Annotated in this window: 45 protein-coding genes and 5 pseudogenes; 27 read left to right on the top strand and 23 right to left on the bottom strand. The window is 60.2% G+C overall.

Features of this window, described 5'->3' with window-relative positions:
- Nucleotides 1–342 precede the first annotated feature (342 nt).
- Nucleotides 343–483, top strand: a pseudogene (locus FXV83_RS00245) (IS630 family transposase); the annotation flags it as partial.
- Nucleotides 484–902: 419 nt separating this feature from the next.
- Complete coding sequence (locus FXV83_RS00240; protein WP_430648917.1) at nucleotides 903–1,535, top strand: LabA-like NYN domain-containing protein; 633 nt, start codon at nucleotides 903–905, stop codon at nucleotides 1,533–1,535.
- 1,069 nt (nucleotides 1,536–2,604) lie between these two features.
- Here FXV83_RS00240 and FXV83_RS44850 read toward each other — a convergent pair.
- The 7 genes and pseudogenes from FXV83_RS44850 to FXV83_RS00210 form a co-directional block, all read right to left on the bottom strand.
- A complete protein-coding gene (locus FXV83_RS44850) occupies nucleotides 2,605–2,733 on the bottom strand; it encodes a hypothetical protein (protein ID WP_283811687.1) in 129 nt (42 codons plus the stop codon).
- A gap of 23 nt (nucleotides 2,734–2,756) precedes the next feature.
- A complete protein-coding gene (locus FXV83_RS00235; protein ID WP_148736625.1) occupies nucleotides 2,757–3,050 on the bottom strand; it encodes a hypothetical protein in 294 nt (97 codons plus the stop codon).
- Nucleotides 3,050–3,229: pseudogene (locus FXV83_RS00230) on the bottom strand (transposase domain-containing protein); the annotation flags it as partial. The gene FXV83_RS00235 and the pseudogene FXV83_RS00230, both read right to left, overlap by 1 nt.
- Nucleotides 3,226–3,492 (bottom strand): annotated as a pseudogene (locus tag FXV83_RS00225) (transposase domain-containing protein); the annotation flags it as partial. The pseudogenes FXV83_RS00230 and FXV83_RS00225, both read right to left, overlap by 4 nt.
- Nucleotides 3,493–3,590: 98 nt before the next feature.
- Nucleotides 3,591–3,890 carry an IS66 family insertion sequence element accessory protein TnpB gene (gene tnpB / locus FXV83_RS00220; RefSeq protein ID WP_210250713.1) on the bottom strand — a complete coding sequence of 100 codons (300 nt, stop codon included), beginning with the start codon at nucleotides 3,888–3,890 and terminating at the stop codon, nucleotides 3,591–3,593.
- The gene (gene tnpA, locus FXV83_RS00215) at nucleotides 3,887–4,270 is read right to left on the bottom strand and encodes an IS66-like element accessory protein TnpA (protein WP_148736623.1); all 384 of its coding nucleotides are present in this window, start codon (nucleotides 4,268–4,270) and stop codon (nucleotides 3,887–3,889) included. Before tnpA ends, tnpB begins: the two co-directional genes overlap by 4 nt.
- Before the next feature lie 353 nt (nucleotides 4,271–4,623).
- A complete protein-coding gene (locus FXV83_RS00210) occupies nucleotides 4,624–6,195 on the bottom strand; it encodes a hypothetical protein (protein ID WP_148736621.1) in 1,572 nt (523 codons plus the stop codon).
- Nucleotides 6,196–6,702: 507 nt separating this feature from the next.
- On the opposite strand from FXV83_RS00210, the pseudogene FXV83_RS00205 reads away from it, so the two are divergent.
- A pseudogene (locus FXV83_RS00205) lies at nucleotides 6,703–7,683 on the top strand (ABC transporter transmembrane domain-containing protein); the annotation flags it as partial.
- 335 nt (nucleotides 7,684–8,018) lie between these two features.
- Here the strand turns inward: FXV83_RS00205 and FXV83_RS00200 are convergent.
- The 3 genes from FXV83_RS00200 to FXV83_RS00190 form a co-directional block, all read right to left on the bottom strand.
- The gene (locus FXV83_RS00200) at nucleotides 8,019–8,447 is read right to left on the bottom strand and encodes a GlcG/HbpS family heme-binding protein (protein ID WP_148736619.1); all 429 of its coding nucleotides are present in this window, start codon (nucleotides 8,445–8,447) and stop codon (nucleotides 8,019–8,021) included.
- Nucleotides 8,440–11,418, bottom strand: a complete 2,979-nt coding sequence (locus FXV83_RS00195; RefSeq protein WP_148736617.1) for an FAD-binding and (Fe-S)-binding domain-containing protein — start codon at nucleotides 11,416–11,418, stop codon at nucleotides 8,440–8,442. The genes FXV83_RS00200 and FXV83_RS00195 overlap by 8 nt, the downstream gene beginning before the upstream one ends.
- Nucleotides 11,419–11,523: 105 nt before the next feature.
- On the bottom strand, nucleotides 11,524–12,261 hold the full coding sequence (locus FXV83_RS00190; RefSeq protein ID WP_187435550.1) for a GntR family transcriptional regulator: 738 nt from the start codon (nucleotides 12,259–12,261) through the stop codon (nucleotides 11,524–11,526).
- 135 nt (nucleotides 12,262–12,396) lie between these two features.
- Between FXV83_RS00190 and FXV83_RS00185 the strand changes: the two genes are divergently transcribed.
- From FXV83_RS00185 to FXV83_RS00155, 7 genes are all read left to right on the top strand, one after another.
- Nucleotides 12,397–13,599, top strand: coding sequence for a pyridoxal-phosphate-dependent aminotransferase family protein (locus FXV83_RS00185; RefSeq protein ID WP_148736613.1), 1,203 nt, complete (start codon nucleotides 12,397–12,399; stop codon nucleotides 13,597–13,599).
- A gap of 52 nt (nucleotides 13,600–13,651) precedes the next feature.
- The gene (locus tag FXV83_RS00180) at nucleotides 13,652–14,935 is read left to right on the top strand and encodes an MFS transporter (RefSeq protein ID WP_148736611.1); all 1,284 of its coding nucleotides are present in this window, start codon (nucleotides 13,652–13,654) and stop codon (nucleotides 14,933–14,935) included.
- A 118-nt stretch (nucleotides 14,936–15,053) separates the two neighbouring features.
- Nucleotides 15,054–16,253: a pyridoxal-phosphate-dependent aminotransferase family protein gene (locus FXV83_RS00175; RefSeq protein ID WP_148736609.1), complete on the top strand. Its 1,200-nt coding sequence runs from the start codon at nucleotides 15,054–15,056 to the stop codon at nucleotides 16,251–16,253.
- Nucleotides 16,254–16,302: 49 nt separating this feature from the next.
- Complete coding sequence (locus tag FXV83_RS00170; protein WP_148736607.1) at nucleotides 16,303–17,100, top strand: enoyl-CoA hydratase/isomerase family protein; 798 nt, start codon at nucleotides 16,303–16,305, stop codon at nucleotides 17,098–17,100.
- A gap of 180 nt (nucleotides 17,101–17,280) precedes the next feature.
- A complete protein-coding gene (locus tag FXV83_RS00165) occupies nucleotides 17,281–18,228 on the top strand; it encodes a Bug family tripartite tricarboxylate transporter substrate binding protein (protein ID WP_187435553.1) in 948 nt (315 codons plus the stop codon).
- A 163-nt stretch (nucleotides 18,229–18,391) separates the two neighbouring features.
- A complete protein-coding gene (locus FXV83_RS00160; RefSeq protein ID WP_148736649.1) occupies nucleotides 18,392–18,934 on the top strand; it encodes a tripartite tricarboxylate transporter TctB family protein in 543 nt (180 codons plus the stop codon).
- A gap of 10 nt (nucleotides 18,935–18,944) precedes the next feature.
- Complete coding sequence (locus FXV83_RS00155; RefSeq protein ID WP_148736603.1) at nucleotides 18,945–20,444, top strand: tripartite tricarboxylate transporter permease; 1,500 nt, start codon at nucleotides 18,945–18,947, stop codon at nucleotides 20,442–20,444.
- Nucleotides 20,445–20,516: 72 nt separating this feature from the next.
- On the opposite strand, the gene FXV83_RS00150 is transcribed toward FXV83_RS00155, so the two are convergent.
- The 4 genes and pseudogenes from FXV83_RS00150 to FXV83_RS00135 all read right to left on the bottom strand — a co-directional run bounded on the left by FXV83_RS00150 (nucleotide 20,517) and on the right by FXV83_RS00135 (nucleotide 25,334).
- Complete coding sequence (locus FXV83_RS00150) at nucleotides 20,517–20,903, bottom strand: hypothetical protein (protein ID WP_235939261.1); 387 nt, start codon at nucleotides 20,901–20,903, stop codon at nucleotides 20,517–20,519.
- Nucleotides 20,904–21,359: 456 nt separating this feature from the next.
- A pseudogene (locus FXV83_RS00145) lies at nucleotides 21,360–21,677 on the bottom strand (CoA transferase); the annotation flags it as partial.
- Nucleotides 21,678–23,718: 2,041 nt separating this feature from the next.
- Entirely contained in the window at nucleotides 23,719–24,912 is a 1,194-nt protein-coding gene (locus FXV83_RS00140; RefSeq protein ID WP_187435549.1) for a CaiB/BaiF CoA transferase family protein, read from the bottom strand.
- Nucleotides 24,913–25,031: 119 nt separating this feature from the next.
- Nucleotides 25,032–25,334: a hypothetical protein gene (locus tag FXV83_RS00135; RefSeq protein ID WP_148736599.1), complete on the bottom strand. Its 303-nt coding sequence runs from the start codon at nucleotides 25,332–25,334 to the stop codon at nucleotides 25,032–25,034.
- Nucleotides 25,335–25,530: 196 nt separating this feature from the next.
- Between FXV83_RS00135 and FXV83_RS00130 the strand changes: the two genes are divergently transcribed.
- Nucleotides 25,531–27,534, top strand: coding sequence for a M10 family metallopeptidase C-terminal domain-containing protein (locus tag FXV83_RS00130; RefSeq protein ID WP_235939260.1), 2,004 nt, complete (start codon nucleotides 25,531–25,533; stop codon nucleotides 27,532–27,534).
- 969 nt (nucleotides 27,535–28,503) lie between these two features.
- Here the strand turns inward: FXV83_RS00130 and FXV83_RS00120 are convergent.
- The 3 genes from FXV83_RS00120 to FXV83_RS00115 are packed head-to-tail and all read right to left on the bottom strand — an operon-like array spanning nucleotide 28,504 to nucleotide 31,630.
- The gene (locus FXV83_RS00120) at nucleotides 28,504–29,328 is read right to left on the bottom strand and encodes a glycosyltransferase family 2 protein (RefSeq protein ID WP_187435548.1); all 825 of its coding nucleotides are present in this window, start codon (nucleotides 29,326–29,328) and stop codon (nucleotides 28,504–28,506) included.
- A gap of 7 nt (nucleotides 29,329–29,335) precedes the next feature.
- Nucleotides 29,336–30,667 carry an O-antigen ligase family protein gene (locus FXV83_RS42305; protein ID WP_187435547.1) on the bottom strand — a complete coding sequence of 444 codons (1,332 nt, stop codon included), beginning with the start codon at nucleotides 30,665–30,667 and terminating at the stop codon, nucleotides 29,336–29,338.
- A 24-nt stretch (nucleotides 30,668–30,691) separates the two neighbouring features.
- The gene (locus tag FXV83_RS00115; RefSeq protein WP_148736595.1) at nucleotides 30,692–31,630 is read right to left on the bottom strand and encodes a glycosyltransferase family protein; all 939 of its coding nucleotides are present in this window, start codon (nucleotides 31,628–31,630) and stop codon (nucleotides 30,692–30,694) included.
- 645 nt (nucleotides 31,631–32,275) lie between these two features.
- Here FXV83_RS00115 and FXV83_RS00110 point away from each other — a divergent pair.
- The 10 genes from FXV83_RS00110 to FXV83_RS00065 all read left to right on the top strand — a co-directional run bounded on the left by FXV83_RS00110 (nucleotide 32,276) and on the right by FXV83_RS00065 (nucleotide 42,634).
- Nucleotides 32,276–33,190, top strand: a complete 915-nt coding sequence (locus FXV83_RS00110; protein WP_148736593.1) for an FkbM family methyltransferase — start codon at nucleotides 32,276–32,278, stop codon at nucleotides 33,188–33,190.
- Nucleotides 33,171–34,679 (top strand): oligosaccharide flippase family protein, encoded by a 1,509-nt coding sequence (locus tag FXV83_RS00105; protein WP_148736591.1) that lies wholly within the window; start codon nucleotides 33,171–33,173, stop codon nucleotides 34,677–34,679. The genes FXV83_RS00110 and FXV83_RS00105 overlap by 20 nt, the downstream gene beginning before the upstream one ends.
- Before the next feature lie 2 nt (nucleotides 34,680–34,681).
- Complete coding sequence (locus tag FXV83_RS00100; protein WP_187435546.1) at nucleotides 34,682–35,395, top strand: FkbM family methyltransferase; 714 nt, start codon at nucleotides 34,682–34,684, stop codon at nucleotides 35,393–35,395.
- A 91-nt stretch (nucleotides 35,396–35,486) separates the two neighbouring features.
- Nucleotides 35,487–37,385, top strand: coding sequence for an asparagine synthase (glutamine-hydrolyzing) (asnB, locus tag FXV83_RS00095; protein WP_347341017.1), 1,899 nt, complete (start codon nucleotides 35,487–35,489; stop codon nucleotides 37,383–37,385).
- Nucleotides 37,382–37,972 (top strand): glycosyltransferase family protein, encoded by a 591-nt coding sequence (locus FXV83_RS00090; RefSeq protein ID WP_235939259.1) that lies wholly within the window; start codon nucleotides 37,382–37,384, stop codon nucleotides 37,970–37,972. Before asnB (FXV83_RS00095) ends, FXV83_RS00090 begins: the two co-directional genes overlap by 4 nt.
- A gap of 65 nt (nucleotides 37,973–38,037) precedes the next feature.
- Nucleotides 38,038–38,976 (top strand): methyltransferase domain-containing protein, encoded by a 939-nt coding sequence (locus FXV83_RS00085; RefSeq protein ID WP_148736585.1) that lies wholly within the window; start codon nucleotides 38,038–38,040, stop codon nucleotides 38,974–38,976.
- Nucleotides 38,973–39,542 (top strand): acyltransferase, encoded by a 570-nt coding sequence (locus FXV83_RS44845; protein WP_110116716.1) that lies wholly within the window; start codon nucleotides 38,973–38,975, stop codon nucleotides 39,540–39,542. Before FXV83_RS00085 ends, FXV83_RS44845 begins: the two co-directional genes overlap by 4 nt.
- Before the next feature lie 42 nt (nucleotides 39,543–39,584).
- Nucleotides 39,585–40,511 (top strand): NAD-dependent epimerase/dehydratase family protein, encoded by a 927-nt coding sequence (locus FXV83_RS00075; RefSeq protein WP_148736583.1) that lies wholly within the window; start codon nucleotides 39,585–39,587, stop codon nucleotides 40,509–40,511.
- Nucleotides 40,508–41,674, top strand: a complete 1,167-nt coding sequence (locus FXV83_RS00070) for a glycosyltransferase family 4 protein (RefSeq protein WP_148736581.1) — start codon at nucleotides 40,508–40,510, stop codon at nucleotides 41,672–41,674. Before FXV83_RS00075 ends, FXV83_RS00070 begins: the two co-directional genes overlap by 4 nt.
- Before the next feature lie 27 nt (nucleotides 41,675–41,701).
- Nucleotides 41,702–42,634, top strand: a complete 933-nt coding sequence (locus FXV83_RS00065; RefSeq protein WP_148736579.1) for an NAD-dependent epimerase/dehydratase family protein — start codon at nucleotides 41,702–41,704, stop codon at nucleotides 42,632–42,634.
- Between the two features lie 63 nt (nucleotides 42,635–42,697).
- On the opposite strand, the gene FXV83_RS00060 is transcribed toward FXV83_RS00065, so the two are convergent.
- The 3 genes from FXV83_RS00060 to FXV83_RS00050 form a co-directional block, all read right to left on the bottom strand.
- Nucleotides 42,698–43,918, bottom strand: a complete 1,221-nt coding sequence (locus FXV83_RS00060) for a glycosyltransferase family 4 protein (protein WP_187435545.1) — start codon at nucleotides 43,916–43,918, stop codon at nucleotides 42,698–42,700.
- 2 nt (nucleotides 43,919–43,920) lie between these two features.
- Complete coding sequence (locus tag FXV83_RS00055; RefSeq protein ID WP_148736575.1) at nucleotides 43,921–45,828, bottom strand: SDR family NAD(P)-dependent oxidoreductase; 1,908 nt, start codon at nucleotides 45,826–45,828, stop codon at nucleotides 43,921–43,923.
- 367 nt (nucleotides 45,829–46,195) lie between these two features.
- Nucleotides 46,196–46,561, bottom strand: a complete 366-nt coding sequence (locus FXV83_RS00050; RefSeq protein WP_148736573.1) for a hypothetical protein — start codon at nucleotides 46,559–46,561, stop codon at nucleotides 46,196–46,198.
- 438 nt (nucleotides 46,562–46,999) lie between these two features.
- Between FXV83_RS00050 and asnB (FXV83_RS00045) the strand changes: the two genes are divergently transcribed.
- Genes asnB (FXV83_RS00045) through FXV83_RS00025 form a run of 5 tightly spaced genes read left to right on the top strand, consistent with a single transcriptional unit; the run spans nucleotide 47,000 to nucleotide 52,417 of the window.
- A complete protein-coding gene (gene asnB / locus FXV83_RS00045; RefSeq protein WP_187435544.1) occupies nucleotides 47,000–48,886 on the top strand; it encodes an asparagine synthase (glutamine-hydrolyzing) in 1,887 nt (628 codons plus the stop codon).
- A 29-nt stretch (nucleotides 48,887–48,915) separates the two neighbouring features.
- Nucleotides 48,916–49,851, top strand: coding sequence for a glycosyltransferase family 2 protein (locus FXV83_RS00040; protein WP_187435543.1), 936 nt, complete (start codon nucleotides 48,916–48,918; stop codon nucleotides 49,849–49,851).
- An 11-nt stretch (nucleotides 49,852–49,862) separates the two neighbouring features.
- Nucleotides 49,863–50,810 (top strand): lysylphosphatidylglycerol synthase transmembrane domain-containing protein, encoded by a 948-nt coding sequence (locus FXV83_RS00035; protein WP_187435542.1) that lies wholly within the window; start codon nucleotides 49,863–49,865, stop codon nucleotides 50,808–50,810.
- 46 nt (nucleotides 50,811–50,856) lie between these two features.
- Nucleotides 50,857–51,552: a class I SAM-dependent methyltransferase gene (locus tag FXV83_RS00030; RefSeq protein ID WP_148736566.1), complete on the top strand. Its 696-nt coding sequence runs from the start codon at nucleotides 50,857–50,859 to the stop codon at nucleotides 51,550–51,552.
- A 40-nt stretch (nucleotides 51,553–51,592) separates the two neighbouring features.
- Nucleotides 51,593–52,417: a class I SAM-dependent methyltransferase gene (locus tag FXV83_RS00025; RefSeq protein WP_148736564.1), complete on the top strand. Its 825-nt coding sequence runs from the start codon at nucleotides 51,593–51,595 to the stop codon at nucleotides 52,415–52,417.
- A gap of 28 nt (nucleotides 52,418–52,445) precedes the next feature.
- Here the strand turns inward: FXV83_RS00025 and FXV83_RS00020 are convergent, their stop codons facing one another.
- From FXV83_RS00020 to FXV83_RS00010, 3 genes are all read right to left on the bottom strand, one after another.
- The gene (locus tag FXV83_RS00020; protein ID WP_148736562.1) at nucleotides 52,446–53,465 is read right to left on the bottom strand and encodes an NAD-dependent epimerase; all 1,020 of its coding nucleotides are present in this window, start codon (nucleotides 53,463–53,465) and stop codon (nucleotides 52,446–52,448) included.
- A 219-nt stretch (nucleotides 53,466–53,684) separates the two neighbouring features.
- Nucleotides 53,685–55,286 (bottom strand): hypothetical protein, encoded by a 1,602-nt coding sequence (locus tag FXV83_RS00015; protein ID WP_148736560.1) that lies wholly within the window; start codon nucleotides 55,284–55,286, stop codon nucleotides 53,685–53,687.
- A gap of 82 nt (nucleotides 55,287–55,368) precedes the next feature.
- Nucleotides 55,369–56,658 (bottom strand): nucleotide sugar dehydrogenase, encoded by a 1,290-nt coding sequence (locus FXV83_RS00010; protein WP_148736558.1) that lies wholly within the window; start codon nucleotides 56,656–56,658, stop codon nucleotides 55,369–55,371.
- A 578-nt stretch (nucleotides 56,659–57,236) separates the two neighbouring features.
- Between FXV83_RS00010 and FXV83_RS42300 the strand changes: the two genes are divergently transcribed.
- The coding region (locus FXV83_RS42300) for a hypothetical protein (RefSeq protein ID WP_430648916.1) at nucleotides 57,237–57,671 on the top strand (435 nt) is incomplete at its 3' end.

Here is a 57,671-nt window from a genome sequence, read left to right as displayed (position 1 = left end):
CAGAAATCGAGCGTGCTACTGCGCGCACGATTGGATTAGCGCTTACCCTCCAATCCTCTTCGGTTCTGTAACTCACCCGAGATTTCGAGGTTCCACGGGTTCTGGTGCAAAAACAGGCCAGCACCAGGTCGAATTGAGGTTGGAGCGCAACGGGTGTTTGATGCGAAATTCCAGGGTGACGGCCATGTCCGCTTTTTCCCAACGGCGCCGACATCGCACTTCGAGGACGACCTAAGCCGCCGCCCGATTTTCTTTATGCGCCCCGCAAATCACGGTCCGTAGCAGGTCATCAGGGAACGGCCGCTGCAATGTCTTGACGTCACGTTTGCTGAGCAAGTCCGCGTTGTCGACCTCCAAGCGCCGATCAATCGCTACCTCGCCGAGCACAATCCGCAAGCCAAGCCCTTCGCTCGGACCGCCGATCCCGAACACATTATCGCTGCTATCAGACGAGGGCACCAAGCGTTAGATTCCATCCACTAGTAAGAGCTGCACGGCCGAAAGCGTGCCTGCCGCCTTGTATCTGGCCGCGGCTCGGCTGTTCGCCCAACCAGACATTACGGTCGTGCCTTCGCTGGCGCACACCCGCCAGCTCCATCGTCGACCGCGGTGTCTTAAGCCGATATCAAAGCTTGCGAACCGATGTGGCATTGCACTGCAAAAGATCTGCGGGCCGAGAGTAGTCGAAACGCCTGAGCCAATCCATGAGATGCGCTGTCTGCCGCCGGGAATATACGCAGCGTTGAGGTGTCACCGAATTTATTTTCGGTCGCACGAAACTGTTTGAACACTAATGAGCCGCGGTATAGCATTGTTGTCGTTTAAGTTTTCTTGGTGCCACTTCATTGGCGGGTTCATATGCGCGGACCCGCAACGCGGCACTGTGCGGTTCAGAGATTATCATGGCAGTCTCCAACAGGATTGCGCTTTTCGTCGACGGAGCCAATCTGTACGCCACAGCGAAAACGCTTGGGTTCGATATCGATTACAAACGCCTGCTGACCGAATTTCAGACCCGTGGCACGCTTCTGCGCGCGTTCTACTACACCGCCACTATCGAGGACCAAGAGTACTCGTCGATCCGTCCGTTGATCGATTGGCTTGATTATAACGGCTACACGGTCGTCACCAAGCCGACCAAGGAGTTCATTGACGCTGGCGGCCGACGGAAGGTCAAGGGCAACATGGACATTGAGCTCGCTGTCAATGCCATGGAGCTCGCCGCGCATATCGACGAAATGGTGCTGTTCTCGGGTGACGGCGACTTCCGGCCCCTGGTCGAGGCGGTGCAGCGCCGCGGCGTACGAGTCACCGTTGTTTCGACGATCGCGACCCAGCCGCCGATGATCGCCGACGAGCTGCGCCGCCAGGCCGACGTGTTCACCGATCTTATCGAGCTCCAAGCTAAGATCGGCCGCAATCCGTCCGAGCGCCCGGTCCCCCGCGAGCGCGAGTCGCGCTATCGCCCGCAGCAGGTCCCAGAGCGTCAGACCATCGCGGGACCGAAGGGAAATGACAGCGTTCTCGAGGAGTAATTCCGAGCGCAGCCGCTGGTGCATCCAGCCTGGGTAGCGACCGCACTTGGTCGTTCGTTCAAGCTGTGTGCCGCGGAATGAGCTTGACGAATGAGCCCGGCATTTGCGCCGAGCTGATCGCCAGTAAGGTTCAGGTGCTGGGCAACGGACCAACTAGAGAAGACCCTGAGCGGTCGTTGGTTCGGTTTCTGACATTGCATGCCTACTCCGGCCGCTTCGAATGCACGTGAGCATGCTCCATCGCCTGCGCTCGATTGCGCGGAGCCGCGCAATCGCGCGCGACAATGCCCGCACCGAGCAGCATTCGAAACTGATGTGAAGCCTAAAACGAAAATAGTTCCGCTTTGACGCTCTGGCGGAACTTAACTGGCTGCCGCTAAACGACAAATTTAGTTATCTCCAGTAATGATGATGACTCCATCGCAATAATAAAAAATAAGGTTGGGGAAAACAGGAAGCAGGGAGTTTTGCGATGGAAGCTGTGCGCCGCTTTCGCGCGATGGCGTTGCTTTGCCGACAGGCCGCCGCGCGTGATTCTGAGAGAAGCTGGAAGCTGCTCGCAGAGGCCGAGTACTGGGAGCATCTGGCGGCTACACTAATAGCTCACTAGGCGCACGAAGTAGCGATCATCCAATTGTCCCGTTTTATCGGTGGCTGGTTAATTCAAGTTATATTCCGGGGCAGTAATGACCAATATTCGCCAGGTTTACAGCTGTGCTGTTCTGCACGCACGCCTCCAAGCGCTCATCGCCGAGCTTAGAGAGGTGGAGAAGCTTCGAAATCGGCTTCGAATCGTAGAGGCGAGAACAAGCGGAAGACGGCGGGCTAGAGCGGGCAGCAGAGCAAGAGCCGTTTGACCATGTTAGATGCACCCGAGCATTGATCCGCATCAGCTGATCCGCGGTCGACGCACGGATCACCGGCGCCTGGGTACCTGAGTTGACGCTGTTATCAATTCGAGAGGCGAGGCAAGCGCCTCCGTCCGCTAAAGGCAGTCGCACGCGCCGTCATTACTGCCATCCGGTCTCTTAGCGATCCTCTGTCCTCCTTGAGAAGGACGCCCGCCGTTTCAGATCTCGAGTGTCTCGCCGAGATGACAGAGCTCGAGGTCGTCACGGATGCGGGATTCGAGATAGGCCCGTTGCTTCATCAATCGCGCAAGGCTGATGCGGGCGTAACCATGCGCGGTAGGCCGCAAGCGCTGATCTGTCCAGTTAACGGTTAGGCCTCGCCGGACTCTTCGGTTTTCGGCTTCATCATCGTAGCGAGCGCTTGGCGGCGTTCTTCGATGATGCTGGGGTCGTCTTTGTGGATTGCGATCAGATTTTTGAGGTTCTCGATTCCATCAGCGGTGAACGCCATCACGCCGTCTTCACCGACGCCGACGACCCATAGCTGGCCGTCCTCGGGGTCCATTTCTTCGGCGACCTCGAACAGCCATTCCTCGTCTTCTCCAAGCATCTGGGCAACATGACCGAGGGTGAACACGTGGCTGACTTTGTTGACGTGCCCCATCAAGCCGCCTGCGCCGCAAGGCCTTGCTGTTGTGCAGTCTTCCAGTTCCAGGGCAGCAGCTCATCAAGCCTGTGGTCGGGGTGGGTGGCGATGCGAGCGAGCACATCGGCGAGCCAGGCTTGAGGGTCGACGTCGTTCATCTTCGCTGAGACGATGAGACTACACATGGCGGCGCTTCGGTGGCGCTGGATTCCAACTCTTCAAACGTAAGCATCAACTGGTCGATCAGCCGAGACGAGCGTTCCGATCTTTGCCCGTAGATCTGGCGTTGCAGCTTGGCGATCTGCAGCTTCTGCTGGGCAATCAACGCACTGTCTTCCGACGCCTTCGCAAGGGCGACCGCAAGTTCTGCTGCGATATCCAGAGCCTTCGCGCGTTCGCTCGCCAACGCCACTTTCAGAGCGGTTATGTCTTCGGCAAGAGCGTCGCGAGGCGTGTCCATGCAAACCAGAGAATCACAATTTCAGTGATTTGTGGCGTCCTAAAATGCGTGTCGTCCCTTATTTTATTTCGCTCAGCCGGCGCTCTGCGATCGCCATGTCAGTTGCGGATTTCTCCAGCCATCTGCGCCGCTGAGATCGATATCGCGCCGGATGACGCCGAGGGCCAGATGAACTTCCCGCGGTCAATGCGCTTGGCATATAACGACAGGCCGATGCCATCATGCCAAAGAATCTTGGCAAGATCGCCCCGACGCCCACGGAAGATATAGAGATCGCCGGCATGGGGATCGCGCTTCAAACTCTCCTGAACCGTCGAAGCCAGGCCCTGCATGCCGCGGCGCATGTCGGTGTGGCCGGTCGCGATCCAGACCCTCACGCCGCTCGGTATCGGGATCATCGCCGGCTCAGAACATCGAGGACCCGCCCCAACGCGTCAGCGTCGACATTTTCGTCAACGCTGGCACGCTTGCCATCACCGAGCTCGATCTCGATCACGCCGCGGTGTTTCCGGGCCGGTATCGCCGCCGGCGCTTGGATCGATCGGACGCTTTCGGCCGCGGCGACCTGCACCGGCACAAGGCGCGGTCCCGCCGAAGCGACAGTCGCTAGGCGGGCCCGCCGCCGCCATGTGAACACCAAACTCGTTGCAATGCCGTGCCGCCGCGCGATCTCCGTCACTACCGCGCCAGGCGCCAGCGTCTCCTCAATGATCCGCATCTTATCGTCGCGAGACCAGCGACGCCGACGCTCAACCCCGCCCAGAACTTCTACCCGCATCTACCGACCTCAAGGCTAGCCTTAAAGCTAGATCCTCGCCGGATACCTGTAATCGAACAAGGCGGCCCACCCCGGAGGAATACTTTCTTCAGAACAACGCGATTGTTTTAACTGTCTGAAAGAGCGCGCTGCGGGCGAGCGCTCTCGCAGGCTCACCGAATGCAGTTCGCCTCGCCGAGAATGGCGCTGTTGATCGCGTATCCCCCAAGAGTATTGTGACTAACAATCGGCATGACACCGTTGTCCTAGGCTCAGCTTGCTCAAGCAGATCAAATCCAAGGAGTTCCGCTGTGGCTGGAAGGCGAATCTAGCCAGTTATTGCGCCGCGGCAGCTGGTGATCCTTAGCCATACTCTAAGGTGCGCGGCGGATCTTATAGAGTACGAAGCGCCCGGACCTGTCCAATTCCTTCAGCATGTTTGGCAGCGGGTTCACCACGCCAGTGCCGAGCAGATAAAGATAGTCGTAGTCTCGGTACCAAGTGCGGATGAAGTCGGCGTCGTCGGACGCCGTCATCTGGCCTGCGGCGATTGCACTCAGTAGGCGTATCGGCACAGGCCCACCATAGGGAATGGCGAGACGGCGGACCTCGGTCCGCGCCTGAACCGGTTGCTTGCCAGCCTCGGTGAATACGTTCGGCACGAAAGCATTGGCGTAATGCACCGCGAGGGTCGGCGCATAATACATTGGATACTGAGTGAGGTCCTTGAACGGTGGATCATCGCCCTCTCCACTGGTCCCAATCAGTATCTTCGAACCACGATCAATCTTCTGAAAGGAATGAATGAAGGCTGAATAGTCTGCACGGTAGGACTGCCAGACCACGAGCACGACGGCCAGATTGGCCAGCGTGATGCTCCCGACAATGGCGAGCGCAGCCATCGTCCATCGTCGGTTCGGCAACGATAGCGAGCAGAAGGCGGGAAGGATCAATGCGGCCGCAGGAAGAACCCGAATATCCGCGAACGCCGTGCCAAATAGCCTTGGCGGAATCGTAAGATAAAGGAGCGCGAAGCCAGTTGCGACCCAGATCCCGGCAGGCTGCAGCTTTAGCATGCCGCACCTGGCAGCGACGTATAACGCGGCCATTAGCACGAGCGCGCTCGCGCCCGAGACAGCCATGCTGTAGCCGCTCATGATATAAAACGGCCAGAGCAGCTTGTAGTCAAAATACCAAAACGTGCCCTCCCTTCCGACAGAGCCCGCGGTCAATCGCATGACGACCAACAGCGCCAAGGCCGGTATTGCGAGCGTGACGAGCCGGAGCGCGGCGTCGCGGTAAGGCAGTTTCCGATTGAAGGTGCGCCACGACTCATAGAATCCGAGCGTCGCGCCATAAATCCCTAAGGAAAAGAAATGCGCCGTAAACAGCACCACCACGAAAGCTGTGTTGACGACGAAACGTACCGGAGTTGGTTGCTCGGCTGCGAACAGATAAGCGGCGATGCCCCAGAGCGCGATGCCGAGAGCGCATTCGAAGTTGACGAATCCCCACGTGAACGGCAGGCAGTACAGGAACAACAGCGCCGCGAAACCGGCGAGGTGAACGCGCCGCTTCACCACCCATTCGAGCGCAAGCGCGCCGCTGATGATCAACAACTGGCTGAAAAGAAAAAACAGCCGGGTCGCGCTCTCGGCGCCGATCAGTCGCGCCATTGGCGGGACCACCAAGTCCATCGCCAGATTGGGATAGAAGGCCCAGCCCGCCTCATAATATGGATTGGCATTGATGGTGTTCATTTGGCTCAGAAGATACATGCGGGCGAGGTGGTTGAGGTAATCAACCATCGCCGGAATGGGAGTGAGCAGCGTGGGGAGAAGCGAGGCGACGGCGAGCAGGGCGAACACAGCGGTCGCTACCAATCGATCGGAGCGAGCGTCGCGATCGATGAAATTTTCTGGGATCAGGAGAACAGGTACATTCACGCGATTTACTCCGGGTATTGGAACCCGGCAAGGTTGTTGTGTTCTTCTAGAACTAGTTGCGATAGAGGAGCCTAATAATTCGTTAAAAGGTTGAGTGAGGGAGAAATATCTACCATCGGAAGAGCTTCTGGCTTTGTTGGGTAAGTTCCGCTTTGGGGCGGAAGCGGGAATAGACCTTCGCGAATGTAGGCAGAGTGATCCTCAGTCGTTTCTGATCGCATCGATCAAAGCGACCTTGAGGTGGCGTGGCGAATAGAGTTGTGCCTCGAGTTGGCATGCACTCGCGCTGCTCTGATGCGGGAATGAACGCGAGGTTCCCTTGCAATCGAATGCTCCCAAAAAAGTCCCAGGGTCGGGGCCTGGTTCATACTGAGGTCCATCCATCGACAGTCTCTTGTCAGACGCAATAGTCATGACGGCCCTAGGTCGATCCGGCGGTCTCCATCCCGCGAACTTTCGCAGTGATAGACAAAAGCCGCGAGGTCGGGTGAGAACGATAACAATTTTATGAAATTTCCTTTCCACAACCTCCAAGAGATTTCATTTTGCCTCCTGCTGCTGCGATTTCATCACATATCGGTGGATTCACCGCAGATAGCGCATCAGTTCGCTGGCGCGGCCGTTGGCGTTCAGGAAATCCTCCGCTGCGCCAAGCAGCTCAAGCTGAAAGCTCGAGCAGTCCGCGAAAGCTGGCCTGGCCTTTCTAAGCTTTCATTGCCTGCAGTTATCGAACGGCATGACGTCACCTTCGCCATCCTTGGCAAAGCCGGAAACGATGACATCCTTGTTCACGACCCTGCCGTCAACCGCCCTCAGATCATCAAGCGCGCCGAATTCGAACAGGGCTGGACCGGCCGCATCGTCTTGATGACGCGCCGCGCCTCGCTTTCAGATCTCGCGCGCAAGTTCGACGTCACCTGGTTCCTTCAAGCGATGCACAAGTATCGCCGGCTACTTGGCGAGGTGCTGGTTGCATCGTTCTTCCTGCAGCTCTTTGCGCTGGTGACGCCCCTGTTCTTCCAGGTGGTGACCGACAAGGTGCTGGCGCATCGCGGCTACACCACGCTCGACGTGCTGGTGTTTGGCCTGATCGTGGTCTCGATCTTCGAGACTGTGCTGGGTGCTCTACGCACCCATGTCTTTTCCCATACGACCGACCGCATCGATGTCGAGCTCGGCGCGCGCCTCTTCCGGCACCTGATCGCGTTGCCGATCGCCTATTTCGAGGCGCGGCGGGCCGGTGACTCCGTGGCGCGGGTCCGCGAGCTCGAGAACATCCGGAATTTTCTCACCAGCTCGGCTCTGACGCTGGTGATCGATCTCGGCTTCGCCTTCGTCTTCCTGGCGGTGATGTTCTACTACTCGCCGTTCCTGACCTGGATCGTGGTCGGCTCGTTCCCGTTCTATATCGCGATCTCGGCCGGCGTCACCCCGATCTTCCGCGCGCGGCTGGACAAGAAGTTCGATCGCGGCGCGGAGAACCGAGCCGAGCGCCATCCGGGTTCACTCTTCTCGTTCGGCATGCCGGTCCAATCCAACGATGTCGCTTATCCAGGTGAGACATGAAGTCATTAGCTCAGGGGCCCAATCGACGCAATTGATCCACAACGGTCGTTGCCGTTGCGTCGCGTTGACGCTCGGAAATCCTTTGGTGCCCCTTAAGGAGCGAGACGTCTTATTATACCATATCCACTTCATCGAGCCGTTGCGGAGCCGGACTGCAGGCAAGCAAGGCGGGGCGAACATATCGGTCGATTGGTAGCCCACGATTTGCTCCATTCGTATCGCCTCATTTTGTGTTTCGCTTGCGCCGCGGACCGGCGCTACCCCGCGTTGGCCTTCAGCCCGGCGGCCTCGATGCCGGCGACTGCGCAGGCTTCGTCATTGTCGGAGGTGTCGCCGGAGACGCCGACGGCGCCGAGCAGCGTGAAGTCGTCCATGATCAGCACGCCGCCGGGGACCGGGACCAGCGCGCCCCTGGCCATCGTGTTCACGGCATCGATGAAAAAGGCCTGTTCCTGCGCCCGCTGGTACAGCGCCCGCGATCCCATGCCCAGCGCGAGCGCGCCATAGGCCTTGCCGTGCGCGATTTCCGCGCGCATCAGGCTGGTGCCGTCCTGTGCGGCGGCGAGCTTGATGACGCCGCGCGGGTCCAGGATGGTGACGACCAGCGGCTTCAGTTTCAGCTCGGTTGCCTTTGCGAAGGCGGCATCGAGGATCTTGCGGGCGGTGTCGAGGGTCAGTTCAGCCATGGATGGTTTCCTTTGCAACGGGAGAGGTCGTGGATCTGGGTGTCGCGCGATCGAGGCTCATCGCCAGCACGCGCGCCACGTGAAGGGCTTCGCGCTGCGTGCCGTCGTGGATCTGATGCCGGCAGGAGGTGCCGTCGGCGACGACAAGCGTCGCCTGGTCGGCGCGCCGCACGGCCGGCAGTAGAGATAGCTCGGCCATCTCGATCGAGGCGTCGTAAGTCTCAGTGCCATAGCCGAAGGCGCCCGCCATGCCGCAGCAGCTCGACTCGATGGTCTCGACCTTCAGGCCCGGGACAAGGCGCAGCACCTGCTCGACCGGCTTGAAGGCGCCGAAGGATTTTTGGTGGCAATGGCCGTGCACTATCGCCTTGTCGGCGACGGCACCGAGCGGCAGTTGCAGCCGTCCGGCCTCCGCCTCGCGCACCAGAAATTCCTCGAAGGTCAGCGCATGCGCGCCGACGGCTTTGGCGTCATTGTCCTTGCGGAGAGACGCGAGCTCGTCGCGCAGCGTCAAGAGGCAGCTCGGCTCCAGGCCGACGATCGGCACGCCGCGCGCAGCAAAGGGCGCGAAGGTGGACACCAACCGGTCGAGTTCGACTTTAGCCTCATCCACAAGACCGGCCGACAGGAAGGTGCGGCCGCAACACAGCGGCCGATTTCCGCTCGCCGGCTTCGGCAGATGCACACGATAGCCCCCGCCCGCGAGCACGCGCAGCGCGGCGTCGAGATTTTCGCGCTCATAGACGCGATTGAAGGTATCGGCGAACAGCACGACTTCGCGGCCGGTCTCAGGACCGACGCTGTCCGCAGGCGGCACGAAGACGTCGCGGCGGAAAGCCGGGAGCGCGCGGCGCGCGCTGATGCCGGCGAAGCGTTCGAACAGGTTTCGCAGCAGCGGGCTGCGATTGCGCCAGTTAGCGAGCGGCGCCAAGCGCGCGGCGACGCCGGCGTAGCGCGGGAGGTAGCCGACTAGGCGGTCGCGCAGCGTCAGGCCGTGGGAGGCTGCGCGCGCGGCCAGCACCTCGATCTTCATCTTGGCCATGTCGACACCGGTCGGGCATTCGTGGCGGCAGGCCTTGCAGGAGACACAAAGCTTTAGCGTCTCCATCATCTCGTCCGACGACAGCGCATCGGGACCGAGCTGACCGGAGATGGCGAGCCGCAGCGTATTGGCACGGCCGCGGGTGACATCCTTCTCGTTGCGCGTTGCGCGGTAGGATGGGCACATCACGCCGCCCTCGAGCTTGCGGCAGGCGCCGTTGTTGTTGCACATCTCGACCGCGCCCTGGAAGCCGCCGCCGGCACCGGGATAGGCGGACCAGTCGAGCTTGGTCTTGAGCTCGCCGACGCGATAATCCGGCGGGAAGCGGAACAGCGAGCGGTTGTCCATCCTGGGCGCATCGACGATCTTGCCGGGGTTGAGGACACCATCGGGATCGAAGCGCTGCTTCACTTGCCTGAAGTCGGCGACGAGACGTTCGCCGAACATGGTCTCGTGGAATTCGGAGCGCACCAGGCCGTCGCCGTGCTCGCCGGAATGGGAGCCCTTGTATTCGCGCACCAGCGCGAAGGCCTCTTCGGCAATGGCGCGCATGGCCTTGACGTCCTTCTCCAGCTTCAGGTTCAGTACCGGCCGCACATGCAGGCAGCCCTCGGAGGCATGTGCATACATCGTGCCGCTGGTGCCGTGCCTGGCGAAGACCTCGTTCAGCCGTGCCGTGTAGTCGGCCAGATGCGGCAGCGGCACGGCGCAGTCCTCGACGAAGGAGACCGGCTTGCCCTCCTGCTTCATCGACATCATGACGTTGAGGCCGGCGGCGCGGAAATCGGCGATGCCGCCCTGGAGCGCAGGCTCGGTGATCTCGACCACACCGCCCCATTTGCGCTTGTCGTTGTTCCAGCCAAAGCCGAGATCGCCCATCAGCTCGCCGAGCTGCCTGAGGCGCAAAAGATTGTCGGCCTGGTCTTCCTCGGCGAACTCGACCACCAGCACGGCATCCGGATCGCCCTTGATCGCGGCAGAGATGACGGGGGCAAACATCGCGATGTCGCGGCCGAGCGCGAGCATGGTGCGGTCGACCAGCTCGACCGCGATCGGCCTGAGCTTGACCAGATGCTGGGCCGCATCCATTGCCTCGTAAAAGCTGCCGAAATGGCAGACGCCGAGTGCCTTGTTGCGGATCACCGGCCACAGCTTCAGTTCGACCTTGGTCGTGAAGGCCAGCGTGCCTTCGGAGCCGACCAGAAGATGCGCCATGTTATTGGGTGCGTTGCGCGGCGTCAGCGCATCGAGATTGTAGCCGCCGACGCGGCGTTGCACTTTTGGAAAGCGCGCCGCGATCTCCTTGGCCTCGCGCGCGCCGAGATCGAGCATGTCGCAGAACAGGGCGCGCGTACTGTCGCTCGCATCGATCTCGGAGAGATCACGCGGCACCTCGCCGAAGCGGCTTAGCGTGCCGTCGGCGAGCGCGGCCTCCATCGACAGCGTGTTGTCGCGCATGGTGCCGTAGCGCAAGCTGCGGCCGCCGCAGGAATTGTTGCCGGCCATGCCCCCGATGGTGGCGCGCGACGCGGTGGAGACGTCGACCGGGAACCACAGGCCGTGCTTTTTGAGCTGCCGGTTGAGATCGTCGAGCACGATGCCGGGCTCGACCACGCAAGTCCGGTTCTCGACGTCCAGCGACAGGATGCGGTTCAGGTGTTTTGAGAGGTCGACCACGAGGCCGTCATTGACGGTCTGGCCGCATTGCGAGGTGCCGCCGCCGCGCGGGGTGACCTTGCGCCCGTCGTCGCGGGCAATAGCCAGCGCCCGCAAGGCCTCGTCCATGTTGCGCGGCACCACCACGCCATAGGGCATGATCTGGTAAAACGAGGCATCGGTGGCGTAGCGGCCGCGGCTGAAGCGGTCGAACAGGACGTCGCCGGTCAATTCCGACCGCAGGCGCCGTTCGAGCGAGGAGGCGTTTGTCATCCCTGATCCCGGACTGATCCAACGAGGCGACCGACCTCGTTGGAGTATTCATTCTTATTCCAGACCGATTATATTATGAATTCAAAATGAGCAAGACAGCGTCACTCAGGGCGATGCCGTGGCGTCCCCTTGGGGCTCGGTCAGGTGCTCGATCGCAGCCGTCCGCTTGTTGCGCAGGTGCTGGAACATGATGTCGCTCAATTCGCTGCCGGCGCGGCGGCGGAGTGCATCGAGGATGGCCTCATGCTCGCGCATGGCCTCGGCCCAGCGCTGTCGCTTGCGGGCGAAATTGGCGGAGTAGCGGACGCGGCGGATCCGTCCTGCGAAGTTGCCATAGGCCGTCTTCAGCGTCTCGTTGCGGGCGGCCGCGACAATGCTCTCGTGGATGCGCTGGTTGACCTGGAAATAGCCATGCATGTCGCGATGCAGGTAATGACCGTACATCTCGTAATGCAGCTGCTCGATCGCGGTGATTTCCTCGTCGGTGATGGCTTCGCAGGCGAGCCGTCCGGCAAGGCTTTCCAGTCCCGCCATCACGTCGAACAGCTCCTCGAGGTCGCGCTGGCTGAGCTGGCGCACCCGCGCGCCGCGGTTGGGCAGGAGCTCGATCAGGCCTTCCGCGGCGAGCACCTTCAGCGCCTCGCGCAACGGCGTGCGGGAGATGCCGAGCATCTCGCAAAGCTGACGCTCGGGAACGCGGGCGCCGTTCGGGATGTTGCCCTCGACCACGTAGTCGCGCAGCCGAAGCAGGATTTCGTCATGAAGCGAGGCTTCCTGGCGGTCGCCACCGTTGCCGGCCGGCGGGGCGATAGGAACCCCGGTATCGGGAATCGTGGATTTCATTTGCAGCACAGTAGTTTGCTCAGTTCGTTGCGTCGACGTCCACAATCGAATACCAAATTTCGATTGAAATGACAAAAAATGAATGCAAAATAGTCTAAATGAGCCGGCCAGAAATCCGTCGCCAGGGAGGTTTTCATGCATCAGGGACGCCATTTCCTCCAGATTCCGGGCCCGAGCCCGGTCCCCGACCGCGTTCTTCGCGCCATGGACATGCCGGTCATCGACCACCGGAGTGCGGAATTTGGGGAGCTCGGGCGGGCCGTGCTCGAAGGCAGCCAGAAAATCTTCCAGACCGCGTGTCCGGTTGTGATCTTCCCCTCCTCGGGGACCGGTGCCTGGGAAGCTGCGATCGTCAACACGCTGTCGCCGGGTGACAAGGTCCTGATGGTCGAGACCGGCCACTTCGCCACCCTCTGGCGCCAGATGGCGGCACGTTTCGGCATCGAGGTCGATTTCGTTCCCGGCGATTGGCGCCGTGGCGCCGATCCGGCCCTGATCGAGGCGAAGCTCACCGACGACACCGTGCGGGCGATCAAGGCGGTGATGGTCGTGCACAACGAGACCTCGACCGGCGCGACCAGTCGCATCGCCGATATCCGGGCCGCGATCGACCGCACCTCGCACCCGGCGCTGCTGATGGTCGACACCATCTCCTCGCTCGGTTCGGTCGACTATCGACATGACGAATGGAAGGTCGATGTCAGCGTCAGCTGCTCGCAGAAGGGTTTCATGCTGCCGCCCGGCCTCGGCTTCAACGCGATCTCGGAAAAGGCCCGCGCCGCGTCGAAGACCAACAGGATGCCGCGCTCCTATTTCGACTGGGAGGAGATGCTCAAGCCGAATGCAAAGGGCTTCTTCCCCTACACGCCGGCGACCAATTTGCTCTATGGCCTGCGCGAAGCGATCGCGATGCTGCTCGAAGAGGGGCTCGACAACGTCTTCGCGCGCCACGAGCGGTTAGCTGCCGCAACCCGCGCCGCAGTCAACCATTGGGGTCTCGAGGTGCTCTGCCAGGAGCCCGCCGAGTTCTCGCCGGTGCTCACCGCAGTGCTGATGCCGCCCGGTCATGACGCCGACCAGTTCCGCAAAGTCGTGCTCGACAATTACAACATGTCGCTCGGCTCCGGCCTGTCGAAGGTCGCCGGAAAGGTCTTCCGCATCGGCCATCTCGGCGAATGCAACGCGCTGACGCTGCTCGGTGCGCTCACCGGCGTGGAGATGGGAATGTCGGTCGCAGGCGTGCCGCACCGCTCCGGCGGCGTCGAGGCGGCGATGAAGCTGCTGGAGCAGCGCACGCAGGGCAATTCCTCGCCTCATCTGAAGGTGGTTGGCACTTAGAGCGCGAGGCGCGCACCGACAATCATAAAAACAGCAATAGGGAGGGGTGGAGATGGGAGTTCGGTTCAAGGCCACGCATGTCGTGCTGGCGATGCTCTGCGCGATGTATTTCATCACCTATGTCGACCGGGTGAACATCGGCACCGCGGCGAGCGAAATCCAGAAGGAGCTCGGCCTCTCGAACACCCAGCTTGGCCTCGTCTTCTCGGCCTTCGCCTATCCCTATCTGCTGTTCCAGGTGATCGGCGGCTGGGTCGGCGATCATTTCGGGCCGCGCAAGACGCTGTTCTGGTGCGGCATGATCTGGGCGGTGGCGACCATCATGACCGGCTTCGTGCATGGTCTTACCGCGTTGTTCATCGCGCGCTTTGCGCTCGGCTTCGGCGAGGGCGCGACCTTTCCGACCGCGACGCGTGCGATGCAATACTGGACGCCCGCGAACCGCCGCGGCTTCGCGCAGGGGCTGACCCATTCCTTCGCCCGGCTCGGCAATGCGGTGACGCCGCCGGCCGTCGCGCTGCTGATCCTCTGGCTGACGTGGCGCGGCGCGTTCGTCGTGCTCGGCTTCGTGAGCCTGGTCTGGGGCGTCATCTGGGTCTGGTACTTCCGCAACGAGCCGAAGGAGCATGCCTCGATCACCGAAGCCGAGCTCGCGGCGCTGCCGCCGCGCCCGACCGGCGAGCGGCCGCGCGTACCGTGGGGCCCGCTGCTCGGTCGCATGTGGCCGGTGACGCTGACCTATTTCTGCTACGGCTGGTGCCTGTGGCTCTACCTCAACTGGCTGCCGCTGTTCTTCAAGAACAACTACAGTCTCGACATCAAGAACTCGGCGCTGTTCGCCTCGGGCGTGTTCTTCGCCGGCGTGGTCGGCGACAGTGTCGGCGGCGTGCTGTCGGACAAGATCCTCGACCGCACCGGCAATGTCCGCCTGGCGCGGCTCAGCGTCACCGTTGCGGGATTTGCGGGGGCACTGCTGTCGCTGCTGCCGATCCTGTTCGTTCACGACATCACCGTCGTCGCGCTATGTCTGTCGGCAGGCTTCTTCTGCGCCGAGCTGGTGATCGGCCCGATGTGGTCGATCCCGATGGACATCGCCCCGAAATATTCCGGAACAGCATCGGGACTGATGAACACGGGGTCGGCCTTCGCCGCCATCGTCTCCCCTCTGGTCGCGGGCTTCGTGATCGATGCGACCGGCAATTGGTACCTGCCATTCCTGATGTCGATGGGGCTGTTGCTGCTCGGCGGCTTCTCCGCCTTCCTGATGCATCCGGAGCGCCCGTTCACGGAGGCCGAAGGGCGCCTGCCGTCCGGGAAGGTGGTGGCCGCGGAGTAGGGGGCGGCGGAGGTCCGCCGGTGATGCATGGGAGGCGCCTTAAGGAGAGGGGACAAGCCGGTCAAATGGTGCTATTCGGCGGCTCACCAAAATCAAGGCAAGACCGGGAAGGACGCCTATGACCGTGCATACTGGAAGGCATTTCTTACAGATTCCAGGACCGACCAACGTGCCCGACCGGGTGCTGCGGGCGATGGACATGCCGACGCTGGACCACCGCGGTCCGGAGTTCGCCGAGCTCGGTTTCGCTGTGCTGGCTTCGATGCAGCGCGTGTTCCGCACCAAGCAGCCCGTCATCATCTTTCCCTCGTCCGGTACCGGCGCCTGGGAAGCGGCCATGGTCAACGTGCTTGCGCCCGGCGACAAGGTCCTGATGTGCGAGACCGGTCAGTTCGCTATCCTCTGGCGCGGCATTGCCGACAAGTTCAAGCTCGACGTCGACTTCATCCCGAGCGATTGGCGCCATGGCGCCGATCTTGCCGAGATCGAACAGCGCCTCATTGCCGACAAGCAGCACAAGATCAAGGCGGTGTGCGTCGTACACAACGAGACCTCGACCGGTTGCGTGACGCCACCGCTCGAAGTGCGCAAGCTGCTCGACCGGGTCAAGCATCCGGCACTCCTGATGGTCGACACCATCTCCGGCCTCGGCTCGATGGAATATGAGCATGACGCCTGGGGCATCGACGTCTCGGTCGCCGGCTCGCAGAAGGGCCTGATGCTGCCGCCAGGCCTCGGCTTCAACGCCGTCTCGGACAAGGCGCTCGCCGCTGCGAAGGCCAATCCGGGCATGCGCTCGTACTGGGACTGGCAGGAAGTCATCACCTTCAACAAGCTCGGCACCTTCCCCTATACGCCGGCGACCAACCTGCTGTTCGGCCTGCGCGAAGCGGTGAAGATGCTTGAGGAGGAGGGGCTCGAGAACGTGTGGACCCGTCACAAGCGTCATAGCGCGGCAACGCGCGCGGCGGTGAAGGTCTGGGGTCTGGAGACGCAGTGCGCCGATCCTGCCGCGCACTCGCCGGCTCTCACCGGCGTGCGCGTGCCGGATGGACACGACGCCGACGCCTTCCGCAAGGTCGTGCTGGAGAATTTCGACATGTCGCTCGGCACCGGCCTGAACAAGGTCAAGGGCAAGGTGTTCCGCATCGGCCATATCGGCCATTTCAACGATCTGATGCTGATGGGTACGCTCGCCGGCGTCGAGATGGGTCTGGATCTTGCGAAGATCCCGCACCGGAGCGGCGGCGTGCTGGCGGCGATGGACGTCCTGAAGGGACGCGACGTGGTGCCGATGGCCAAGGCGCAGGTGGCTTGAAGGCTCAAAGCCTGAACCAACTGTAGAAAAGTCAAGAAGTGAGCGCGCGATGAACGCACCGACCACGACCAACGAGGACCTACTCTACTCCGTCCAGGACGGCATCGCGCGGATCACCTTCAACCGCCCGCAGGCGCGCAATGCGCTCACCTTCGCCATGTACGAGCGCATGGCGGAGATCTGCCAGGAGATCAACGCCGACCGTTCGATCAAGGCGCTGATCCTGATCGGCGCCGGCGACAAGGCGTTCGCCTCCGGCACCGACATTTCGCAGTTCCGCGCCTTCAAGACCGCGCAGGATGCGCTCGACTACGAGGCACGGATCGACCGCGTGCTCGGCACGCTGGAGCAGTGCCGCGTGCCCGTGATCGCGGCGATCGCTGGTGCCTGCACCGGCGGCGGCGCCGGGATTGCGGCCTGCTGCGACCTCCGCATCGGTACCGAGACCACCCGCATCGGCTTTCCGATCGCGCGCACGCTCGGCAACTGCCTGTCGATGTCGAACATCAGCCGCGTCGTCTCGCTGGTCGGTCCGGCCCGCACCAAGGACCTGATCTTCAAGGCACGACTGGTCGAGGCGCCGGAAGCCCTGGCGCTCGGCCTGCTCAACGAGGTCGTGCCCGACGTCGAGACGCTGCAGCGCCGCGCCGACGAGACCGCAAGGCTCGTCGCCAGCCACGCGCCGCTCACGCTCGAAGCGACCAAGGAGGCGGTGCGCCGCATCCGCCGCACGCTGTCGCGCGAAGAGGGCGAGGATCTGATCCTCAAGGCCTATATGAGCGAGGATTTCCGCGAGGGAATGGACGCCTTTCTCAACAAGCGCACGCCGAACTGGCAGGGCAAGTAGCGCGCTGCGGCGCGCTTTCCGTCAGCCGAAAGTATATGCGGTGGAATGACCGCCTGCTTGAACTCGTTAGGATTAGTCCGCACAATGCGCTTATGAATTTCCCGGCGTCACAAAGCCAATAAAAATCAGGGGACGAAACGCGTGCGAATTCCAGTGAAGGCCGTCGGCGCTGTGGCGGCAATGTTGTTGACGACTCCAGCCCTTGCCGGCTGGGAGCCGACAAAACCCGTCGAGATCGTGGTGGCGGCTGGCGCAGGTGGCGCCTCCGACCAGATGGCGCGGATGATGCAGGCCGCGATCCAGAAGAACAGCCTGATGAAGCAACCGATCGTGGTCTCGCTCAAGGGCGGCGCTTCAGGCGCGGAAGCGCTGATGTACATGAAATCCAGCGAGGGCGATCCGAACAAGGTGCTGATCGCCTATTCGCTGATCTACATGCTGCCGCTGTCCGCCAAGATCCCGTTCAACTGGCGTGAGCTGACCCCCGTCTCGGTGGTTGCGCTCGACCAGTTCGTGCTGTGGGACAACAGCGCGGGGCCAAAGACGGTGAAGGAATTCGTCGCGGCCGCGAAGGCCGCGAGCGCTCCGTTCAAGATGGGCGGTACCGGCTCCAAGCGCGAGGATCACGTCCTGACCGTGTTCCTTGAGCAGAAGACCGGCGCGAAATTCTCCTATCTGCCCTACAAGTCCGGCGGCGAGGCTGCGACCCAGCTCGTCGGCAACCACACCGAATCCAATGTCAACAACCCGAGCGAAAATCTCGAAGTCTGGCGCGCGGGCCAAGTGCGTCCGCTCTGCGTGTTCGACAAGGAGCGCATCTCCTACACCACCAAGGTGACGGACACGCAGTCCTGGGCCGACATCCCGACCTGCAAGGAGGAGGGGGTCGACGTCCAGTATCTGATGCTGCGCGCAATGTTCCTGCCCGGCAAGGTCACGGCTGAGCAGCAGGCGTTCTATGTCGAGCTGTTCCACAAGGTGACGCAGACCGCGGAATTCAAGGACTACATGGAAAAGCAGGCGTTGAAGCCGATCTTCCTCACCGGCAAGGATATGGTGCAATTCCTCGAGGAGGACGATGCAGTCAACAAATCGCTGATGACGGAAGCCGGATTCGTCGCGAAGTAGCTTTGTCTTCTCCCTCTCCCCGTTCTTACAGGGAGAGGGTCGGGGTTAGGGGCCTCTCCGCGAGTCCAATCCTCACCGTCGCCGCGGAGACTCCCCTCACCCTGATCCTCTCCCCGCAAGCGGGGGAGAGGGGAAATTGAACTTACTCCGTCCCTCACAGCTCATGTCCCAAACCGATCTTGAAATCGTTGTCGAGGATCCAACCGCGCCCGAACACGACTCGCCTTCTGTCGTCATCTCGGGCACGGTTGAAATTGTGGTCTGCCTGCTCCTTCTTGCGCTGGCTGCAACGCTTGGCTACGACAATTGGCGCACCGGCATCTCCTGGGATTCGACCGGGCCAGAGCCTGGCTATTTCCCGTTCTATCTTTCGACCATCCTCGGCGGCGGCAGCCTTTACGGCCTGATTGTCGCTCTGCTTGCCCGCCGCGCGGCGTCCGAAACCTTCGTCACGCGCGCGCAGGCCCGCCGCGTTCTGGCGGTGTTCGTGCCGACGCTGCTGTTCTGCCTCGTGACGCAGTTCCTCGGCCTCTATGTCGCGAGTTTGCTCTTGATCGCAAGTTTCATGCGACTGGTCGGCAAGATCGCGCTGTGGAAGTCGCTGCTCACCGCTTTCCTGTTCACGGCGATCATGTTCGTCACCTTCGACATCGCCTTCGACGTCATCATGCCGAAGGGACCGCTCGAAGCGGCCTTCGGCTACTAGGCGGGTAGCGATGGAAGCGTTCGGTCTTTTGGTCCACGGCTTCGCCGTCCTGCTCACGTGGAAGACGCTGGTGTTGATGATGGTCGGGCTGGTGCTCGGCATCTTCGTCGGCGTGCTCCCCGGCCTCGGCGGCCCCAACGGCGTGGCGATCCTCTTGCCGCTGACCTTCACGATGGATCCGACCTCGGCGATCGTGATGTTGTCCTGCATCTACTGGGGCGCGCTGTTCGGCGGCGCCATTACCTCGATCCTGTTCAACATTCCCGGCGAAGCCTGGTCGGTCGCGACCACCTTCGACGGCTATCCGATGGCGCAGCAGGGCAGGGCGGCGGAGGCGCTGACGGCGGCGTTCACGTCCTCGTTTATCGGCTCGCTTGTCGCGGTGCTGCTGATCACCTTCCTTGCGCCGATGATCTCGTCCTTTGCGCTGAAGTTCGGCCCGCCCGAATTCTTCGCGGTCTATCTGCTGACCTTCTGCTCCTTTGTCGGCCTCGGACGCGAGGCCAAGCACAAGACGGTGATCTCGATGTCGCTCGGCCTTCTGCTCGCCGGCGTCGGCATGGATACCGTGTCGGGCCAGCTGCGCATGACCTTCGGCACCGCGGAGTTGTTGCGGGGCATCAGCTTCCTCGTTGCCGTCATCGGCCTATTCGGCATCAGCGAGATCCTGCTGACCATGGAGGAGCGCCTGGCGCTGCGCGGCCACGCGGCCAGCATTTCGCTTCGCGTCGTGCTGGGCGTGTGGAAGGACCTGCCGAAATACTGGGTGACGCTGCTGCGCTCCTCCTTCATCGGCTGCTGGCTCGGCATTACCCCGGGTGGCGCGATCGCGGCGTCCTTCATGGGGTACAATCTCGCCAAGCGTTTCGCCAAGGATCCCGAGAGTTTTGGCAAAGGCCGCATCGAGGGCGTGTTCGCGCCGGAAACTGCGGCGCACGCCTCCGGCACCGCGGCGCTGTTGCCGATGCTGGCGCTCGGCATTCCCGGCTCCGGCACTGCCGCGATCCTGCTCGGCGGCTTGATGGTGTGGGGGCTCAATCCGGGGCCGCTGCTGTTCGTCGAGCACAAGGATTTCGTCTGGGGCCTGATCGCCTCGATGTATCTCGGCAACGTCGTCGGTCTCGTGCTCGTGCTGACGACGGTGCCGATTTTCGCCTCGATCCTGCGCGTGCCGTTCGCCGCGGTGGCGCCGATGATCGTGGTGTCCTGCGCGATCGGCGCCTATGCGATCCAGAACGCGATGTTCGACATCTGGCTGATGCTCGGCTTCGGCGTCGTCGGCTATGTCTTCAAGAAGATCGGCATTCCTCTGGCGCCGCTCACGCTGGCGCTCGTGCTCGGCAACCGCGCCGAGGATGCCTTCCGCCTGTCGATGATCGGCGCCGGCGGCGACCTCAAGGTGTTCTGGTCGAACGGCCTGGTCGGCTCGATCACGACCTTGGCGATCGTGCTGCTGTTTTGGCCGGTGCTCGACCGTCTCCTCGGACATCTAACATGGGCTAGGCGATAGAAAATCCGGAGTCACCGGCGCTGAAACGTCCGAAGAAGGCGTGCTTCCGCTGGGTTTTCCTTCTGCTCGCGGTTACTTTGCGATTAGCGCGGTTGCCGCAACGAGTGCGGCGAAAGCGGCTTGGGAGATGATACCAATCTGCCAATTCAGCCTACGTTTAGTATGCATCCAGATGTGGAAGCGTTGAAGGGTCACTAACGGTTCTCGCTTATAGAGGCTATGCACGAACTGGAGCGGGTCGGGCAGCATGCCGGCGCCGGCCCCCAGCGCGATCACCCAAATCGGCGCGCTTGGGGTAAATAGGAGGATCGCAATGGCTAATCCTGTCGATGCATCGATCGCGATCGTGAGCAAGTCCATCCACAACCGATGATCCGCCTTCAAAAGTCGGTTATCGGCATCTTTGCGAACTGAGATTGCTTGAAGGGGATAGTCCCAGTGTGGAATTGCATCGATCACGAAATGGCTCGCAAATCCCGCGAGAGCGACCACGATTGGATGGGAGGGCAACATATAAGCGATCGCGCCGCCAACAATCGCGTGTGTACTTAGAATCATACCGGACCGTACCGCTCGAGCATCCGCCCCACAAAAGCACGGGCTCACCCCGAAGCACAAGGCCGCAAATGTCCCCAGGGGCGTCCCCAGAGAGCACGGATCGCGCATGCCGCTAATTAAGCGTAACCCTGGTTCTGTTCATATTCGCCGGTCGCAACGGTGAACTCGTTGCGACCTTTGGCTAGGAGCCCGTCAACTAACGCAGGCTGACGAGCGTCTTCCGTTTAATGACCACCTTGTTCCAAGACGACTCGCGCCGGGTACCAGACTGTGCGTGAGCGCGTTCACTCCGCGAACTGAGACGAAACGTGCTCGCGCGTGCATTTTCATCTCGCTTTCTTCGCGCTCACTTCGAATTCACACGACCCTCGCGGTCCTGAGAGCTACAATTTCTTCTTGATCAAAACCGAATTCGGCGAGCACTTCGTCAGTCTGCTCGCCGAATTCCGGCGGCCGCGCCACCATCCTGCTCGGCGTGCGCGACAGCGTGACGGGCTGACCGACCAGGCGGATGTCTCGATCCTCGTCGTTCGGCATGTCCTGCGCGATGCCGAGATGCTTGACCTGCTCGTCCTCGAACATGTGGTCGATCGCGTAGATCGGCCCGCAGGGCACGCCGGCCTCGTTGAGCTCCCTGACCCACGTCTCCGTCGACTTCGTCGCGGTGGGCTTCTCTTCCAAGCGGAGCTGTCGACATGGGCTTTCTCGGCCCCCGCCTACAACCGGACCGCTCGTAAACATGGTTAAGGCCCAGCAACTGATGGCTACGAGCGTAGGCTGAGACGGTATCCGCTCGGGCTTCTCACGATCTGAATGATGCTTTTACATCGCCAAGGGAGTGACGACATGGCTCGTTCGGCTATCGCGGTGAACTACCTGGTTATTCGATGACAACTTCGCTCCTGGGTATATCCTCTGCGCGGCGGAGCTTGATTCGTCATGCTTGAAACCATTCTCTTGTTGCTGGCAGTCGGGGCTATCGGTCTCGTGCTGATCGCATTTTGGGGATTACACAGGCATATTTGATTGCGGTGCTGGTCGAGTCGAAGCGTGCGCAGCCGGTGTTGGGTTCGCGGGCTGCGTGGTCTTCTCTCGCGCTTCGCGGATGCGGCAGAGATATCGGGCCGCAAGATGATCCAGGCTGCAAGGGCCTTCCGCCCCCTCTGAGGTTTTTCATCCCGTCGGTAGGGCGCAACCGGTGCTCGGGCTCTCAGGGATTCCCGGGGACCGAGGAGGCACAAGGAAGCGCTAGAAACTGTGAACATTGGAGCAGTGCAGGGGATGGCAGGGTCCAGTGCCGCCACCGGCGGAAAACGCGCATGTCCTTGCACTGTGAAGCGGAAGGCGGCAAGCGGTGCCAAGCGCGCACCTGAACAGCGTCGCCGCACGCGCTCACATGAAAGCTGAGACTCAGAGCCTCAGACAAATCCCAGCTTCTCTTACTATTGCGATCTCGTCATCGATAAACCCGAACTCTTTCAGCACGTAGTCTGCTCCCGACTTCAGTAGCCGAGCCACCATTCTGCTCGGGGCCGCGTGACGCAACGCCGGGCCGACCATGGGATCTCGGGGCTGGAAGCAGGTTCGATCGGCTTGATGCGCTTCTCCCACTAGGTTCCGGGAGAAGCCGCTCGACGCCCTATGCACGCTCATGCTAATTTAAGTCGATCGAGTCACCTGGTGCTTGGGATGCAGGAACCTCCATTCCGATCGAGCCGCTTGCTGCTGACCTCTATGATGATAATGGGGGGCGCCGCTGCGGTTCGATAGGTTTTCTTATTTCGTCCTGTTCGAGCTCTGACGAAATCTCTTCGAAATCAAGACTTGCAACTGGTGCTCCTTGGGCCCGAGATTTGAACGAGCCGCCGCCTAGCCGACCGCCAGCACATAGACCTGACTAGGCCTTGCAGGCAACAGGCAGGGCATCACGTATTGCCGCGCTTATGCGGTAAGTTGGGGCGCCGTCCAGGTGAGACCAATCAGAGGTGGACTTCTGAGTCTCGCGGAGCCTGGCTCCGGAGCACGCAAAACGAGCGGAAAGCATTGGAGCGTTTGATGGTATGCTATTAAATGGACGTCCGACAAGTTTACAATCTCACAAGCAATCGCTTCGGTACTTTTCCGAGCCAATTGCCGACAATAGATCACGCGTAGAACCGAGCAAGCAATGAGAGTAGATCGTTTTCGCCTTTTAGCTTTCGGAGGTCTGTTTGGCCTCATAGACCATTGGAAAGCCAGGCATCTGCCGCTTGTGTGTCCAAGCTGTCTCGAGCCGGCCTCAGAAGCGACTTTAGCGCAGCGACAACGGCTGATCGGCGAAAAGAAGCTGCATTGCGAAGCGTGCGGTACAGCCCATGACATCGCGGGATGGCGACTAGCGGCGGACTATCGGAAGACGGGCGATAGCTTCCCGTTTCTGGCTAAGAATTGAAGCCTCGCTAGTGCATTTCCAGACGGTGCGAATTTCCGCGGCTATGTTCGCACAACCGAGGGTGCTGCCGAGCACTGGCCGTCCTCGTCTCCTAATAGACCCTTGCTGGCTAAACGACGTCGATTCCGCTACGTAATCGACGTGCTCACCAATAGGCTGAGTCTCAAGAACAGCGCTTACATCATTTCCTCATGCCAACTCACTAAAAAGGCTTCGTTCGTTGTTTTGCGAACAGCCTCTCGCGTTTGCAACTGCGCTTGGAAGCGTAGCTCCAAGCGAGCGCTCTCAGATGACTCGGGCTTCTCTCAGGTTTGCGATCTCGTTGGCGCCGAACCCGAATTCCTTCAGCACCTCATCCGTCTGCTCGCCGAATTCCGGCGGCCGCGCCACCATCTTACTTGGTGTGCGTGACAGCGTGACGGGCTGGCCGACCAGGCGGATGTCGCGGTTCTCCTCGTTCGGCACGTCCTGCGCGATGCCGAGATGCTTGACCTGCGCGTCCTCGAACATCTGATCGATGGCGTAGATCGGCCCGCAGGGCACGCCGGCGTCGTTGAGCTCCCTGACCCAGGTCTCGGTCGACTTCATCACCGTGCGCTGTTCGATTTCGGCATTGAGCGCGTCGCGATTCCTGGAGCGGGCCGGCGCGGTCGCATAGTCGGGATGGCCAAAGAGCTCCGGCGCGCCGAGCGCCTGCGCGCAGCGCTCCCAGATCCGCCCGCCCGTCGTTGCGATGTTGATGTAGCCGTCCGAGGTCTTGAACACCCCGGTCGGGATGCTGGTGGGGTGGTTGTTGCCGGCCTGCTTGGCGACCTCCTTTTCCATCAGCCAGCGCGCGGCCTGGAAGTCGAGCATGAAGATCTGCGCCTGCAACAGCGAGGTCTGCACCCACTGGCCCTTGCCCGAGACCTCGCGCTCCAGCAGCGCGGTGAGGATGCCCATGGCGCAGAACAGGCCGGCGGTGAGGTCGGCGACGGGAATGCCGACCCGCATCGGGCCTTGGCCCGGCGCGCCGGTGATCGACATCAGCCCGCCCATGCCCTGCGCGATCTGATCGAAGCCCGGCCGCTTGTGATAGGGGCCGTCCTGGCCGAAGCCGGAGATGCTGCCATAGACGATGCGCGGATTGATCTCGCGCAGGCTGTCATAGTCGACGCCAAGCTTCTTCTTCACGTCGGGCCGGAAATTCTCGACCACGACGTCGGCCTTGGCGGCCAGGCGCTTGAACACGGCGAGCCCGCGCTGGTCCTTCAAGTTCAGCGTCATCGCCCGTTTGTTGCGGTGCAAATTCTGAAAGTCGGAACCCTGTCGTGGCCCGCCCGGCTGCTCGCCGCCGGCGTCCTCGGTCAGCGCGTCGATCTTGACGACGTTGGCGCCCCAGTCCGCGAGCTGCCGCACGCAGGTGGGCCCGGAGCGGACGCGGGTCAGATCGAGCACGGTAAAGCGCGACAGGGCTTCCGAGGCATGCGGAAAGGGCATCTTGAACGGCTCCGGGACAGATTGCGGGCCCACCATAGTGCCGAAAGATCATGCGACAAGCCCGGCGCGGCGCCGATGCCGCCTGCCGAAACGCCATACCTAATGCGGTGAACGAGAGATCAGCGCGACAGACGCTTCAATTCCGCGCGCGCCTGCTCCGCCAGGGGGGCATCGCCGTGGCGCGCAATGAAGAGCTCAAAGGCCTCCCGCGTTCCCTTCCGGCGGGCGGCTTCGTATTCCTCTGCCACGGCAACCGCAGGATCGCGAGCCATCGGCATGGAGGGCGGGCGTGCTGCCTTGCCGTTGTCATCCGCATTGGCCTTCTGCACCATGACAGGCAGTCCTCCGAAGGGTTGATGATCCAGGCTGGCGAGCGCCATCAGGGCGCCAAACAGGCCGGCCGGGAGTGGACTTGGTTTCATGAGATCCTGCACATGACGGACGCGGGAACCGAGGCTCCTGTTTTTGGCCCGTATGAGTACCGAATATCATGGCTAACAGCGCGTTATGCAAGAAGTTGAGGTGCGCTTGCCCTATTTAAACCAAACCTTCAATTCTCAAGCTAGAATCATCTGTCCACGTCCCGAATCGCGCGACGGGTAGTTCCGGGAGAGTCCATTGGCCAACGCTGTCAACGTCAGTGCCACCAACAACGCCGAAATCGACGGCCTGCTGTCGGGCTACAAGTGGTCTGGCGCGATCACCTACAGTTTCCCGGATTCGCCCAGCGACTACGCCAATCCGTACACTGGCGGCAGCAGCGAGCCGACCACTTCGGGCTTCGCCTCGGCGCCGACCCAGATGCAGGCGGCAATCAACTACGCCATCGGATTGATCAACGGCTACACCAACGCCAACGTCCAGTACGCAGGCACGAACGGCGCCGATATCATGATCGCGCAGTCGCCGTCGGCCAACCCAACCTCCTACGCCTACTATCCCGGCAACTATGCCTCCGGCGGCGACGTCTGGTTCGGCAACCAATACAACTACTCGCTGGCCAAGCTCGGCAATTATTACTTCACCACCGCGCTGCACGAGCTTGGCCATGCCTTTGGCCTCAAGCACAGCCAGGAGGCCGGCGGTCCCGCCAACATCGCGGTGCCGAGCGCGCATGACGACAGCGAATACACCGTCATGAGCTATCGCAGCTATGTCGGCGCTTCGACCACGACCGGCTACACCAACGAAGCGTACGGATATCCGCAGACCTACATGGCCAACGATATCCTCGCGCTCCAGACGATGTACGGTGCGGATTACACGACCCAGAGCAGCAGCACCATCTACACCTGGAATCCGACCACGGGGCAGGAGTTCATCAACGGCGTCGGGCAGCTCGCGCCTGGCGGCGGCGTTGGCGGCTCGGCCAACCGCATCTACGAGACGGTCTGGGACGGCGGCGGCGTCGATACCTACGATCTGTCGAATTACACGACGAACCTGAGCATCAACCTCAATCCCGGTGCCTCGTCGATGTTCTCCTCGGTGCAGCTGGCCTATCTCGGCGATGGCCATTACGCCTCGGGCAACGTCTACAACGCCTATCTCTATAGCGGCGACGCCCGCTCCTACATCGACAACGCCACAGGCGGATCCGGCAACGACACCATCGTCGGCAACGCCATCGCCAACATGCTCAACGGGGGCTCGGGCAACGACACGATCACCGGCGGCGCGGGCAACGACACCATCGCGGGCGGCGCGGGGACCGATACGGCGGTCTATTCGGGCAACATGGCGAACTACGCGATTGCGTACAACGCGGCCACCCAGACCTTCATCGTCGTCGACCAGCGCGCCGGCGCGCCGGACGGCACCGACACCTTGACCGGGATCGAGAACTTCCAGTTTGCCGATACCACGGCCCCGAGCGCCGCGCTCGTGAGCCCGCCGGTCTCCATCGAAGCCGTGGGGGCGACGAGCCTCGTCCAGGTCGGCAGCAATTTCTACATGAACCCGGCGGCCGGCTTCGGACCTACGCTGAAATACGTCGGCTCGCCGGTGGTGGCCGGTCAGTTCGGCGCCTGGACGCCGATCGCCGCGGAGCAGACCTCGAGCGGTTACGAGGTGGCGTGGAAGTACTCGGGCAGCGATCAGTTCGCGATCTGGACGACCGACAGCAGCGGCAACTTCGCCACCAGCACCGGTCAGGTGTCAGACACCAGCGCCACGCTGGAGCAAGCCGAGAGCCGCTTCCACCAGGACCTCAACGGCGATGGCGTCATCGGCATGCCCACGACCAGCATCGAAGCGTTCGGCAGCACGAGCCTGGTGCAGAGCGGCAGCAATTTCTACATGAATCCTGTAGCCGACGGCTTCGGACCTGCGCTGAAATACGTCGGCTCGCCTGTGGTGGCCAGTCAGTTCGGCGCCTGGACGCCGATCGCCGCGGAGCAGACCTCGAGCGGTTACGAGGTGGCGTGGAAGTACTCGGGCAGCGATCAGTTCGCGATCTGGACGACCGACAGCAGCGGCAACTTCGCCACCAGCACCGGTCAGGTGTCAGACACCAGCGCCACGCTGCTGCTGGCGGAGGCCCGGTTTCATCAGGATCTCAATGCCGACGGGACGATCGGGCCGGTTGCGTCTCACGCAATCGACTGGCATCTCCATGTTTGAACACTGAGCCCCATCGCATGGGACAGCAGCGACTGCCGCGATACGGTGGAAGAGTGGCTGCGGCGGGTCATTCGGCCCTGAACCCTCTGTTTCCCAAAGGCGAGGGACGGCTAGCCAACCCGGTGATATTCAGCGCCTCGCAGTTCGCTTTCGTGTCGGCACGGTCGTCGACGTTCACATAAGCTGCGTGAAGCAACGATGCCCGGTCGCCAGGTGTTTGCGGAAACCGGGGCCGATCCCAGACCGCAGCAGGCACTCAATGAAAGTCGTCATTCTCGCGGGAGGTCTCGCACCCGAATCTCCGAAGAGACCGACGCGACGCAAGCCCAGGGTCGAGATCGGCGGCCGACCGATCCTCTGGCACATCATGCAGATCTACAGCCGTCACGGCTTCAATGATTTCGTGATCTGCCTTGGCTACAGGGGTTACATAGGGGTGTTTCGCGAACTACTTCCTGCACATGTCCGACGTGACCTTCCATTTTGCCGGGAACCGGATGGAGGTCAACCGCGAAACCACCGAGCCCTGGCGGGGTCACGCTGGTCGATACCGGCGACAACACCCAGACCGGCGGCAAGCCGAAGCGGCTATGTGGCGGATGTCCCGTTTTTTGCGTTGATCTATGGCGACGAGGTCGCCGACATCGATCTCGGCGCCGAGACCGCCTTTCACAAGGCGCACGGGCGCCGGGCACCGTCTCGGTGGTGCGGCCGGCCAAGCGGTTCGCGGCGATCGAGGGCGATCGTGTCGTCAATTTCGAGAGAAGCCAGGCGACGACGGCGGCTGGATCAACGGGGGATTCTTCTTGCTGTCGCCGTCGGTCGGCGACCAAATAGCGGGCGACAGCATGATCTGGGAACGCGACCCCACCTAAAACGCAATGAGATTCGATGAATCGTCATCGCGCTTTAGGTTATTGTTTGCAAGATCTTTTCGGAAAACCGCTGCGTACTTTTCCGGATCATGCTTTAATTCCGGCCAGCGCGCCGCCATAAGCCGCGCATGACGTATCCGATATCGCGGTGGGCAAGCATCAGGGCGAGGCGGCGCAATTGGGAGTAGGCGACGCTCAAGCCTGATGGTGCGCGTCCACCGCGAATTGCCATGTTCTCCTTCGCAAAACGTTCGGTGAGGACACTCGTTTTCGATTGACCATGATACCGGAGGCAGCCCCAATGCTCCCGAACGTGGACCGCGCGTCCAGACTTGAGGAGGCGCATGAACCAATCATAGTCGAACGAGCAATTGTACTGCTCATCGAGAAATCCAACGCGCTCATGCAGGGCGCGGCGCCAGAATGCCGCCTGGTTCGCGAGCACCATGCCCTCTGCGAATAGGCTTTCGTAGGTTGGCTTGACATATCTGACATCACGGATCGGCGTGCCAGCTTCATCGACGAGGACGATATCGGCCAGAACGATGTCGGCATCGGGAAAGCGTCGAGTGGCGACGGCAAAGGATTCGAAAGCTCCGGGCAAATAGAAATCGTCGGAATTTTGCCAGCCTACCCAGTCGCCGATAGCGCGCTCGAACCCCTTGTTGAGAGCGTGCACTTGGCCGCGATCTTTCTCGCTAACCCAAAATGTTAAGCGGTCACTGTAGCTTTCGAGGATCTCGCGGGATCCATCTGTGGAGCCGCCGTCGATGACGATGTATTCGAGCCCAGGATATTTCTGGTCAAGAACGCTGTCGAGCGTCTGCTGCAGGAAAGGTGCTTGATTGAAGGACGGCGTGACGATCGACAGGGTCGGGAAGGAGGCGGTCGTCCCGTGGAAAGCTTGGTCATTCCTCATAGTCATCTCACCGAGAGTTTTCAGAATTTGGAATAGGCCTGCCGCGCAGGTGCGGATGCTCGGATCGCGTGACCAGTGATGCTGAAAAGCCCAGCAAGAGACTAGCTGTCGACGACAAAAGAATCCGTCCATAGAATTGATCGAGAATTATGAAGAATGAGAGCAATGCGAGCACAACAATCACTGGGCGACTTGTGCAAGGGAGACGATTAATCGTCAAGCCGATTAACGAGAATATCGCAGTGGCGAGCAATAGTGCGTACGCGATGCCCCCAACAGCGCCCATCTCGACGAAGGCTTGTAAAATCGTGCTATGCGGAAAGCTGCCTGGGCAAGTGTGGGCGGCGAAGTTTTCGAGCCCGATTCCGAATACTGGCGTTTCTTGAAAAAGTAAGAAGCCTTGTTGAAGCAGCCAAATCCGAATCGGCGTCGAATCAACCATTTTATTGAGTTGATCACACTCCGCCCGCGAGTCTCGTCCCAAGCCCGGAACTCCCAAGCCCGGAACTCCGAAGTCCGGAAGGCCAGCGCCCGCCGGCGGTTCTAGCGGCAGATAGGTGCGCACCATGAAGTCGCGGGCAACGTGGTTCAATATCAGTGCGAGCGTGGCTCCGACAAATATGGCGGCGAAAACGACAATGCGCCCGCGGCGTCCATCGCGAGTGGGAGCCAGTACCATTAGCAAGGCAGTCGCGATGTCCGCGATAACGACGCCGCGCGCCCCGAGTACCACGAGATCAGCGGTGACCAGCGCGGCGATCATCGGCCTCGCATAGGTTGCGAGCGAATATTTTGCGGACGCGTCGCTGACTTGGATCACAACGGAGATGCCGAGCGCAACGGCCACGATTAGTACGCCATGGTTGAGGCCCAGCATGACCGGTCGTAAATTATCGCCCGCCGTCAACTGCAGTGAGAACTGCCACGTGAACACTGCTGCGCTTACTGTCAGCGCTATCGCTCCGAGGATCTTGAGAATGCGCGTTATGTCCTGCGCGGAAACGAGCCTTGCTGCAGCATAGGGGCCGACCCAGAACGTCACGAGGAGGGCCCAGTCGCGTAGGCCTGCATGGAGTGTGAAAACCTTGAGATGGACCGCAAGCAAGACGGAAACGAGGCAGAATGTAACGTCTATTGCTGTAATGCTCACCTGGCGACGGATGAGGTTCGGCAGAAGGAGAGCCAAAGGTATAAACCAAACAGCTACGGACCAGACAGCAAAATATGAGGATTCGTGGTTGATACCTAACAATTGTAATGAGAGAAAATACACTAGCGATGCGATCGGCAGGAGGCTCAACAAAGTGAGGCTGAGTGATCGAAGTAAAACGCCGCTCATCGTTCACAAGCTCTCTTCCGAAAGTTACCTTGGTCCACGCATTGAGGTTTGCATCATCAGATTGACGCGGAAAAGCAGACCGCGCAAAAGGTTTCTTGCTCTTCGATAGAATAGTGGATCTACGATGCTCGCGAGCTCGGCAAGCGATGCTTGATTGATTGCAACCTGGTCCGGCATCGGCGGCGACGATTCCGGTAACTCGTGATTTAGGCCTCGCCATAGCAATTTTGAACGTGACGTATGAGTTCCCGAGCTGTCGAGCCCATCATTCCGAACGAGGCTGACGGGAGGGTAGAGCACTAGCCCATCTCGGCGGAACACCGACCAGTACCATCGAATTGCCCAACTATCTATGCGGCCCGCTTCTTGCCTTTGTAGCATGTCGTAATAGCCGAATAGCCCACCAAGGTCGAAGCGCGATCTAAGTGCGTAGTTGGAGCGCAAGGCATCGGTATCTCGGGCATCGGGATCAAAATCGTGCCACGATCGTTCCCATGTAGCCCAGCCCCAAGACGTCGTGATTGGCAAAAACCGTGCTGTTGAGTTCGGTGATGCGTTGCTTCGCGCAAACGCAAATCCGGAGATCTGCATAACGCGTGGATCATCTGCAAAGGTATCAAGGCCGGTATTCATATAGTCAAGAAATGCAGGTGAGACGGTCAGGTCGTCTTCGACAACAATGACGCGGCCGTATTGTTCGCACAAGCGAGTGACACCGGCGATGATCGAGCGGGCGAGGCCCTGGTTCTCGGTCGAGATGACGAGGGTCTTTCGTGGATGGTCGAAGGCTTCGACGATGGCGCGCACATCCGCAACCGCCTGCTCGTCGCGCGTGTCGCGAGGGCCGTCGCAGAAAATATACAAATCAATGTTTTCTATTCCCCTGCAGCGAGCGAGCGATGCTAGCGTGGCTCTCGTCTTGTCAGGTCGGCGAAAAACGAAAAGTGCAATCGGAGTAGCCATTTTGGAGTTGTTCCGTTCTCCCGAATTCAGGACTTACTCATCCATACTTCGGCCGCTTGCGACCATGTGTCAAGAAGTGCAGGCTGTTGGAGAAGATTTAAATGAAGTTCGCAGCGATCTCTTGCTCGAAGTCGTGCTACTTTAAGTTGCATTATGTAGTCTTCAATTGATGCGCGCACTTCACGTTGATCCCCTGGCCGTCGCGCCGCATGATGATCATGGATCCGCCGGCAGCCTTGGTGTGCCGCGGTCTCTCGAATACGTCGGCGCAGCCGGGCCAGACCGTGGTACCGAAGGCCCGTGATGAGTGCCGCGACAAGCGGGAACCGCGGGACGGGCCGCTTCTGATCGAGACTGCGAAGCGCGCCCCAACTCCAGGGCGTGTGCGCGAGATCGGCTCCTCCTCATCCGAGGGTCCTGCCTCCGTGAGGCTGGTCCAAGAACTCGGGGGACCAGCGCATCCTAGATTGGCCCCGACCTCGGCGGGACCTCCAGCGATCTCGGCAAGGAAGGTCCCCAACGATCCCATGAGCCCATCGATCAGGCGGACCGTTAGCGGCAATTATTCGCGGTAGACGATCCAAGCGAACCTCGTTATGACCCACACATAGACCTTGAGGGGCAGGTGGTGACTAGGAGTTGGTCGTGTCGCGAAGCCTGAGCGGAGAACTTGCCGAAGCTTTTGAGGCTGCAGTCGCCCGGCGGAATGCGTCACGGATACAGCGACTGGTCGCCGACCCCCTGCGCGCTGTGACGCCTGCTTTTCTACGGTGGCTCGGGCGCGTCAAGGAAGTTCCTGCCCAAACGTTCTGGGGCGAGACGATGCGGGTTGTGGTTCCCGAGCCGGTTTCGGCAATGATCTATCGCTTCGGTTATTACGATGAGAACGTTTGCCGTTTCTTGCTTGCAGCTCTGCACGAGGGCAACACGTTTGTGGACATTGGCGCTCACTTTGGTTTCTTTTCGAAACTTGCCGTGCGGCTCATTGGAGGGAGCGGGCATGTGGTCGCGTTCGAGCCCATGCCGCGGACTCGCAGCCTGCTGAGCGCGAACCTTTCCGGCTCCATCGGAGCTGGTTGCGCAAGCGTCGTCGAGTACGCCGCTTTCGATGAGGAAAAAACGCTCGAGTTTCGCGACTACGGGGATGCGCATTCATCGTTCAACTCTGCATTCGTGGGACGCGGGCTCGAGCGAACCGGAATCCCTGTCGATGTTCGGGCGCGCCGCTTCGACGATATCTGGAACGAGCTGGGACATCAACGCATCGACGTCATGAAGATCGATGCGGAGAGCGCCGAGCTGAGGGTCTTGATCGGTGCCGAACAATCGCTTGCGAAATACAAGCCTGTCGTCATCGCAGAATTCGGCGATTTCGACCTTCCGAACGTTCCCGCTTCGCGATCCATCGTTGAATGGCTGCTTCCTCGCGGTTATGTCGCGTTTGAGGCATCAAAAAGTGGCCTCAGGCCACACCAGACCCAGGTCAGGTATGGTTATACCAATCTAATGTTTGTGCCGCGCGACAAGCTGGGCCTTATCGATGCGCGCGACAGTCACTAGGCAGGCGATAGCCTCCCTGGCCGATGTTGTTATCCAGGGCGTCGCACTCGCGTTTCTGTACGGGTACCTCCTGCGTGCTCTCGGCTCGGATCAGGTCGGTCTTTGGTCAGTCGTTTTCAGCATCGCCGCGATTGGACGCGGCGCCGATCTCGGGCTGTCGAGGGCATTGATACGTTACCTTCCATTGCAGACCGATGACCCTCGGCGATCGCCGGATCTGGTCGATTCCGCAGTCGTGGGGACTCTCGTTCTACTTGCGCCGTTGGGCCTCGTCTCGGCCGCAGCATTGTGGTTCTTGATTCCGTTATCCGTCCAAGGTTCCTTGCATGAAGCGCAGGCGCTGGTCCCATGGGCGCTGGTGCTGCTTGCGGTCATGACGATGGGGCAAGTTTATCTGAATGCGCTTACGGCGGTTTTTCGTACCGACCAGCGATCCTATGCAAACATCACCGCGACCCTGGTCATGCTCTCAGCAACCGTATCCCTTGTGCCGGTCTACGGACTTCTCGGTGTCGCATCGGCGCAGATCATCCAACACGTTGTTTCGATCGCAGTTTCTGCCTTGTATCTGAAGCGCAGCCTTCCGGGATTTCGCTTCGTGCCACGAAGAGCCGGGCGCAAGGACATGCGCCTGCTTTTCGCTTACGGATTGAAGTTGCATGTTGCAGGCCTTGCCATGCTGGTATTTGAGCCAGCTACCAGGATCATCTTGGCCAGGGTCGAAACGCTCGACGCCGTCGCCTACTACGATATGGCCTCTCGCTTGCTCCAGCAGGCGAGAAACCTGATCGTCATGGCAAATCAGGTCATGTCGCCCTACTTTGCCCGGCTTTCCGCGCTCTCTCGCGTAGAGCTTCTTGCTGCCTACCGCTCCGCCTTGTCCATGACGCTCTTCTTCTCGCTGCCGACGATGGCATTCCTTGTCGTGTCGGCTCCCCTGATCGCAATACTGTGGATAGGCAAGAGCAACGATTCTTTTGTCGTCTTCGTTGCGGTACTCAGCGTAGGTTGGACCATCAACATTTTGAGCGCGCCCTCCTACTTCCTGGCGACCGCCGCGGGATACCTGTCTCCCGTCATCGTTTCCCACCTGCTGATCTCCGTTGGCAGTTCCGTTCTTGCGTATGCATTCAGCCTGCTCGCGGGTGAGCGCGGAGTTGTTGTCGGCGTCACGTCCGGGCTCGTCGTCGGAAGCGTTTGGTGCATGCGAATGGTGCATGCCAAGAACCTTGGCGGGTCGGAACATCTGTGGCGGCCTTCGGATCTGCGCTTTGCAATTCTTTGCGTCGTTGCGCCGATAGCAAGCCTGACATTCTATTTCGCTATGCGCGCGTCGCTCGGCACATCGACAAGTGCGCTGGCGGGGTTGGCTGGCGGGACGCTCGTGATCGGATTGGCCGTCTTGACCAATCCCTCAACAAGGCTGATACGCGATAGTTTGCTGCCGTCGCTAAAGCGGCATGGCGGAACGAAGGCCGTTGACATATGAGCATGAAGCACCTCGCCACTGCATTTCTCGCCAAGTTTGATCTTCACATCGAACGCTTGTCCAAGCACCCGAAAGAAACGCTTCTCGGAATTTCGGGCGAAAACGTACGAAATGTGTTGGATATCGGAGCCAATACGGGACAGTTCGCGCGTGTGGCGCTCAACCGATTTCCCCGCGCGAAGATCTGGTGCTTCGAGCCTCTTCCCGCGGCATACAAGCTCTTGAAATGCATGGAACGGGACAGTGACGATCGCATGACCGCCCTGAACTTCGCGCTCGGGGCCAGGCCAGGTGTGGTGAACATGCACTTCCATAGCGAGCATTCGCCGTCGTCGTCGCTGATGCCGACGACTGGGATGTGTGAGGAGCTCTTTCCCCAAACTCGTGCTCAGACCAGCGTTCCCGTCGAAGTCCGGACGTTGGACGGCGTGTGCGCCGAATTCCCGACGCCACCGCTGGAAGATCTCGTGATCAAGATAGATGTTCAGGGTTATGAAGCCGAAGTCATTGCGGGAGGCAAGAAAACGATAGCGGCGGCGAAGGCGGTGATCGTCGAGATTTCCTTTGACGAGCTCTACAAGGGAGCTCCAACCTTTGAAGACCTGAGTAAACTTCTGGGAGAGACGGGACATCGTTTCGCCGGAGCCATAGAGCAATTCACTGCAGGGGACGGCCACGTCATCTTCATGGACGCACTGTTCAAGAAGCTCGGATAATCCTCGGCGACAGAAGGATGAGACACTGCCTTGGCGGCCAGCATTTCGTGATAGTCGTTGCCGTTTCGCGAAGCGGGCCGTATGACGCGACATGTCGGAACGATACGCGTGTGATTGCGAGCCGCCTTTTGTCAGCGAAGGTCTTCTAGCCATGTGTGGGATTGCGGGTATCGTTCATTTCCGAGGCAACGCGATTGAGCAGGAGGCGATATCGCGCTTGACGAATCTCCTGGCCCATCGCGGCCCGAACGGCGCGGGGACCTGGTTCAGTGCCGATCGCGATGTCGCCATGGGGCATCGCCGGCTGGCGGTTATCGATCCGGGAGAGGGCGGCTACCAGCCGATGTTGTCGGCTGATCGTCGCCATGTGATCGTCTTCAATGGCGAAATCTACAATTTCCTCGAGCTTCGGCGCGAACTCGAGGAGCGGGGCGCGATCTTCCGCACTCAATCGGATACCGAGGTCATTCTTGCTGCTTGGCGGGAATGGCGGGAAGGGATGTTGTCGCGCTTCAACGGTATGTGGGCGCTGGCAATCTACGACACCGAAACAAGGGAACTGTTCCTCGCGCGCGACCGCTTCGGCATCAAGCCGCTGCTCTATGCGATGTCGCCGGAGCGCTTTGTTTTCGCATCGGAGCAGCGCGCTCTGGTGCGAAGCGGTCTGATCGGGACGTCGCTTGATGTCGACGTAGCGCGGCGGCTGTTGCTGGATGCCTTCGGAGTCGAAGGTAGCGAACGGACCCTCTGCCAGGACGCGCGCCGCTTGCAGAGCGGCCATTGCTTGTGGCTGCGTCACGGGCAGCTGGAGATCCGACGCTGGTGGCGCACCATCGATCACTTGCCGGAGGTGCCGAAAACCGAAGCCGAGCGCGTCGAACGTTTTCGCGAATTGTTCCAGGATGCCGTCGCGCTGAGGATGCGCAGCGACGTGCCAATCGGGACATGCTTGTCGGGAGGGTTCGATTCGTCAGCGGTGATTTGCACCATGGCTTCGCACGAAAAGGCCGGGATGGGACCGCGCGATAGTACGTCATGGCGCCACGCCTTCGTCGCAACATTTCCGGGCGCATCGAATGATGAGCGGCCAATGGCCGAGGAGGCGGCCGCGTGGGCGGAAGTCAACCCGACCTATCTCGAGATCGGTCGGGCGGACGCACTGACGGAGCTGGACCAGATCCTCGACGACAATGATGACGTCTATATCGGGCTCCCGAGTGCGATCTGGTTGATCTATCGTGAACTCAGACGTCAGAACGTGCCGGTGTCGATCGATGGCCACGGGGCCGATGAGTTGATGGGGGGCTATTTCCAGGGAGGGCAATACGGCGCTTTCTGGATTAGAAATGCCCTTGCGGGAATTTCCTCGAATTCAGCGTTGACCAGGCGCGGCGTCGATCTGTTGAGGGCGCTGATGATCAAGCGTCAGGGGCAGTATTTCCTGCGCGGCGGACTGCGCCAGGTTCCCGGCCAGCTCAGTCTTGTGGGCGATGACGACGTGCTGCCGCGCGATTGGGGCTCGTTCAATCGCCGCCTCTATCGAATGTTTCACGGCACCGTATTGCCGACAATTCTGCGAAACTACGATCGCCTCTCTATGGCCCATGGCATCGAGGTCCGGATGCCGTTCATGGACTGGCGCCTGGTGACCTACACGATGGCGTTGCCGGAGAGCAGCAAATCCTCTAGTGGTCTCACGAAAGTCATTGCGCGGCGGGCAATGGAAAACCAGATGCCGGAGTCCATCCGCACGGGACGCCGGAAGGTGGGGTTTAACTCGCCGATGCCGGAGTGGTTGAACGGGCCTCTTGCCGGCTGGACGGCCAGCCTGCTCGATCAGAACGTTCCGGCATTCGCCGAGTTGGTGGACGAGCCTGCATTGCGCCGGGCGGTCGGCCGCTTGACAACATCGAAGGCCTGGGATTGGGAATCGGTCGGACGGGTTTGGCCGTATCTGAACATGAAATGGATGCTGGCGAGGCGCACTTGACGAGCTACGTGGGCCCTTGGAGGCCGATCGACGTCGTCATCGTCGGCGGCTACTCGCGACACCATTCTGCGCGCGCTAGGACGTTTGAGCAAGTCGCGGCACTTTCCAATGCCTATGAAGTGGCGTTTCACCTGGATTCGTCGCGTCTGACCCGGTTGGCCGAATCCACACTCGGCCGCTTGCTCCCTGGCCTCGGGAAGCACAGGCGACCGCGGGCAGTCGCCATGATCGCCCGCCCGCCGGTATTCGGACGGCGCTTCTACGAGCTTCTCGGAGCTTCCAAAATTGCGCTCAACGGCGCGATTGACATGGCTGGAGCCGACCGCGGAAACATGCGGTGTTTCGAGGCGATGGGCTGCGGCGCCCTTCTGGTTTCGGACAATGGGAATTATCCGCCTGGCATGACTCCGGGCGTGACTATCGAGACCTATGGGTCAGCCGAGGTTGCGGCATCAACAATTTCGCAGGCCCTGATGAACTGGCCTCGGTCGGCTGAGATCGCAGCGCGCGGCCGGAACGAATTGAACCGCTTCTACACAAAGACGCGCCAATGGCGTGACTTCGTCGACCTGGTGGAACGCATATAGCCAGATGTCGGTACAAACAAGGGGCGTGCGGACCCATGTCGCTGGTTCCGCTTGCATGATATTATATGATGCTGTTCAAGCAGGCGGGCGATAACTATAGGGAACGGGCACCTCATGCTCCTCTCGGCCATCGCCGCACAGGAGATCAACGGATGCACGTGGACGGTGCCTTATTCAAGGCGAAAGAGCTGCTGGACGCGACGCTGCTGCCGGTACATGCCTTGAGAGGCTGTCCGCCGTGGAGCCTTGGATACTACACCCGGAAAAAGCGCGCTATCGTGGATGCAATCGACCAGAACGTGGTTCGTCCGAATGCCCCCCTTCCAGCGGGCTTCGGCATCGGGCTAGATGAGCGCGTGGTGGAATACCCATGGCTTTTTTCGTGCCTCAGAGCATCCGGTCAGCTCGGAAAGGTATTGGACGCGGGCTCGACCCTCAATCACGAGTACATTTTGAGCCGTGATCCTCTCGACAAGGCGGATTTGACCTTGATGACCCTGGCGCCGGAAAAGCGGTGCTACTGGCACATGGGCTACTCCTACGTTTTCGGAGACTTCCGCAAAAGTCCGTTTCAGGACGCGTTGTTCGACACGCTGATTTCTATCTCAACGCTCGAGCACGTTGGACTGGACAACACGTTGTTGTACACCAATGATCGTAGCAAGGCCGAAAGCGACCAGTTCGGGTTTTCAGCTGCAATGTCCGAATTCAGGCGCATCGTCCGGCCGGGTGGCCGCTGCTTCGTCACTGTTCCTTACGGACAGTATGAGGATTTCGGCTGGTTTCAGCTGTTCGATGCCCAAATGCTGGAGCGGCTTATCAATTCGTTCGGACCGTCAACTCATCAGGTCGAGTTCTTCAGCTACCGCCGGCAGGGCTGGGAAAGGGCGACGCAGGCGACCGTCGAGAACGCGACCGCATTCGATCCTCACAGCGGGAGGGGGCGAACAGAAGATAAGGCCGGGTGTGCGCGTGCAATCGCCTGCATCCAAATGACCAGATGAACCTCGATCTCCTGCTGCAACGGCTATTAGGGCGACCCACTTGCGAGCTCGCCGCCGGCGCGCGCCTTCTGAGGACCGCGAGGATTCGGAACATCCGTCGCGATGCCAAATCTATCCGCATCGGCGAGCACAGCATCATCCGCGGCGAACTGCTGACGTTTGCTCACGGCGGACGAATCGAAATCGGCTCCTGGTGCTACGTCGGCGAAGGCGCGCGCATCTGGTCGGGCTGCTCGATATCGCTCGGTGATCGCGTGCTGATTGCACATGGAGCCAACCTGTTCGACAATCTTACGCATCCGATCAATCATCATGACAGGCATAAGCAGATCAGGGAGATCTTCACGAAAGGCCATCCTGCTGAAATCGATCTGGACGACCGGCCAATAGCGATCGGAGACGACACCTGGGTGGGGGCGGGCGCGTATATTCTTCGAGGCGTTCAGATCGGCGCGCGCGCTGTGATTGGTGCGGGCGCGGTCGTCACCAAGGATGTCGCGGCGGATACCATCGTCGCGGGCAATCCGGCTGTGATGGTAGGGCGGGTGGACGAGTCTTATGTGTAATCCGGCCGACCGCATCCATCTGACCTGCCACAAGGGTGCCCCATGAGCGTTTGGGTCACCGGCGGCAATGGCTTCATCGGGCGTCATCTCATCGCTCATCTCGCACGGGAGGGCGAAAGAGTGTATGGCATCGGTCACGGTGCTATCGACGAGACCGATCGACGGAAGCTTGGGCTGTCTGACTGGATTAATGGCGAGATCAGCGCGCCGAATCTGGACGGCCTTGTTGAGCGCGGGGGCGCTCCCGGCGCCATCTTCCATCTCGCCGGCGGTTCATCGGTCGCGCGTTCGATCGAGCAACCTTATGAAGACTTCTCTCGCACCGTCGGCGCGACGGCGAGCCTGCTGGAGTGGCTGCGCTATTCCGCGCGCGAGTGCCGGCTGGTCGTCGCCTCTAGCGCGGCGGTGTACGGTGCGCATCATGCTTGCGCGATTTCGGAGCAGGCCAGCACGCAGCCCATGTCGCCCTATGGTCATCACAAGCTGATTATGGAGCACCTTTGCCGCAGCTACGCAGATTCCTTCGGTATCCGTGTGACCATTGTCCGCTTATTCTCGGTCTATGGTCCCTCGCTGCGCAAGCAGCTGTTGTGGGACCTCTGTGTGCGGCTTGGACAAGGTCAACGCGAGCTCATGCTCGGGGGCACCGGCAACGAGTCGCGTGACTGGATCGATGTACGGGATGTCGTGCGGCTCCTTGCGAGGCTCCAGCACGGTGACAGTACGCCCCTGAAGGTGCTGAATGGCGGCAGCGGCATCCCGACCAGCGTCGCTGAGATCGCCCAAATCGTGACGAACGCCTGGGGTGGCAATATAGCGGTGCGGTTTTCGGGCATTGTCCGCGCTGGCGATCCCTTTAGCCTGGTCGCCGACGCCGGGCAACTTGCCGTCCTTCCGTTCAACTGGCGCATTCCGGTGCATGACGGCATCGCCCAATATGTAAGCTGGTTCAAGGGGCAGTCGCATTGAGCATCGCTCCCCCCATCCGGCTCGCCTTCACCTTGATTTCTTGCAACGCTTGGGCGGGCGGTTACAATTATCAGCTGAACCTGTTCCACGCCCTTGCAAAATACTGCCCGGGCGTGATTACGCCTGTGGTGTTCGCGGGCGAAGGTCACGATGCCAGCGAACTCGCGTCCATTCGACAGGTGCCGGCGACCGAGACCGTTTGCTCGGTGCGTTTCGATCGCTCTGCGATGATTTCGTTGCTGCCAACCATGTTCGCCCAGGATCGCGGTGCGATATCCAGCTTTCGCAGCCACAAAATCGATGCGATCTGGGAGAACGCCCGCTTCTTCGGATGGAAGTCTCCCTATCCGACCGTGGCCTGGATCCCGGACTTCCAGCATCGGCAGTTGCCACATTTGTTCTCAAACAAGGCGAGGCGCCGGCGTGAACTGGGTTTTCAGCTGCAGGTCCTCTCCGGCCGCACCATCATTCTGAGCAGCCGCAGCGCCGAGCGCGACTGCCTTTCCTACTATCCGAGCACCACGGGCCGAACCGCAGTCGTGAGGTTCGCCAGCGAGCCTTCGGCCGAACTGCTCAAGCTGGATCCGGTGCAGGTGCTCCAGAAGTATGATCTGCCGAGAACGTTTTTCTATGTCCCCAACCAGTTCTGGCGTCACAAGAATCATGGGATTGTCATAGACGCGCTTGCGCTGCTTGCGCAGCGAGGCGTCAATCCGGTTGTCGTTGTATCCGGCGGTGGTGATCCGAATGATCCGGGATATCTCGATCAAATAGTGCGTGAAGCGGCAGGCCGCGGCCTGGCGCAGCAGTTCCGCTACCTCGGCATGATTCCGCTCGCCGAAGTCTATGCCCTTCTGCGTGCCAGTGCCGCGCTGATCAATCCATCTCGCTTCGAGGGCTGGAGCACCACGGTCGAGGAAGCAAAGTCGTTCGGCGTGCCGATGATGCTGTCAGATATCGACGTGCACCGTGAGCAGGCTGGAGAGCGCGCACGATATTTTGGCACGGACGATGTTGCTGCGCTTGCCGCCCATTTGCAGGCTTTCGTGCGCCCCGCCTTTGTGGTGCGCGAGATGAACGAGCAGCTGAGCGAGCGGGTGCGGGAGTTCGCGGAGAGCTTCGCCTCGACGATCAAAAGGGTCGTTCGAACGCATCGATATTGAGCGGAATCTGCTGGAGCGCGCACCGCCATGAACCAACCGGTCGTCCTCGTCACCGGTGCAACCGGATTTATCGGACGCAATCTTGTCCCGTTGCTTGAGAGCCGCGGCTATCGCGTGCGCCGGGCGCTACGTGCCGGCCGGACCGGAGAGAACGATGTCGTGGTCGGTTCGATTGAGTCGCCCCTCAGTTGGGATGCAGCACTCGCGGGAGTAGACGCGGTGGTCCATCTGGCTGCCCGCGTACACCACCCGAACGACGAGCGTGCGGCTGAGCTGTACGACGCGGTGAATGCGCAGGGTACGATGCAACTGGCCCAAGCCGCCGCGCGGGCAGGGGTGTCCACGTTCGTGTTTCTGAGCACAATCCTGGTCAACGGAAGCTCGACCGATGGACGAGGGCCATTCACGCCGGACGACGCCGTGGTGCCGCGCGGCGTTTATGGACGGTCCAAGGCGGCGGCTGAGGCCGCCCTGCAGAGCCTGGCGTCTCAATCCGAGATGCGAGTAGCTGTTGTGCGCCCGCCACTGGTCTATGGACGCGAAGCGCTTGGTAATTTCCGTCACCTCGTTGGCGCAATCAGACGGCGGATCCCGCTTCCGCTTGGTCTGGTCGATAACAAGCGGGCGTTCATCAGCGTGCAAAATCTTGCGTCCTTTGTCGCACATTTGATCGCCCTTCCGGTGGCTCCTCCTTACCGCATTTTCCTCGTCGCGGACGACGAGCAGATTTCGACGACTGCTTTCGTTCGCCGGATCGGACAGGCGATGAACCGGACCGCTATCCTGTTGCCGGTGCCTTCGGGGGTCCTGACGTTCGCCCTCCAAGCTATAAGGCCGGAGCTGCGCCATAGCCTGGTAGGATCCATGGAGATTGACCCTTCCGCCGCGCTGTCGACCGGCTGGACGCCGCCGCTCAGCATGACGCAGGGATTGCGTCTGGCTGTGGGCACCTCTTCCTAAGCACCTCATCGGCGAGCTCGGCAACTACTCCATCGACACCGGCGTAATATGTCCGTGCGTTGCTCATCTTTGCTCTGCCAGAACAGGGTTCCGCAACAATTCGCCGATCAGGCCGGCATAGGCGTTCATCGCGGCGGTCCGGTCGAACTTTGCAGCCGCCTTCACCGCGCGCCCCGCCATGGCTCCCTCGTCGGAACGGGATGCCGCACGGATCGCGTCGGCCAGCTGATCGGCGCGGCCGGGCGTCACCACCCAGCCGAGCCCGTTCTCCACCACCGTCAACGCGGCCTCGGCCTCCGGCTCGGACACCAGCGCCACGGGACGGCCAACCGCCAGCAGATTATAGAACCGGCTCGGCACCGACACCCCCGCAACGTCCTTCCGGTATGGAATGATCCAGAGATTGGCCGCCGCCAGGAATGCCTCGAGCTCGGCATCCTCGACCCGCGCCACGAAGGTGACATTGGTGAGTTTCGCCTCAGCCTGCAACTGCTTCAACTGCTCGAAGCCGATGCCCCAGCCGGAAAGCAGAAAATGAATCTCCGACTGATCCTTCAAGAGGCGCGCCGCCTCGAACACGATCTCCGGATCATGGGTGAAGCCGAGATTGCCCGACAGGCCGACGACGAAGCGCGCCGACAGTGCCTTGCGGAACGGATTCTCCGGTGTGATCGGGCGGGCGCCGGGCACCAGCGTCGCCCAGTTCGGGATGAAGCGGATCTTGTTCCGCGTCATGCCGGAATAGCTCAGAAGCGGCCGCTCCGCGTCGCGGCCGATGGTGATGACCGCATTGAGCGCGCGGAACATCAGGCCGTTGGCGGCCCGCATCGTCCGCGTCACGAACGAGCCGGGCTTCAAGAGGCCCGCCATCACCAAGACGTCCGGAAAGAGGTCGTGCATGATCAGCGCCGAGCGCGCGCCCCTGAGCCTGGCTGCCGCGGCCACCGCGTAGGGCAGCATGAACGGCGCGGTGACCGTGAGCACGACGTCCCCTCGCCTCAGCTGCCGTATCAATGCGAAGAACGTGCGCGCCGCGAACATGAGCTCCGACACCGCACGCCGCAGCAGCGCCGCCTTGCCTGCCATGTGGTTCTTGATTGCGACGACGCGCGGCCTGCCGGGACTGGTCTGCGAAGCCGACAATGCGCCCGGCCAGCCCGAGAGCACGACGACCTCGTGCTCGGCGGCGAGACGGCAGGCTATCTCAGCCATGATTACGGCCGTCGTGCTGGTATCCGGCGGATAATGCTGGCTCGCTACGACGATCTTGCCTCGAGGCTGCATGGTCAGGCCGCGGTCGACCCGAATTCCGGCACCGCATCCTTCAGGATGGCCCTGATGGTCGCGCGATCCTCGCGCGCGACGGCCTGCTCGAGCGCCGCGATCCATTTGCGCACCGTCAGCATCGGCGGCTCCTTCGGCTGCGCGGCCATAATGCCCGCCACGCCGATCTCGCGGGTCGGCTCCTCGGAGGCGAACAGGATTTCATGCAGCCGCTCGCCCGGCCGCATGCCGGTGAACACGATCTCGATGTCGTAGCCGGGTTGCAGGCCGGAGAGGCGGATCATACGCTCGGCGAGATCGACGATCTTGACCGGCTGGCCCATGTTGAGCACGTAGACCGAGACGTCGGGACGCGGCGTTCCGAGCGCGTGCGTGGCCGCGGTGATGACGAGATCACAGGCTTCGCGGATGGTCATGAAGTAACGGACCATATCGGGATGCGTCACCGTCACCGGGCCGCCGGCCTCGATCTGCGCCTTGAATTTCGGCACCACCGAGCCGTTCGAGGCCAGCACGTTACCAAACCGGACCGAGATCAGCCGCATCGGCGACTTGGCGCCGCGCGCCGCCGCCGCGAGGTCGTGATCCAGCGCCTGGCAGTACATCTCGGCAAACCGTTTGGTCAGGCCGAGCATCGACACCGGCTCGATCGCCTTGTCGGTCGAGATCATCACCATGGTTTCCGCGCCGGCGGCAACGGCGGCATCCGCCACATTGATGGAGCCGAAAATGTTGGTCTTGACGCCCTCGCTCCAGTCGCGCTCGAGGATCGGCACGTGCTTGAGCGCAGCGGCGTGGAACACGATGTCCGGCCTGAACTCGGTCATCAGGCGCATGATGCGCTCGCAGTCGCGAATGTCGGCAATCCGCCCTTCAACCTCGGCTGCCTTGCAGGTGAGAGCTTCGGTGATCGCGTAGAGCGCCGGTTCGGAATTTTCCACGATCAGCAGACGCGCGGCGCCGAAGGCGACGACGCGCTCGCAGATCTCCGAACCGATCGAGCCGCCGCCGCCGGTGACGATCACCGCCTTGCCCCTGATCAGGGCTTCGAGCCGCGCATAGTCGATGTTCTCGCTCGGCCGCAGCAGGAGGTCCTCGACCGCGACGGCCGTGAGTCGCGGCGTATCGCCGCTCTCGAGCGAAGGCATCCGGTTGACGATCACGCCGAGCTTGCGCGCCCGCAGCAGGATCGATTCCGGATGCGCCTCCGGCTCGAACGCCGACGGTGTCATGATGATGCGGATGATCGGCTTGTTGCGCTTGGCGAAGTCCGCGATGACGTCCTCGACATCGTCGAGGCCGCCCAGCACCGGCACGTTGCGGATGAACTGGCCCCGGTCCGCAAGCGACGGCGACAATACGCCGACCGGCCAGATGCGCTTGATCGCCCCGCTTTCGATGCCGCGCAACAGCACCTCCGCATCCGCGGCCCGGCCGATCAGCAGCGTCGGGGCGGCTTCATCGGTCCTCGCATGCCGCCGCACCCGCGTATAACGGAAGTAACGATAGGTCATGCGCAGCGCGCTGAGGAAGGAGACCTCGAGGAACCAGTAGAGGACGATCGTCATCTTGCCGAGGAAAAAGGCGCCGCGGACGTTGGGGGCGACGAAGATGTAGTCGAGCACGAGCAGGGCAACCGTCAGCACGGTCGCGACCCGGGTGATGTTCAGCGCGTCAGGCAGCGAGATGAAGCGCCATTTCGTCGTGGTCAGGTTGAAGATGAAGAACACGACCACGCTGAAGGCGAGGAAGTAGGGCAGGATCTGGAACAGCAGCGGCAGGCGGTCGAAGAAGCCGTCGCCACCCTCGAACCGCAGATAGAAGGCGGCAAAAAGCGCCGCCGTGGTCGCCAGCAGGTCGTGGAGCGCGATCAGGAAATTGCGCAAGTTGAGATGCGAAAGACGCGTCATTAGCTCACTGGTCTCGGACTTCGGATCTACCGGTGCTACGGCTCCTGCCTACAGAGAATGACGTCCATCTGAAATCCCACGTTCCATCAGCGGTCGCAAGGTTCTAAAGGGCAAAATCGTATCTTGACGATCGCCCAAGATCGGTTGCCAGTGAAGCTGCCTCCGTAATTGACCAATCTGAGCAGGTTCCTTGAGGACAATTTATTGAACGCCATGACTCCTTGTGCTACCTTGCGTCAATGTCTTCTCGGGATGGGCCAGCCCTTGGCCAAAGCGGCAGCAATCGCACCGATACGCTCACTGGACTGATGCATGAGCGACCTCCATCGGCAGGGTTTCAAAGCTGATAACGCCTGCCTTTGGGCAACTATGGTTTTGCGGTGGCGGCTCGCTCTACTGTAGCTTTCAACGCGTCCACGTCGGCCCGAATTGCTCTTGTTTCCGCGACGTTGGCCGGGATTTCTTCCGTGGCTTTTTCTACCTTGGTCATGCGAAGATTCAATTCGGCCAATGCCCTGTAGATCAGGTCCAGATACATTGTTTCGGTCTTCTTGGCCTCAGCTAATTCCTTGGCCAAGATGTCAAATCGTTCGGTTGATGGTTGCTGGATCTGCTTAAAATATGCTTCTTCGGTCCGCCATATCGCAAGCCTCTGCATTTCTAGGAGGCCCATGAAGACGAGGTTTGCCGCAAGCAACGTCACCAAAATTACCCGCCAGTTTTCCTTGAACATACGATTTCCTTCGATACATGAGCACTTATCACCAAGGGCTGGCTGACGGATTCGCAGACGTTTGATTACCCACAAAATCAAAGGCCGCCGATTCACGCTGGCGGGGCTCTTTCCGCAATCGCCCACGTTCTAACCACGGTCTGAGGATCGATTCGAGGCTCCCTTGATGGGCATGGAGATCTAGGCGATGGCACGGTTATAGCGGCTCGAAGTGGTTGGGTTCTACCCTTCTCGACAGATTACGGGTCTTCCGGTCTGTTTCCATACCAACTCGTTTATTCTCGTACCAACCCTCCAATCACGGTGATCGCATCGTGTATTCCGATTTGCGGGAGCGGCGCTCCCGGCATCCGTCCCGATCCCGCACCTGCTCTCGCTAGCGGTACATTTGCCGCTATGCTAAGGGCTGCAGCTTCAGGGCGAAAGCGATCGATTGAAATGTGCGGAATTGCCGGTATCGTAAATTTCGATGGTGAACCCATCGCCCGTCAGTCCATCGTTCAAATGACTGAAACCCTGGCACACAGGGGCCCGGATAGCTCCGGGATCTGGGTCGAGGACCATGTCGGTCTTGGACATCGCAGGCTCGCGATCCGGGATCTGTCGCCCGCCGGCGCCCAACCAATGATCGATCCCCATGCGAAGATCGCGGTCTCCTACAATGGCGAGCTCTACAACGACGTTGAACTTCGGCGAGCGCTCGGCCACACGGCGGGTGCCAGGTTCCACACCAGCTGCGATACCGAAGTCATCGCTCCCAGTTATCGTCTCTGGGGCAAAAACGCGTTCCTGAAATTCGAGGGCATGTACGCGATTGCGCTTTGGGATCAGGTGAACGAGCGCCTCATTCTGGCGAGAGATCCGATCGGGATCAAACCCCTTTATTTTTCCTTCGTTGGGCGGTCGTTGCGGTTTGCAAGCGAGATCAAAGCTCTGCTTGCGCTGAAAGATCAGCCGCGGCAACTTTCACCGCAAAGCCTGCATCGGTTCTTTGCGCAGGGCTATCCCGGACCGGCGCGCAGCCTGATCGACGGGATCGAGCCGCTGCCGCCCGGCAGCACGCTCGTCGCGGACCGGAACGGTTGGCGCGTCGAACATTTCTGGCAACCCAAGCGGCACACCAAGATCGTGAGCTTCGAAGAAGCCCTTTCCCGTTTCGACCAGCTCTGGCCCGAGGTGGTCGATGATCAGCTCATCAGCGACGTGCCGGTCGCTCTGTTGTTGAGCGGCGGAATCGACAGCGCGCTGATCGCCACCGCGCTGCCTGGTCGCTCGGACCTGTCGGCCTATACCGCCAGTTTCGGCGAAGCCGCCTTCGACGAAAGTGGACTCGCCGCGGTCACCGCCAGACACACCAATCTACGCCAACGTTTTGTTTCGATCGATACCGGGGAAGATATCGAGATTCGCTTTCTGGACGTTGTCGCCAAGGTCGATGGCCAGCTGGCCGATTCGAGCGCTTTGGCATTTTATTCGCTTTGCCAGAAGGCCGGCCGGGAAGTCCGCGTCCTGCTGACCGGGGATGGCGCCGACGAGTTCTTCGCCGGCTACGAAACCTATCGCGCTACCCGGCTTGCAACGGCCGTGGGGCCTTTGTTTCCGAATTTCGCGATGCGACATCTTTCAGACGCGCTGTTTGCGAAAGCGGCGGCGAGCCAGGCCAAGGTGGGAGCCGCGGAAAAATTCGCGCGATTGCTCGCCGGCATGGCGAACGGCGGCGCGCGGCCACACCCGCAGTGGCGGCGATATCTATTTCCCGAACAGATCCACACCCTCTATGGCACCGGAATGAAGGACATTGATCGCGAGGCTGACGCCCTCGACGAATATGCCGCGGCACTCGGCACCGAAGGCTCCGCGGCGGACCGGGCGCTAGAGGCGGATCAGCGTTACTATCTTCCTGGCGACATGCTAATGAAGACCGATTCGATGAGCATGGCGCACGGCGTTGAGGTGCGGGTGCCGTTCCTCGACCGGCGCATCATGGAATTCGCCAATGGCCTCGACGTGGCGGTGATCAGCCCGCTTCGCGGTCCGGACAAGCGCATTCTGCGCGCCTATCTCGAGAGACACGGTCTGCCAAAGGACCTGACACAGGGGACTAAAAAGGGCTTCAATATTCCGGTGGCAAGCTATCTGCGCCATGGCCTGAGGTCGCTTGGAGAAAGGCTGTTGGACAGGGAGGCTGATTGTCTGGCGCCCTTCCTGCAGCCGGATGCCGTGCGGCGGCTCTGGCGAGAGCACGTTGACGGAAATTCCCGTTATAGTTACACCCTCTGGACCTTGCTGACCTTGGCGACGTGGCGAACAACGGCCAATGTCTAGCTGTGCTTTCCGAGCCTTAGGAAACAATTTTGCGACCGTTCGAAGACGTTTCAGTCATCATTCCGGCGTTCAATGAAGCGGGCGGGATTGGTCCGACTCTGGAGCAGCTTTCGCTTGCAGTGCCGGGCGCCGAAATCATCGTCGTCGATGATGGCTCGACCGACGGCACCGCCGAGGTTGTCGGAAAATATCCGAACGTGACCCTGATGCGGCATGGCTTCAACCGGGGATACGGAGCCGCGCTGAAAACCGGCATGGCCCACGCCAGCCGTCCGCTGGTCGCCTGGTTCGACGCCGATAACGAGCATCGCGTCAGCGATCTGGTTTCGATGATAGGTGCCATTCGCCAGGGCGGTCTGGCGGCGGTGATCGGCCAGCGAATATCAGGCGGCGTCTCCGCGGTCCGCGGCGTCGGCAAGGCGGTGATCCTGATGCTCGCCCGGTCGCTCGGGTTCCGCGGCGGTCGCGACATGAACTGCGGGCTTCGCGTGTTCCGCACTGAGGTGATCTGTCGATATTTGCCGTTGCTTCCGAATGGTTACAGCGCGTCGATGACGAGCCTGCTGGTGATGCTCGAGCGCGGTTATCCCATCGGATACCATCCGGTGGAGCTCGCCGCCCGCATCGGAACTAGCAAGGTCACCCTCCGCGCGGGCTTTGCCAGTCTGCTGCTGGTGATGCGGGTGATCATGATGTTCGCCCCGATGCGGATTTTCCTGCCCTTCGCATTGGCGATGTTCAGCATCGGCGCCCTCTACGGCGCGACCCTGGCAATCCTGCACGGCGAAGGGTTTCCCACGTTCGGCATCTTCCTGATGCTCGCCGGCCTTCTCATCGGCATGCTGGGGCTGATCGCCGACCAGCTCAGCCAGATGCGCCTCGTCCAATACGAAACCATCACACCCTATCGCGCGCTACCGCTTGCAAAGGACCGCGAAGCGAAATTACCGCCGGGACTGTTTTGAGAAGCCATGTCTTGAAGGTCGGCCGATCCGCCGCGCCGCTGATATCGACCTCGTTGCTGCTCTGGCTGGTGTCATACGCGGTCGATTTGAGCCAGGTGTTGCGGCAATTGTTGGCGATGCGGCCGGGCTTCTTCGTCGCCGCCATGATGCTGATGTTGCTGAGCATCGCAGTCGCAACCCTGCGCTATCAGTCGGTACTCCAAACCCTTTGTCCTGAGGGTCCGGTGCATTACTTCCCGTTGCTCAAGCTCAACCTCCTGACGCTCTTCAGCGCGCATTTTGTCCCCTTCGGCGCGCTGGCGGATGCCATGCGCGCGCTGGTTTCGCGCAAGCTCCTGAAAATGCCGGTCGGCAAGGCGGTGGAGGGCGTGATTGCAGATCGCGCGCTGGCGGTGGCCGGATTTGCGCTTTTTGGACTGCTGTTGCTTCCGCTGCAGATCTCGATGGGCTGGCCTTGGCGGATCGTCATGGCTCAGGTCGCGACCTTTGGCGGGCTGCTCGTGCTCCTCGGAGCCGCTGCCTTCGGCTTGACCTTGCACGTGCGGTTCCTCAAATCCGCAGCAGAAGCCGCGCGACGGTTTTTGGGACATATCGCGACGTGCCATCGCTTCGGCTGGCAGCTTGGCCTCGCGGCCGTCAGCACCGGCCTGTTCGCAGCGATGCTGCTGCTGCTCGGGCTCGGGCTCGGCTTGCGCATTCCGCTCTGGGTCGCGTTCACGACGACGCCGGCCATCTATCTTTCGCAGGTCGTTCCGATCTTCTATGCTGGATTTGGCTCGCGCGAGATTGCGTTCGCCGCTTTGCTCGTACCTAGTGGCGTTCTGGTCGACTCGGATGCGGTCGCCCTCAGCTTGAGCATAGGTCTTTGCAATCTGGCGGCCAGTGTCCCAGGATTAATTTTCGCCTGGCCGCTGCTGCAGGCATTGCGAGGGAAGGCGATCGCGCCGGCGGTGAAATGATCGCTTGGTTGCCTCCCCTGATAGCGAAAGGGACACGGGTTCAGCCATGAATCCCAATGCAACGACACATGATGGAACTCTCCCGCCCAACTGGGCGCTCGCCCCGCGCAAGAGCCTGCTGCAGTCGGCCTGGGACCTAGCCGGTGCCCCCCTGCGGATGGTTCTGCTGCCGGATTCACAGAACGAACGGCTGCACCTGACATCGCTACGGGCCGAGCGCTATGCCGCCGTGTTGCCGCAGCTCAGGGGACGGGTTCTCGACATCGGCGCCGGCGACAATGCGCTGATACGTCTCTATCGACAAAGGCTGCTCCGCTCAGGCAAGGATGACGCCAGCGCGGACGACAGCGTCGGCGTCGATGTCGTCGACTGGGGCGGGGATACACTAAAGATCGCATCCTCGGACAACCTTCCGTTCGAAGCGGAAAGCTTCGATACGGTCGCCTTTGTCGCATGCCTCAATCATATCCCTGAGCGGATCGGTGCTCTGAAGGAAGCGCATCGTGTGCTCAAGCCCGGCGGTTTGCTGGTAGCGACGATGATCGGGCGGCTGATCGGCGATGTTGGCCATGCCATCTGGTGGTACAGCGAAGACAAGCACCGCGACGTTGCCGAAGGCGAGGTCATGGGAATAGACAAGACTGAGATGCTACCGCTTCTTGAGCAAGCCGGCTTCAAGCAGGTTTCCGTAAAGCGGTTCGTTTATGGAATGAACTATCTCTATCTGGCTACGCGCACCTGATCCAGAAAGCGCGGCGCGCGCCGGAAGCGGGAAACGGACAATGACATCCTCGCATTCAGCAAAATCCAAGCCGGACCTCGGTCAGCGGACGATTGCCGATTTCGGCGATCAATGGACCCGTTACACCGACAATTCCGGCTATTATGGCTCGCTCGCACTCTTTGCCGATATCTGCGAGCCGCTACTGAGCCTCGACAATGTGCGCGGACGCACTGTTGCGGATATCGGATCTGGTACTGGCCGAATAGTAAATATGCTGCTGGATGCCGGCGCCGCGCACGTGACCGCACTTGAGCCCTCGGAATCCTTCGCTGTTGTCGCTGCCAACACCGCGGATCGCGCCAGCCGGGTCGAGGTGATACGCTGCGACGGGACGGCCATTCCGCAGGATCGTGATTTCGACCTCGTGGTATCGATCGGCGTGCTGCATCACGTCGAGAATCCCGCACCGATCGTCAAGGCGGCGAGATGCGCGCTAAGACCGGGAGGCGTGATTTTCATTTGGCTCTACGGTCGGGAAGGCAATGGCATATACCTGGCGCTGTTCGAGCCCTTGCGAGCCGTCACCAAGCGAATGCCGCATCGCCTGCTAGCCATTCTGTGCCACGTCTTGGACTTCATTGCGATGTTGTACACCGCGGCTTCGCGAATCCTGCCGCTTCCAATGCGCCAATATATGCAAACGGTCTATCGCCGGCTGCCCCCGGATAAGCGACGCCTGGTGATCTATGACCAGCTCAATCCAGCATACGCCAAGTATTATAGCGAAGACGAGGCGCGGAGCCTGTTGGAGAACAACGGCTTCACGAACGTTCGTACCCACCACCGGCACGGCTACAGCTGGAGTGTGACCGGGGCACGATGAAAACTCCTGGCGGCCCCTCGCAACGTGGTTAGGCGGACTGGTCGGGCTTGTAGTAGCTTAAATACCAATCGACGAACTTCCCGACTCCCTCTTCAATCGAGGTCTTCGGTTGAAATCCAACAGCTTCAACGAGACTATCAACGTCGGCATATGTGCTGGCTACGTCGCCCGGCTGCATCGGAAGAAATCGTCTAATGGCCTTCCTGCCGATTTTCGCCTCGATACACTCAATAAATGAAGTCAGCTTAATCGGATTTCTGTTTCCAATATTGTAAATTCGGTAGGGCGCCGATGAAGTTGCCGGATCGGGCGCCTCGTAATTTCGGTCCGCGCTGGGCGTTGCAATCTTGTCTGCAACCCGAACGACGCCTTCGACAATATCATCAATATAGGTGAAGTCTCGGTCATGCTGCCCGTTGTTGAATACGTCGATGGGCGTTCCGGAAATAATGCTGCGCGTAAAGAGAAACAGCGCCATATCCGGCCGACCCCAAGGACCGTACACGGTGAAGAATCGCAATCCGCTTACAGGCAGATTGTATAAATGGGCATACGAGTGCGCCATTAGCTCATTGGATTTTTTGGTCGCCGCGTAGAGGCTGAGAGGATGATCAACGTTATGACTGACGGAAAACGGCATCTTGGTATTTGCGCCGTATACGGACGAAGACGACGCAAAGACGAGATGCTTGACGCCGTTGTGGCGACAGCCCTCCAATATGTTCAAGAAGCCTATGATATTTGAGTTGGTGTAAGCATGTGGCGCTTCCAGGGAATAGCGCACGCCAGCCTGGGCCGCCAAATGAATGACCTTCTCCGGCTTAAACTTTGAAAATAAGCCTGAAACGGCGGCGCAATCTTCGAGATTCGCTTCGATAAAGTGAAAATTCCGAAAGGCAGAAAGCCGGCTTAGTCTGGCTCTTTTCAAATTCACATCATAGTAATCGCAAATATTATCGATCGTAACGACGTCGTGACCTGCCTCCAACAGACGGTAGGCGGTGTGATATCCAATGAAACCAGCTGCGCCGGTTATCAGCGTCGGCATCTTTGACTTCACGAACTCAGGGTTCGTGCCCTCGATATTGTCTTGGCTTCCAAAGCCAGCCCCGAGCGTAACTTTGCTTTGGGGCACCCTGAACGTTCATCCAGAGCTAGTTAGCGTCCTTCAGTGTTGTACGCCAATGGCGCGGGTGGAGCAACGGACGATCGGCGGCCTGTACGCGGTGTTCGAGTCATGCTCGAAGGCTCCAGCGAGCGAGCGCCTTCAGTCGGAATTGGACTTCCGCAACTCCACCCCCTTCTTGGCGAATGAAAAGTTCCTCTTAACGATCGCGGAGATCTGAAGAAGAACCGGCGTTGGATGCAGAGGCAAAAGGACAACGCAAGTTGCTATGGAAAAAAGGAACGTCCCGAGCAAAGCGTAACTATAGCGGACGTCCGCGAACAACGAGCTTCCCGTGATGTAGATATTGATCAGGGGTATCCCGAGAAATATCGAGCCAAGCAAAACGTCCTTTCTCAGGAGAACCGCAGATGCCGCTAATGAAAGAAGAAAGAAGAGGTCAAGCGGAATATAGGCGACCAACCCCATGATAAAATGAAGGTAAGTCGGCTGGCTTCTGAAGTATGGTTTCATCGATGCAGCAAACAGCCGATGAAATTCGGACTTGCCATCCTTCTCAAAGAACTCGGCGATTTGACTGTCGAAGGCGCCAACGTTTGGCCGAACCCAGGACAGGTAAAGATAGTGATTGCGTTCATGCGCAAAGAGCTTCCTGCCATTGAAGCCGCGGAAAATCTCATAGTCGGCTGGAAGAGCTAAAAGATAAAAATTGAAACCGCTCGAAGAAAGACCGTAGCCGATCGAGTTCAGTCGAGGTCGATAGCCGTCGGCAATCAGCGCCCGGCCCATGTCCTCGATTTTGCCGATGGCTTCTGTGTTGGAGGCGCCGGCATCAATCCAGAAGCGCATGACGGTCGTAACGTCGCCAAACGAAGCTCCCTGCTTGAGCAGCCTTTCCGCACTGATCGAGGGGGGCAACTGGTAGCTTCTAAATGTCTCGGTCAATTCCGGGCTCGGATTGGGATTTGCATACAGCCCCGCCCACAACTTGCTCGGACCCAGTCGGGGCCAAATGAACTCGCCTCCATCAAGTGCTCTGATGGACGGGAAAAGCAAAATGCCGAAGATGAAAACCAAGCTGAATGCCGCAAGATTCCCGGAGAGCAGCCGGCCTTGCCGAATAAGCGTCGCGCAAGCGATGCCAAGACAGAATACTGCTACCGTGCTTCTCAATTGAGTTGCGAAGAATATGCAAATGCAAAAGAGAACCGAAGCTCGAGCGCTCATGTTTCGGCTATTGATTGCAGCGACCGATGTTCCCAAGGATATCAGCAAAAACGACGAAGATAGCGACTCCGTCAAAAGCGCATTATGCATCGATTGATAGAATGGAATGAGACAAAGCGCCACCGCCGCAACCGCAAACCATCTTGACGGCCAAGTAGAGTAAAAGCATCGGGTGCAATAGACCAGTGCAGAAGCGGCAATTGCATGTTGTCCGACCGCAAGGCAAGGCCAGATCAGCTTGATAGGCAACAACGTCAAGGCGTTCCAAAGCAACGGCAAGCCCAATGGGACGTAATTGTGCCACCAAAGGGGCTCCCCCGTGATGATGCCGACGCCACGCTGTGAGGTTAAGAGCGCATCAGATATATTGATGTAGCTTGACGCATCCGCCCATATGACCGCACCCTGCAACCAGAAGAAGAAGAGGTGGAGAAGCATTATCAAAAAAATGAAAGATCGCTTCTCCGGGCTCAAACAATTCAGGCTCTGCTCTCCCGGAGAGAAAGAAACAGGCACGTAGTTTTTTCCAAGTCGCCCCAACTGCATTAGACGTCCAATATCCATCTCAGACTGCACAGACAGTCAACCAGTTCATCCGTCAAAGGCGGGAGAGATGGACTCCGCTAGGCACATCACTCCGCGGCAACATGCCCTTTAAATCGAAAACAATGCCTTGATCGGCCAGCTTGAGCAAGCCGGAGACGCGACGCCATCCATACTCACTGAAGATCTTGTGCGGGACAGCAATGATCACCGCATCGGCCCGGGCAAGATCATCAAACTCAAAAAGACTCAAGCCGTATTCCTTCATTGCCTCGAGCCGATCTACAACGGGGTCATGCACCTGAACGTTGATCCCGTATTTTTCAAGCTCTTTCACCGTATCTCCAACGCGACTGTTTCGTATGTCAGGCACGTTCTCTTTGAATGCCAATCCCAAGATCGTCACTGTCAGCGGCTGCCCAAGTTTCTTCATCATCATCACACGAGCGCATTCGTCAGCTACGGACTTACTCATGGAATCGTTTACGCGGCGCCCTGCAAGTATGACTTCCGGGTGGTATCCGATCTGCTCTGCCATATGGGTCAAATAGTACGGATCGACGCCGATGCAGTGCCCGCCGACCAGGCCTGGCGAGAAGGGCAGGAAATTCCATTTTGTTTTTGCGGCCGCCAGCACGTCGCCCGTGTCGATACCAAGGCGTTTAAAGATCAGCGACAGTTCGTTGATCAACGCGATGTTCAAGTCGCGTTGTGTGTTCTCAATGACCTTTGCCGCTTCGGCGGTCATGATGTTTGGTGCTTCATGGATAGGTGCGTTAATGACCGCGCCATAGACCCGCGTCATCGTTTCCAGCGTCTTTTTATTCTGACCGGCAACTATCTTGGCGATGTTTTCGAAGCGATGCTCTTTATCGCCAGGATTTATCCGCTCAGGCGAGTAGCCAAGAAAGAAATCTCTGCCTGCTACCAACCCGGATGCTTTCTCCAGATAGGGCGCACATTCATTCTCCGTGACACCAGGATACACAGTTGACTCGTAAACAACGATATCGCCCCGGGAAAGCACCGAGCCGACCAACTCCGAAGCGCTAAACAACATACTAAGATCAGGCCGCTTGGCGTGATCCAAGGGAGTTGGAACAGTCACGATGAAAAAGTTTATCGCCGCTAGACTCCGAACGTTGTTCGAATAGACCACATCGGCTTCTTTGAGATCGCCTGACTCAACTTCCCTGGTCCGGTCGTAACCTCTGACGAGCTCATCTATGCGTTGCGGGTTTATATCGAAGCCTACAGTTTGAAATCCCGCGCGTGCGAACGCAACAGCAATCGGTAGCCCGACGTAGCCGAGTCCAACGACGCCAATCCTAATTTCATCACGCACTTCTGGTTCCTTCTATAGCTGTCGTGCACCTTAGAAAGGTTGCCAACTCGACCGAGGTGGGACCGGGCAACGCAATTGCTTTTCCTTCGACTTACAGGAAACTCTTGGGGCTGCTCAACTCGGATTGCTAAGTCATTGTGGTTTCGACTTGTGTGGCGCCTCCGTGGTTTATTGCCCGTAGTTTGGACATACGCAAGAGGAGGGCACCATGTCGGGGAGCGATGGCGCTTGAAATGCTTGAGCGATTGATGTCTTGCCAAACCTTATAGCGTTGGCAATGTTCACTCCTTCCGGCACGCCGGGGCTTTGCAGGGCCTCACAGGACGCGGGGGTCTTCCGGAACGCTTTTTCCGCAAACTCAGCGGCAAGCTCGACAACTGGTCCGGAAACCGCATCCGCGATTCGCACCGCGATCCCAGGATCAACAGACGAGCCGCGGCTCGACCTCGGACAGCCGGACAGCGGTCGGCGGCCGGAGCAACGGTCATGGCCACAATGGCAGTAGACCAGGACGCCGCGCACGCCCATCTCGCGGATCAGGCCGAAGGTAAAAGTACCCAATCGCTCTGCACGCTGGCATGTTCCATCCCGCGGCTTTCCGCGGAGAATCCAGCTGGGAATACTGGCCGGCATTCGTGATGAGCGCGCGACAAGCGGCCGCGCCGCTACTTCCGTTTCCGCGCGGCGCGCTGGATTATCTTCAGTTCGAATGGGTGAGCCGGGCGATTTACAGCCCCCTGCCCGCGGCTTACGGCCGATATTACGGCGGCGAAGAGTCGTTCCGAGCTACGATCAACGCACGGCAGGGGAGCGCAATTGATCCAAATACTGGATTGAACACCGACAGTGTCGATGCCGTAGGGGCTGTTCCAACGCCGCCCTCTGGCACGGCATTCGATTTGAGCATCAATCAGGCCTACCGAGACGCCCTCAAGGTACTGGGTGAGCGGCTCATGAATACGGCTCAACGGAGTCTAGCTCGCGAAGTCGAAAGTACGCATACGACGAAGACC

This window comes from Bradyrhizobium hipponense (assembly GCF_008123965.1).
GTDB classification, from domain to species: domain Bacteria; phylum Pseudomonadota; class Alphaproteobacteria; order Rhizobiales; family Xanthobacteraceae; genus Bradyrhizobium; species Bradyrhizobium hipponense.
This window is presented reverse-complemented; position numbering and strand designations above follow the sequence as displayed.

What these genes read in the sequence shown, in the direction of transcription:
- FXV83_RS00240 (WP_430648917.1), top strand. Translation starts at nt 903, where the DNA reads ATGGCAGTCTCCAACAGGATTGCGCTTTTCGTCGACGGAGCCAATCTG.
- FXV83_RS00235 (WP_148736625.1), bottom strand. Translation starts at nt 3,050, where the DNA reads ATGGGGCACGTCAACAAAGTCAGCCACGTGTTCACCCTCGGTCATGTT.
- tnpB (WP_210250713.1), bottom strand. Translation starts at nt 3,890, where the DNA reads ATGATCCCGATACCGAGCGGCGTGAGGGTCTGGATCGCGACCGGCCAC.
- tnpA (WP_148736623.1), bottom strand. Translation starts at nt 4,270, where the DNA reads ATGCGGGTAGAAGTTCTGGGCGGGGTTGAGCGTCGGCGTCGCTGGTCT.
- FXV83_RS00200 (WP_148736619.1), bottom strand. Translation starts at nt 8,447, where the DNA reads ATGGCTGAACTGACCCTCGACACCGCCCGCAAGATCCTCGATGCCGCC.
- FXV83_RS00195 (WP_148736617.1), bottom strand. Translation starts at nt 11,418, where the DNA reads ATGACAAACGCCTCCTCGCTCGAACGGCGCCTGCGGTCGGAATTGACC.
- FXV83_RS00190 (WP_187435550.1), bottom strand. Translation starts at nt 12,261, where the DNA reads ATGAAATCCACGATTCCCGATACCGGGGTTCCTATCGCCCCGCCGGCC.
- FXV83_RS00185 (WP_148736613.1), top strand. Translation starts at nt 12,397, where the DNA reads ATGCATCAGGGACGCCATTTCCTCCAGATTCCGGGCCCGAGCCCGGTC.
- FXV83_RS00180 (WP_148736611.1), top strand. Translation starts at nt 13,652, where the DNA reads ATGGGAGTTCGGTTCAAGGCCACGCATGTCGTGCTGGCGATGCTCTGC.
- FXV83_RS00175 (WP_148736609.1), top strand. Translation starts at nt 15,054, where the DNA reads ATGACCGTGCATACTGGAAGGCATTTCTTACAGATTCCAGGACCGACC.
- FXV83_RS00170 (WP_148736607.1), top strand. Translation starts at nt 16,303, where the DNA reads ATGAACGCACCGACCACGACCAACGAGGACCTACTCTACTCCGTCCAG.
- FXV83_RS00165 (WP_187435553.1), top strand. Translation starts at nt 17,281, where the DNA reads ATGTTGTTGACGACTCCAGCCCTTGCCGGCTGGGAGCCGACAAAACCC.
- FXV83_RS00160 (WP_148736649.1), top strand. Translation starts at nt 18,392, where the DNA reads ATGTCCCAAACCGATCTTGAAATCGTTGTCGAGGATCCAACCGCGCCC.
- FXV83_RS00155 (WP_148736603.1), top strand. Translation starts at nt 18,945, where the DNA reads ATGGAAGCGTTCGGTCTTTTGGTCCACGGCTTCGCCGTCCTGCTCACG.
- FXV83_RS00140 (WP_187435549.1), bottom strand. Translation starts at nt 24,912, where the DNA reads ATGCCCTTTCCGCATGCCTCGGAAGCCCTGTCGCGCTTTACCGTGCTC.
- FXV83_RS00135 (WP_148736599.1), bottom strand. Translation starts at nt 25,334, where the DNA reads ATGAAACCAAGTCCACTCCCGGCCGGCCTGTTTGGCGCCCTGATGGCG.
- FXV83_RS00120 (WP_187435548.1), bottom strand. Translation starts at nt 29,328, where the DNA reads ATGAGGAATGACCAAGCTTTCCACGGGACGACCGCCTCCTTCCCGACC.
- FXV83_RS42305 (WP_187435547.1), bottom strand. Translation starts at nt 30,667, where the DNA reads ATGAGCGGCGTTTTACTTCGATCACTCAGCCTCACTTTGTTGAGCCTC.
- FXV83_RS00115 (WP_148736595.1), bottom strand. Translation starts at nt 31,630, where the DNA reads ATGGCTACTCCGATTGCACTTTTCGTTTTTCGCCGACCTGACAAGACG.
- FXV83_RS00105 (WP_148736591.1), top strand. Translation starts at nt 33,171, where the DNA reads ATGCGCGCGACAGTCACTAGGCAGGCGATAGCCTCCCTGGCCGATGTT.
- FXV83_RS00100 (WP_187435546.1), top strand. Translation starts at nt 34,682, where the DNA reads ATGAAGCACCTCGCCACTGCATTTCTCGCCAAGTTTGATCTTCACATC.
- asnB (WP_347341017.1), top strand. Translation starts at nt 35,487, where the DNA reads ATGTCGGAACGATACGCGTGTGATTGCGAGCCGCCTTTTGTCAGCGAA.
- FXV83_RS00085 (WP_148736585.1), top strand. Translation starts at nt 38,038, where the DNA reads ATGATGCTGTTCAAGCAGGCGGGCGATAACTATAGGGAACGGGCACCT.
- FXV83_RS44845 (WP_110116716.1), top strand. Translation starts at nt 38,973, where the DNA reads ATGAACCTCGATCTCCTGCTGCAACGGCTATTAGGGCGACCCACTTGC.
- FXV83_RS00075 (WP_148736583.1), top strand. Translation starts at nt 39,585, where the DNA reads ATGAGCGTTTGGGTCACCGGCGGCAATGGCTTCATCGGGCGTCATCTC.
- FXV83_RS00065 (WP_148736579.1), top strand. Translation starts at nt 41,702, where the DNA reads ATGAACCAACCGGTCGTCCTCGTCACCGGTGCAACCGGATTTATCGGA.
- FXV83_RS00060 (WP_187435545.1), bottom strand. Translation starts at nt 43,918, where the DNA reads ATGCAGCCTCGAGGCAAGATCGTCGTAGCGAGCCAGCATTATCCGCCG.
- FXV83_RS00055 (WP_148736575.1), bottom strand. Translation starts at nt 45,828, where the DNA reads ATGACGCGTCTTTCGCATCTCAACTTGCGCAATTTCCTGATCGCGCTC.
- FXV83_RS00050 (WP_148736573.1), bottom strand. Translation starts at nt 46,561, where the DNA reads ATGTTCAAGGAAAACTGGCGGGTAATTTTGGTGACGTTGCTTGCGGCA.
- asnB (WP_187435544.1), top strand. Translation starts at nt 47,000, where the DNA reads ATGTGCGGAATTGCCGGTATCGTAAATTTCGATGGTGAACCCATCGCC.
- FXV83_RS00030 (WP_148736566.1), top strand. Translation starts at nt 50,857, where the DNA reads ATGAATCCCAATGCAACGACACATGATGGAACTCTCCCGCCCAACTGG.
- FXV83_RS00025 (WP_148736564.1), top strand. Translation starts at nt 51,593, where the DNA reads ATGACATCCTCGCATTCAGCAAAATCCAAGCCGGACCTCGGTCAGCGG.
- FXV83_RS00020 (WP_148736562.1), bottom strand. Translation starts at nt 53,465, where the DNA reads ATGCCGACGCTGATAACCGGCGCAGCTGGTTTCATTGGATATCACACC.